This window comes from Thalassospira sp. SM2505, assembly GCF_054901115.1.
This window is the reverse complement of sequence record NZ_CM142731.1, coordinates 1268594-1326264: the sequence shown is the minus strand read 5'-3', so window position 1 is coordinate 1326264 and position 57671 is coordinate 1268594. Positions and strand designations below refer to the sequence as shown.

The following is a 57671-nucleotide window of genomic DNA, read 5'->3' as shown; positions in this document are numbered from 1 at the left end:
GCGATGACGCTCTCGTCCATCGTATTTACGACTGTCTCGAATGCGCAGGAAACCGTTCCGCTTACGGTGGCATCCAGTCACCCGACCGTAATCCCGTGGATTGGCATGATCCAGACCCATTTCATGAAGGAAACCGACCGTATCCTTGCTGAAAGCGGGAACTACAAAATCGACTGGAACGAAGCGTTTGGCGGCCAGCTTTACAAAGCCAATGCGACGCTAACGTCGGTTGAACAGGGTATTACCGATATCGGCTGGGTATTTTCATACCTTGAAGGCGCGAAAATGCCGCTTAGTCAGGTGACCGGATATACGCCCTTCTCCACCAATAATGTCCCCGCCCAGCTCAATACGATGACCGACCTTTTTGACAAGGTTCCGGCATTCCGTGAAGAGTGGGAACAATACAATCTTGTATTCCTCGGTGCGACCGGTGCGGACAGCTATGACCTCTACACCAAAGAGCCGATCAACGATCTTGCGACCCTTGACGGAATGAAGATCTCTGCACCTGGCGTCCTTGGGACATGGTTGCGCGGCGTCAATGCCAACGCAGTTGATGGCGCACTCACCACGTTCTACACCGATATTCAGACCGGTGTATCAGACGGCGTTCTGTCCCTCGCACTCGGTGTTCTGCCGACGAAAATCTATGAAGTCGCGCCCTATATCACGCGTGTAAATGCGGGTGTGGTTTTCTCGGGTGGACTGGCAATTAACCGTGACAGCTGGGACGGACTGCCTGAGGAAGTTCAGAATGCCCTGCTTGCTGCCGGAGACTTCTATTCGAAAGCACATGCCCAGGACCTGATGGAACGTCACGAGCTTGCGCTCAACAAAATCATTGAATTGGGTGCAAACCAGACCCCGCCCGTCACGCTTACGGTCATGCCGGAAGACCAGCGCCAACAGTGGGTCGACAACCTTCCCGATATTGCCGGTGAATGGGTCGAAGCAGGTAAGGCGCGCGGATTGCCCGCCCGTGAAATGCTGTCCGCATACATGCAGGGCTTGCGCGATCGTGGCGAAGAACCGGCACGCGACTGGGACGCCCAATAAAAACAGAGAGACCGAATAATCCACAATGTCAGGGACTGTTAAGACGCGGTCCCTGCATTGCTGGAGGAGGAAAATATGACAAACACGATAGCACGCCTCTGGACCCTTGTGGTGGATGGCATTGCCGTTCTGGGGACGATTATGATTGGTGTGCTGATGCTCATCATTTGTAGCGACGTTGTCGCGCGCAATCTGCTGGGGTCTTCACTGCCACTGGTATCAGAGCTCGGCGCCCTTACTCTGGTGATGATTGTGTTCCTGCAGCTTGGCACGACGGTCCGCCATGCACGCCTTTCGCGTACAGAATTCATTGATCACATACTCAATATATTTCATCCGGGTGGAGCTGCATTGCTGATTGCGCTGTTCGACATCGTCGCAGGTGTAATGTGCTCTATCATGGCGATGTCAACATGGGACATCTTCATCAAGGATCTGTCCAAAGCCGAATTTATCGGCATTGTCGGTGTCGCAACCCTGCCGACCTGGCCGTTTCGCCTGCTGATCCTTGTCGGCATCTCTGTTGCTGCACTCCAGTTCTTTATTCAATCAGTAACAAATGTCCGAAACGGCCTTCAGGCCGGCAAAGGAGAAGCGTCATGACAGGCGTCGAGATCGGTCTCATTGCCATTGCTGCACTCATTTTTCTCATTTGCCTGGGCATGCCGATTGGCGTGGGAATGCTGCTTGTCTCCTTTGTCGGAGTCAGCTTTATCCGTAACGACATTGTCGCCTATCGAATGATTGGCTCCGTCGCCAATGACAGTCTGCGCGAATACCTGTTTGCGGTTGTACCGCTGTTTGTGCTGATGGGGTTACTGGTCACAGTTTCTGGTATCGGCAAAGATACATTCGACGTGTTTGAGAGGATGCTTAAAAGGGTTCTTGGCGGACTGGGAATTGCGACTGTATTTGCCAATGCGGTCTTTGCCTCTATCACGGGGGTATCTATCGCCTCGGCATCTGTTTTCTCCCGGGTTGCGGTGCCTGAAATGGCCCGTCACGGGTATACACGAAAGTTTGCAACTGGCGTGGTCGCCGGCAGCTCCGTTCTTGGCATGCTGATCCCGCCATCCCTGTTGTTGATCGTCTATGCGGTCCTTGCAGAAGAATCTGTCGGAAGGATGTTCCTTGCGGGCATCGGGCCGGGGCTTCTGCTGGCGGTTATGTTCTCCCTGACCATCCTGATCCTGGCCTTCACAAAGAAGTCGTTTGTCTTTGAGAATGCCGAAGGTTCCAGTTTCTCGGCGCAGGACACAGCCTGGGGTGCCAGTGGCACGGCAAAACGCATTTTGCCGATCCTGTGCCTGATGGTTCTTGTCCTTGGCGGATTATATGGCGGCTTCCTTAATCCGACCGAAGCCGGCGCTGTCGGGGCATGCGGCGCACTTGTCATTGCACTGCTGCGTCGTACCCTTTCAGGAAAAATCTTTTGGGATCTTCTGGTCGAGGCCGGGCAGATCACCGTGTCGGTTCTGTTCCTGATCATGGCGGCAACCTTCTTTAGCCGAATGCTGGCCATGTCCGGGCTGCCATCCCTGCTGGCAGACTGGATGTTGTCTGGGCCAATTGGTCCTTACGGCTTCCTTGCCCTGTTCCTTCTACTGGTCATTCTGCTCGGCTGCCTGATTGATTCGATTTCGATCATGTTGATCGTTCTGCCAATCGCAATCCCGGTTGCAACCGAGGCGGGATTTGACCTGATCTGGTTTGGCATTCTGACGGTTGTCGCCGTCGAGATCGGTTTGCTGACGCCACCATTTGGGCTTTCGGTCTACACGATCAAAACCGCCCTGGGACAAAACGATTTGAAAGTTGGCGAGATATTCCGGGGCTCGACCCCGTTCTTTCTGGCGATGGTGGCATCACTGTTTGTACTTGCTGCCATTCCGGAAATCTCGACCTGGCTTGCACGCCTCTGACACCGGTTTGCTTTCGAGCAACTTTAACGACCACAGGATTACACACAATGACCCAACTGCTTTTTATCTCCGGAAGCTTGAGACAGGATTCTTCCTCTACTGCTTTGCTTCGCGCACTTGAGCAGAGGATAAAATCTGTCCCCGCCGTGACGGATGTGACCTATGCAGACATTGGGGCGCTGCCACACTACAACGCCGACCGGGCAATGAACGAGGAGATCCGGAACCTTGTCGACGCAATTGCAACGGCCGATGGTGTGGTAATCGCAACACCGGAATATAATTTCAGTATCCCCGGGGTTTTAAAGAATGCCATCGACTGGGCTTCACGACCTGCCTACCAGTCCGTGTTCAAGGGTAAACCGGTTTTCGTTCTTTCCGTTTCCGGCGGCGCACTTGGCGGGGTACGGGCGCAAGGCCACCTGAAATACATCCTCAACGGGATGCTTGCGGAAGTATTTCCCTGGCAGGAAATTGTTGTGCCTGCGGCACCAAAGAAACTGATCGAGGGAACGTTTGAAGATCAGGCCGTCCTTGATTTTGCGACGGAAGGCCTGGTGGCCTTCGTTTCCCGGCTGAATTCGTAAACCAGTCAGCCCTGTGCCTGTCAAAACACATGCGGACTTTATCGGAAGAAATACCACCCGAAACAAATGGCATTTTTCGTAATGCGAAATTATTTTCCCTTGACGAAGAATTTGGGTGCCATATCGTTTCAGCAGAAACTCTGTAGAACAAATTATCGAAGGCCTTTGCATTCACAAGCAATGAGACGGCTTTCAGGGAGAGAAAAATGTCAGATGTGAACCAGTTCAATATCACCGAGGCCGTAAAGGACTCATTCAAGACCGAGCCGGGCAGTCGCTTTGAGCAATTGCTTCATGGTTTGATCGAACACCTGCATGACTACACACGCGAAATGAACATCACCCACGATGAGTGGATGAAAGTTCTTACGTTCCTGTATGACTGCGGGAAAATCTCAACGCCAGAACGCCAGGAATTCATTCTTCTGTCCGACGTGCTTGGCTTCTCGGCTTTGGTCGATATGCTCAATACCCGTGGCGGCGCAACCGAGGGCTCCAACCTTGGCCCGTTCTATCTTGATGATGCTGCAAACATGCCGCTTGGTTGTGATATTGCAGGCGATCGCAGCGGCGCCATCGTTCTGGTCCATGGCAAGGTCACTGACATTCTCCATCACCCCTTATCAGGGGCAGTCATCGACACCTGGCAGGCGGATGCATCCGGAACCTATCCGATTCAGGAGCAAGAACACGGTCAGGACAAATACGACCTGCGGGCCAAGCTGAAAACAGACTCAGAGGGCCGCTATTACTACACGACGGTTTTGCCAAAACCCTACACAGTTCCTTATGACGGTCCGGTTGGCGAGTTGCTCCGTGCGGGAAATCGTCACGCATGGCGCGCGGCACATCTCCACTACATTATCCGCCATCCGGGCATGCACACCGTGACCACCGAGGTCTTCTTCGAAAACACCGAATATCTTGGAAACGACGCGGTCTTCGGTGTCCGCAAATCCCTGATCGGCAAAGTGGTTCCGGCATCAAAGGTTGACCTTTCCAGTTTCGATCTTGCGCGCAAACCCGATGCCGTCATCGAGTATGACTTCGTGATGGCGCCAGACAATAACGCGTAATCAGGATGCTGCGCGCCAGCAGATCAGCCGGGGAAACTTCGACCAATACAAAAATATCGGGAAGGAAATGTTATGTGCAGACTGTGTGTGAATAAACCAGCCGCTGAACCATGCCCCTTGAATTTTGACTTTGACCGAAGTACGCCCCTGCTTGATCCGCTGCCACGCGGTGCCGGAGAAAAAGAACGTCAGGTTCTGATCAGGAACGCTGTTATCCTTAGTATGGATGAAGAGACCGGCAACTTTGTCTCCGGTTCGATTTTGATCGAAGGCTCCAAAATCATTGCCGTTGACAACGAGATTGATGCACCGGATGCAGAAGTCATTGATGCATCCGGAAAAATTGTCATGCCGGGATTTGTCGATACGCATCACCATCAATTTGAAACGGCTTTGCGCGGGCAGTTGGCCCACGCCGTACTGATGAATGACGGACGACCGGTCAACAAATCCAACTACTACGAAACCATCCTTCAAAACTTCTCGATGCATTACCAACCGGAAGATGTTTTCATCAATGAGTTGTTTGGTGGCCTCGCACAGCTTGATGCCGGTGTGACCACTGTAATGGATGTTAGCCAGATCCATCACAGCCCCGAACATTCCGATGCAGCAATCGAGGGCCTTCAGGCCGCGGGTCGACGGGGTGTTTTCGGATATTTCGAGGGGTGGGGTGATCGTGCACAATATCCCCGGGATGCCAAACGTATCAGGGATCAGTACTTCAATTCTGACGACCAGTTAACCACCATGGTGATGGGCGGCGAAATCTATCTGCCCGGTTACGAGGAAGCCTGGAAAATCGGCCGTGATCTTGGTCTTCCGATTGCCTTGCATGTTGTGGGCACTTTCGGCATGCAGGAAACCTTCGACACCCTTGCCAAAGATGGATGGTTCGGACCGGACAACATCTTCATTCATATGACAGGGATGTCCGATTATGCATGGAAGGTTGCTGCAGATGCCGGATCGCACGTCTCGTTGTCAGTGCCCATTGAAATGCATATGCGCCATGGAACGCCACCAATTCAGCAGGCGCTTGACCTTGGCATGGACATCTCGTTGTCGACCGATGTTGAATGCACCATGACAGCCGACTTCTTCACCCAGATGCGCTCGATGATTACGTTGCAGCGGATGTTTGCCAACGACATGGCGCTGTCTGGCAAAGAATATCCGGACCTTCTTCAGTGCATGGACACGCTCTATCACGCAACAATGGGCGGGGCAAAAGGGCTCAAACTTGATCACCGCATTGGCAGCCTGAAACCTGGCAAAGAGGCTGACATCATCATGCTTGATGCCAATGCCCTCAACGTTGCGCCACTGAACAACGCAGCCGGCGCCGTTGTTACATTAATGGAGCGCAGCAACGTCGACACCGTCATGGTTGCAGGCAAGATCCGGAAGTGGCAAGGCAAACTGGTTGGCGCTGATCTGGCAAGCCTTCGTAAAAACCTCGAAGCAAGCCGGGACAGATTGTTCTCCGCCGCAGGCATTGAGAAAAACATACTCGCAATCCAGGATCACGTTCAGTGATCGGAGTGAGACGTTTTAGCTGGCAAGAAGCAAAAGGCGCAGCCTAAAGCAGCATTGCTTCTCCAAAGAATTTTGCAATACACCCGCAAAACTGCGATCTGATCTTCACATCAGGTCGCAGTTTTTCTGCTCCGGCTTGATCAACCCAAAACACATCCGGACTAAATTGCACGCCCCAACCCCGAATTATGACAATGCGGGTAGCTGGTCCGTCAGGTTAATTTCATGTGGGAAGAATGAGAGGCAATGGAGCAGTGAATACGCTCTGTAAACACTTGTCACGTGCCACAAAAGCTGACATTCGACATGCAGAGAAATCAACCACTTGGTATTTCCGATTGCCAGACAAGTTGACATGGATTGACACATAAGCTGACAAAAAGCTGCAGGATTGACAGAAAAGATGACTTTTTTCTGATTGACTTGAATACTACTCCATTGGAGGGGTGCAAGCACTATGGGCTAAAAGCTACCTCAAATTGTCCATCCATCATCACACATACTAATGGCGATTATCTTGTCGAAAAGAGCTCCCTAAAGCTTATCGATCACGATTGAACCAAAATCACTGCACGTCAGTCTTCCACCAAGGTCAGTTGTTCGCGTATTCGGACTTTTGAGCATTTCAGAAATTGCCAGATCGAGACGGTTGGCAGCCTGCTGCAAATCGTTGCGTCCGGCTTTTGCTCCCTTCCACTCCAGAAGCAAAGCGGTCGACAGCAAAAGCGATACGGGGTTGGCGATATTCTTGCCTGCAATATCCGGCGCGGAACCATGCGACGCCTGCGCAATCGCATTCTCATCCCCGACATTAAGCGACCCGGAAAGCCCAAGCCCGCCGGCCAGTTCGGCCGCCTCATTTGAAAGAATGTCACCAAACATATTGGTGGTAACAATCACATCAAACGCACTAGGCGTTCTGACCAGAAGTGACGCCATGGCATCAACATGTTCTTCACGAACCTGAAGCCCGCCTTGCTCGGCGGCGGCTTTCTCCGCTTCGGATAGAAACAGACCGTCACTAAGCTTTAAAACATTGGCCTTGTGCACAATCGTCAGGTGACTGCGACGCTTGGCAGCCAATTGCGCAGCATATGCCGCGACCCTGTAACTGCCCTGACGTGTCACCTTGCGCGTGGCAAGTGCAAGATCAGGCGTTGGCATCACCTCGCCAGTTCCGGCATACATTGTGCGATCTGCATAAAAACCTTCTGTGTTTTCACGCACAATCACCAAATCCATATTCCCGACTGCCGAAGGAAGGCCCTCAAACACCTTTGAAGGCCTTACATTTGCGTACAAATCCAGATTGATGCGCAGTGCCGCCGATGGGTTGATCCCGCCCTGATCCGCCGGTGGGTAATGCGCGGTATCAACCGGTCCGAGAATAGCCAAATCAGCTTTCCGCACACGTTCGATTAGTTCTGGCGTAATGGTGGCCCCATGCTTTTCAAGCGACGTAAATCCGACGTCTTCGCTGCTAAACTCAAGTCCCAGTGAAAACGTAAGGTCCAAGGCCTCAAGCACATTGCGGGTAACAGCGGTAATTTCCGGTCCAATACCGTCACCCGGCAACAAGACAACATCCATCAATCCGGAACCTCCGTCAGAATGTTTTCGGGAACAAGAACCCGCCCCTCAAACAACCGGCGTGCCGTGCGGATCACCCCGCCCGATATCACCGAGAGATTGGGCCCTGATCCTTCAATGGTCAGTTCCACAGCTATCATGCCACTTGGGTGCTCGATCTGGATCCATTGCTGCGGCTGAGCCTTAAGATTGATCATACCATCAACAATACTACCGGAAAGGGACGCGCAACTGGCAACACAGATCGCCCCCGTCACAGCATGGGTCGCATGGCAATTATGCGGAACAAAATAACGCGAGGTAATATCACCACCTTTTGTTGGTTCGGACAGAATAGCCATTTTGGGCACAACCTTGCCAGCACAGTCGCCCAGCCCCATAAGTTCCGATGCCTTGCGACGAACAGCTTCCATCCGCCCGATCAAATCTGCATTGCCGTCAAGCTGTGCCTTTGTTTCATTACCCTTGAGCCCAAGATCGCGAGCACGAAACATCACCATCGGCACTGCCACATCAATACAGGTCACTTCAAGCCCGTCGATATAGTTGATCGGCTTGCCTGTGGGCAGGAGCCGGCCGGTTTTACTGCCCATGATATCCTTGAACCGCAATATCAGGGGAGATGCCGTACCAGGTACGCCATCAATCGCCGCATCACCACTATAGGTCACCTTCCCACCGGGCGTTGCGACCAATACATCAACCAATGCACCAACGTTTTTATTGTAAATCCGGACCAAAGTTTCATCGCCTGTAACAGGCACCAAACCGGCCTCGATCGCGAATGGTGCAACGGCGGCGGTCATGTTTCCGCAATTCGGATTAACATCGACCTCTGCCCTGTCGATGGCGACCTGGGCAAACAGGAATTCGACATCTGCATCCGGTCGACTGGATGGTGCAACAATGCATGATTTGCTGGTTAACGTATCGGCACCGCCAATACCGTCAATCTGACGTTTGTCCGGTGACCCCATCGCCGCAAGCAAAAGGCGATCACGTGTAGCAACATCTTCGGGCAAATCACTGGCCAGAAAGATCGGCCCCTTGGAAGTCCCGCCACGCATCATCACGCAGGGAACCGCATGTTGGTCATTAACAATCACAATGTTTTTCATGTCGATCACCCCAGCGGCCAGGGAAGTTCAATCAGGTTCTGAAGCATCCCTGCCGGGAAATCGAGAACCAGCGACCATGCGAGAATGCAAAGCCCAATTACTGCAAACCCGGTCAAAAGCAGCGTCCTGAGCCAAGATGCGTTGGCCTTGATCCGAAGGAAGGCAATAAAGAAGCCGGTAATTGCAATCAGGAACCCGAACACAGCGGTTCCAGCCACCAGCCCGGCGACCCACAACACGTAGTGCCAAAGCCCTGCAGTCGGTTTCAGGTCCTGATGATCAAGATCATATTCATGATCGAAATTGGCGGCATGTGAGGCGGGTGATGACACCAGCTGCCAAATCAGGATGGCCGAGGCGATCAACATCACAACCGACACAGCACCGGTAAAGACGCTGCCAAGGAAGGAATGCTGGGTTGCATCCCAAATACCAAAAGCAAAGAAAGCAAAAAGTCCGCCAGCAAACATGATTTGCGGCCAGCGTTTCGGACTATGGGAATGACTGCTTTCTTCTTCTTCAACCGGATTTGCCGGGTGCTTGCGCATGCCCATAAGAACGGAAATTATGGTCAGAGCCGCGATGATCAGTACACCTGGACGTGTCAAGAATTCCCAGTTGTAGAATTGCAGTGCTTGATAAAGATAAGTCTCGGTATTGGATGCCAGCACAAACCCGATCAGAAACGCCGGGCGCGGCCAACCAAAACGTTTCATGAGCACGCCAAGAACACCAAGCGCCAACAAGGCGATCATGTCCGAGAGGGAACGCGTTGCCTGAAAAGCTGCGAAACAGATTACCGTAATCATGAAGGGCGCAAGATAGCCGTACTTGATTGTCGTCAGACGTGAAACGAACGGCGAGATCAGCAGCGCACCACCGGCACCGACCACGTTGGCAATCGCAAGCGACCAGATAATCGTGTAGGTAATATCAAGATCACGCCCCACCATTGCGGGACCGGCTTCAAGGCCAATCAGCACCATCCCGCCAAGGAAAACGGCCATGCTGCCAGATCCGGGAATGCCGAACAGCAAGGTTGGTACAAGCCCACCGCCCTCTTTGGCGTTGTTCGCACTTTCCGGTGCCAGAACACCGCGAATATCGCCCTTGCCAAACTGGGATTTGTCTTTTGCAGTCTGGACGACATGACCATAGGCGATCCAGTCGACGACGCTTCCGCCGAGACCAGGCAAAGCACCAACGATACTGCCAAGACCAGCACACCGCAGACACAGCCATTTGTGACGGATCATATCCCGAACGCCATCACGCCAGCCCGAACCAAGGGTACCCTTGTCCGAAATAGAGCGATTTTGACGGCAAAGATCGATGATTTCAGGAAAAGCAAACATGCCCAACCCGACAATCACGAGCGGCAAGCCATCCATCAGATAAACAGAGTCAAAGCTCATGCGGAGTTCGCCAGTGGCTGGTGCTGCACCAAGTGCCCCCAGCAACAGACCAAGGCCTGCCGCGACAACACCCTTGGGCAAGCTTTTACCGGCCAGAACGCCAACCATCGACAAGCCCAGAACTGCCAGCATGAAGAGTTCGGCCGAACCAAATGCCAAAATCAGAGGCCGGGCAATCACGACGAAGCCGGTCAGAATAATGGCACCCACCAACCCACCAACCAAAGAGGCCGAAAATGCAGCTCCCAGCGCACGGGCACCATGGCCCTTTTTTGCCAGCGGGAACCCGTCAAGAACTGTTGCTTGTGATGCACTTGACCCCGGTATCCCCATCAGAACCGATGTAAAGGTGTCCGATGTTGGGATAACCGCAACAAGCCCGATCAACATGGCAAGGGCAGAAATCTGGTCCATGCCGTAAATGAAAGGCAAAAGAAGAGATAACCCAACAATTCCACCCAGACCGGGCAGAATGCCAACAACCATGCCCATTCCAACGCCCAGCAAAAGATAGATCAGATGGGTTGGCTGCGCGAAATGAGACAGTGCCGTCATCATTGCATCTAGCATTTGGAAACTCCGTCAAAAGACAAAGTTCGCCCGTTCCCTTAAAACGACCAGACAGTCGAAGGGTGAAAAAAGCGGGGTGGATAAAACCACCCCGATCAGAAAACGGGAGACTTCAGATTTTCAGTTAGAACTGAACCGAATATTTATCGGTCAGCCATTTTTGTACCCACTCACGGGCTTCATCAGGAACGTTCACGGCCTGACGGAAAATGCGTTCGGCAGGTTCGCCAACGATCTGTTTGTACTCGCCAAGAGTTGCCTGTCGATCTGCGACGAAGCTCTCGTCCTCAGTCGCAACCTGAGCGGCATGACGATAGGCCTGCACGATTTCTTCAGGCGTATCTTTCGGCAAGAAGACCATCTTCTGTGCCGGGAAACCGGCAATGAAAAATGCTTTGTAAGCTTCCCACGCAGGTCCTGAAGGCTTTTCACCCTTCATGATCTCGTATGCTTCAGGGAAGCTCGGAAGGTCAGGGAAGGAAGGATCGCGCACGATATTGCCATCGTCATCAATCGCCCCCCACGAGAACAGCGGAACAGCACTGCCAATATCGACAAGCGGCGTGACGTTGTTGATAAACGCAGACGACGTCTGGTAGTCAATGTTGACTTCACCACGCTCAAAGGCAAGACGACCAGCCCCGCGGCCTTTCATGCCAAACACCGCATCGACATCAAGTCCCAGCAGTTCGAATGCAAGCAAAGGAACAAGATCAAGGGATGTCGCGCCCTGACTGCCGTAACGCAACTTGACGTTTGCAAGCGCTTTCATGTCAGCGGCCGACTTGAGCCCAAGATCAGAATTTACGTAGACAACACCGCCTGTCGGCGAAGCCAGAACGACACGCCAGTCCCGCATTTCGTATTGCACGCGCTTGTCACGCAACAGATACGGAAACTGGGTTGAGCCAGACGTGCCAATTGCGGTTAAGCCGTCGGGCTCGGCCCGGGCCTGAAACTGATTGGCACCAGAGGTAGAGCCGCCACCAGGAATATTTTTGACGACAACAGTCGGATTTCCCGGCAGGAAGACACTGAAATACGGCGCCCAGAAACGCCCCCAGGTATCAGTACCACCGCCTTCACCAAACGGAATGATCAGCTCGACGCGGTCTCCCTCGAAGTTGGCATCCTGCGCGGTTGCTGTATCAGCAAAGCCAAAGACAATTGCCGCAGCCGCACATGCGCCTTTGAATGACAGATTAAAGTTTTTTCCCCATGACATGGGCGTTCCCTCCGTAACGGTTGTTTTCTCTCGAATGGAAGGAAAGGAACCTGTGACGCACATAGCGACATCAATTGTCTGTTTCCTCCCGTTCAGGCTTTCGGCTGTTGTTGTTTTCTGACCGGTCGTTGCCGGAAGTACCGTTTGCCTATGACGGAAAAACTAAACGAAAAAGCTGTCAGTTTGCTGTCGATGGGCAACTTTTTAATTTTCGAAGCTGTTTTCAATGTTATTTAAGGTAAATGCGCATTCTGATCGTAGAAGATAACCGTGTTCTGGCTGATAAAATCGCTGCCGCTCTTCGGCAGACCGATCATGCTGTCGATCTGGTTCACGACGGCGAAGACGCTCTTAACCTTGTTCTGCAAGAGACGTTCGATCTTCTGATTCTCGATTTATCGCTTCCGGGACTCGACGGAATTGAAATTCTGAAAGCCGTACGCGCCCGCCAAATCAATTTGCCGGTCATGATCCTGACCGCGCGCGGCAATCTGGATGAACGCGTTGCCGGTCTGGATGCCGGGGCCGATGACTATATGGTCAAACCGTTCGAGTTGTCGGAACTCGAAGCCCGGGCACGGGCCCTTTTGCGACGGAATATTGGAAAGCGTAATCCCTTCATCACAATTGGAAAGCTGACATTCAATTCGGTCGACAGATCCGTGATGATTGATGGACAACCTGTTTCGCTAACACCGCGCGAACGCGGGGTTCTTGAAATACTGCTTCTCAATATCAGCCAGGTGATCAGCAAGGAAAAAATCGCCCTGCATCTTTTTGGCTTTGACGATGAAGCCAGTGTAAAATCAATCGAACTTTACATCAGTAGACTACGCAAAAAAATTGCATCAGGTGATGTCGAAGTCCGGACTATTCGCGGACTTGGTTACATGATTGACGAATGACCGAAAACGCTACAGTTATATCGACATCTTTACGCGCAAGGCTTTTGCGCTGGCTTTTGTTGCCTGGCCTCATGCTGACATTCGGACTGCTGGCGAAAAACTACCTGACCGTCAGTGAAATGGCCAATCGCATTCAGGACAGGCTTCTGGTTGCACTGGCGGTAACGATATCCGAACACGCCATTAATTCCGGAGGCGACCTTTTATCGCGTGATATCGAGTTGCTGCTGGAGCAATTCACACGCGAGAACACCTATTACCGGGTACAGGGTCCTGACGGGGCATTCGTAACAGGTGATTTCGGCCTGCCACGACTGCCTGAAGGTGTTACGCTGGAACCCGGAGTACCCCATTTTTACAATGCACATTACCGCAACGAGGACGTGCGTGCGGTGACCATGAAGTATCTGGTCGCAAATCCATCCTCGAACATTTACGGCTGGGTTACCATCGACGTCAGCCAAACGCGTCGCGAACGCGATAATCTGATTTATGACGAACTGCTGGGGTCGACCACCGATTTTATGGTTTTGATGTTTCTCGGTGGCGTTTTCGCATGGATCGGCGTGTCACGCGGCCTTGCCCCACTCAGACGGCTTCAACAGGCAATTCGGCGCAGATCAACCGACGATTTGCGTCCGATCCGCCATGCCATGCCCAAGGAAGTCACCGAAGTCGTCAAATCTCTCAATGCCCTTCTGGCACGTCTGGAAAGCTCCATAACTGCTAATCAGCGTTTCATCGCCGACGCATCGCACCAGCTACGCACCCCTCTTGCGACGGTGCAAGCCGAAGCCGAATGGGCTTTACGGAATGCCCGCAATCCGGAAGATCGAGAGGCGCTTGAACGTATCGTTGATCAAACCCGGCAAACGGCCCGGCTTGCCAGCCAGCTTCTCAATCTGGCGCGAGTATCGCCCGAGGGCCGAAAGGCCGTTCGCTACGAGAAGATCAATCTGTTGGCGCTTGCCGCCTCTGTTACATCTGGCATGGTTCGTCAGGCAATCCGTCACGATATTGATCTGGGCTTCGACGACCAGAGTGAAGGCATGAACTGTGAAATCGAAACCGGCAACGAGGTTCTGCTTCAGGAAATGCTGAGCAACCTGATCGACAATGCCATTGTATATGGCACACCCGGTACGATTGTGACGGTTCGTTTGATTGGTGCCGGTGTTGCTGTGGGTCCTGTTCTCGAAGTTGAAGACAACGGCCCGGGAATACCGGAAAAAGACCGAAATGCAGTTCTGGAACGTTTTGTCCGGCTTGATGAGCAAAATGGTCAAGGCTGCGGCCTTGGACTTGCTATTGTAAGGGAAGTCGCTGACGCACATCGGGCAACATTGGCACTGGAAGACGGTAAGGACGGTGTCGGTCTGAAGGTGCGGATTGCGTTCCCGCTTTAACCGGTTTTATCTTTCTCCGCCCCAAAACTGCATGACAATGCGGCTGGCACACCATGCGCCAGCCTTTGAGAATGTGAAATTCAGGCAGCTTTACTATCCTGGCAAACACCAACCACCTGTTTGTGATCATTCTTCTCCACTGCAAATACAATCAGCGCAATCAGCCGGTAAAATCCGTGAATAAATTTGCCATATGGCATGGACAAAAACAGGGTCATCACAACACCAAGATGAAGACTTAGCATCACCCCGACATAGTGCGTATCGCGCAGAAACATCAGACAAAGTCCGGTAAAACTTGTCAAAAACAGCAAAACCAGAAAACTGACATCCATACCTTTGTTCATTTTTCCCATGGGCGCCGCATCTGCCTTGGTCTTGAGCATCAACAGACCCGCTGGTCCGACAATAAGACCAATCCCGCCAAGGATGCCCAAAAGCTTTGGCAGGCTCAAATATCCATAAGGTGCGGGAAGATCGAAGCCATAATGTAATATCGTGGCAGATGATGTTGCAGCGAAGCACAACATAAAGCCCCAGAACGTCATTTGATGGAACCAGCGTCTTGCCATCGATGGCGTTTCACCCGGATATGAACACCCCTGACCATTACCGCCATCAAGGTATTTAAGTGAAAGCGCATCCTTTATCCCTTGCATGATACGGGGATAGTCAAGCCGATGCGGACTTGGCAAGTTCATTGTCCGCCAGAACTTGACAACAGACCCCGCCAGCGCGAGCAATACCAACCCGCCAACGGTGCCAAACATTGTCGCCAGGACATTGTGTGAAATGACACCATAAAATGCATTCTCATGCGCTGCGAAGAAATCGGCCCCTGTCAAAATGGCGGTCGCGCCAAAAAACAGCGAGATTACGAAGACGGACAGAAGACTGACCCAAAGACCGTTATTGGCAAACAACTTGCCCATAAAGCCCGGCCAAGCATAAACCCCGTAATTCTCCTGCCGCAGTTCCGCCATCGCAGCCGGGACATTAAGCTGAAATTCGTGCGGCGGCGCATATTGGCAATTGTGGTAGCAGGCCCCACAGTTATGACAAAGGTTTGCAAGATAATCGAGTGTATCCGAATTGAATTCCAACCGCAGTTCCATGGCCTGGAAAACAGCGCAATGTCCCTCGCAATAGCGACAGGCATTGCAGATCGACATCACGCGGGCGGCTTCGGTTGTTTTATCGGTTGAGCGCATAATCGGCAGCCTCGCTTCCTGCAATTCGTCCAAATACATTTCCAATCGTCATGCCGATCCCGGCAAGGTACCCTTGGCCCAGAACATTTCCGGCCATGATTTCTCCCGCAGCAAAGATGTTTGGACTTTGGGTCCCGTCCGCCATCTGCATCTGTGCCTTTTCGCTGACCTCAACACCGAGATAAGTGAATGTGATGCCGGGTCGGAGTGAATAAGCGCTGTAAGGGGGATGATCGAGTGTGCGGGCCCAGTTGGTCTTGTTCACAGAAAGCCCGGTGGTGTGAACCCCATCCAGTTCGGTGTGATCAAATTCTCCCGGTTGAACCGCCGCGTTATAGTCAGCAACGGTTTTCTCCAGCGTTGAGGCATCCAGACCGATCTTTTGCGCCAATTCGCCAATCGTGTCGGCAATTACGGCCGGGAACACGGGGGGCATAAAGGCACCACGTGCCTTTTGGTCAATAATGACATGGGCGACCTGGTCTGGCTGATCGGCGACAAGGCGCCCCCAGATCGCGTATCGTTTTGGCCAGAAATCCTCGCCTTCATCGTAAAATCGCTCGGCATTCTTGTTCACCACAATGCCAAGCGACACGCAGTCAACCCGCGTGCAGATTCCGCCGTCAAACTTTGGCGCACGGCCATCAATTGCAACCGCATGGCACTGATTGGGCTCGCCGATTTTCCGGGCTCCGGCATCCAGCAGCATGCGCAACAGATCACCTCGATTATAGGGTGTTCCGCGGATCAGGAAGTTTTCGGCAATGTCCCCCCATGCCTCTTTCAACCACTCGATATTCGCTTCAAACCCACCAGCTGCAGCAACAAACGCGGTGGCCGAGATCGCATGTCCACCAACCTTGAGGCCTTTGAATTTTCCATCTGCAATATCGACAGACGAGACCATCGCATCGTAATGGACTTCAATACCGAGCTTTTCGGCGTAGCGGTAAAGGGCATTCAACAGCTGCTTTCCCCCGCCCATAAAGAAGGCGTTGGTTCTGCCCAGATGCAGAGTCCCGCCAAGTGGCGGCTGAAACTGAACACCGCGCTGTTCAAGCCAGGCAACGGCCTCTGTCGAATTTCGCAAAGTCATACGCGCCAGCGTTTCGTTGGTCTTCCCCTTGGTCACGCGCATCAGGTCATCCCAGTATTCCGCCTCGTCATAGGTCCCGCTCAAAACCGACAGGGGGCCGACATGCATCGGACGCAAATTGCGGGTATGCCGAGTGTTCCCCCCGCGATGCGTTCTGGGCGCACCTTCCAGCAAGCACACATGAGCGCCCTTCTCCGCTGCGACAATTGCGGCAATAAGTCCGGCCTGCCCGCCACCCGCGACAAGAACATCGTAATGGTCAAATTCAGTTTTCACGACGTCTCCATCTTTCTTCGCATTTAAGTGGATACTCTTGTATACAATTGTCCGCAAACTTGAGATTTCTGAAAGCGTGTGTCAAGTTAAAACCCAAACCACACAAAACAGGTGCCTATCCATGAGCCCAGATTCCGCCAATCAGCAGCCGCGAGGCGAAGTTGCCTACCAAAAGCTTTTGGCGGCCATCCAGCATGGCGAACTCAAACCGGGAACCCGAATCCGTGAAGTGGAAGTTGCCGAAAGGTTCGGTATCAGCCGCACCCCGGTCCGTGATGCCATTCGCCGTCTGGAAAGTGATGGACTGCTAATCCACATGCCAAGACACGGGGCCGTGATCAAAGAACTCGATCATCGGGAAGTAATAGAGCTATACGAGATTCGAGAAGTCCTGGAGGGAACCGCAGCCCGCTACGCTGCGCGTCATGCGTCAGAGCTCGAAATTGCCGAACTTGAAGACCTTAACGAAATGATGCTGAAGAACGGGAAAGACCCGATAAAAGTCGCAGAGGCAAATCGACTGTTTCATCACGCGCTCTATAGAACAGCGAACAATCGCTATCTTATTGACGCACTTAATTCCTTATCGAACTCCATGGCGCTTTTGGGCGGCACAACACTCCAATATGAGGGCCGTCCCGAAAGTGCCTATCAGGAACATAAGAACATTATCGACAGCATCCGGTCCGGCAACGCCGATCAGGCCGATGCCGATGCAAGACATCACATCCGAAGCGCTCAAAGGCTGCGGATCAAGCTATTGCGTGAATAAGAGGCGATCTGTTGCAAGGTCACACCACGCGCAACAGATCCGCATAAACACCGTCAAAAGTGACCAGTTGGTCATGACGCCCCTGCTCTGCGATGCGTCCTGCTTTCATCACCACGATCTGGTCCGCATGGCGGATGGTGGACAGCCGGTGCGCGATGGCAATCGTTGTCCGGCCTTTCGACATGTGGTTCAACGCAGACGACATCGCGCGTTCCGTGCGTGTATCAAGAGCACTGGTCGCCTCGTCCAGTAAAAGCACAGGCGGGTCGCGCAGAATGGCACGAGCGAGCACCAAACGCTGTTTCTCGCCTCCTGAGAACCGGTATCCATCTTCCCCAACCAGCGTGTCATAACCGTCCTGCAAAGACGCCACATGGTCGTGGATCTGGGCAATTTTCGCCGCAGCAACCAATTCGGCCCTGGTCGCATCCGGCTTTGCGAAGCGCAGGTTCTCTGCCACCGTGGCATGGAACAAATAGGGTTCTTGTGAGACGACACCCATGATTTCTGACAGCGTTTCAAAACTGAGATCGCGCAGATCAACACCATCAAACCGGATCACTCCGCTATCAACATCGTAAAGCCGTGCCAACAAATATCCGAGCGTGGTCTTGCCCGAACCCGTCGGCCCGACAATCGCAACGCTGCTGCCTGCGGGAATTGTAAGACTTATGTCATGCACTGCACTTGGGCCACCCTGATGATAGGCAAAGCTGACATGGTCGAGCTCTACCTGACCGCACATGTCCGAACGGCGAATTGTAACGGGGTCGGGTTGCTCTGTGATCTCAACCGGCTTGTCCAGATATTCAAAAACTCGCGCAAACAAGGCACGTGTCTTTCGGGTGTCGCGGGCGATTTCAAGCAGTTGCTCGAAGGGCCACAACAGCTGTTCTTGTAACGCGATCATCGCAACCAGCGTACCAATGGTGGCGGGATTGTCGGTCTGCATAAGCAGCCCGCCCACCAGCAATGTCATTGCTGGCAAAACAGCCAGGGCAAAACTGATCAACGACCACTGCCATTCACCCGCAGTATGTGACTGAACTTCAAGCTTCGCCAGATCGCCCGAGATTCGGGTAAACCGTTTCACAAGGTCCGGCCCTTTTCCCATCGTGCGGGCAAGAATGACACCCGACGTCGAAAGTGTTTCCTGCACAGCCACAGACATGTCGGCAGCGCAGGCCTGCTGCTGGTATGTCAGCTTTTCACGGATACGGGCAACACGGTTGCTGATCAGCATCGTTCCCGGCACAACGAACAAGACAAAAAAGGGCTAACCGCCAGTCAAGGATCACGATGGCAATTGCCGTCATGATGACTGCACTGAGCGAACGGCCAAGGTCATTCGCCGTTACCATGACCAAAGATTGCAGCCCGTCGATATCACTGGCGATGCGCGACTGTACCTCGCCCACACGCGTTTCTGTGAAGAACCGAAGCGAAAGACTTTGAAGATGGGCATAAATACGTACCCGCAAGGCATGCAGAACCGCCTGCCCGATGTGTGACAGAAGGATCACCTGATAGGCACCGGCCACAGCCGACAGCAAGGCGACAAGAACCATACCGCCCACCAGCCCAACAAGCAGCTTGAAGTCATTCGCAGGCAAAGCTTCGTCAATGATCGCCCTCAACAGAAACGGCCCCGCCAGGCCAACCGCTGAGGCTATGATCATCAGCAATATGACCGCTGCAATCCGTTTCCGATAAGGGGTGAACAGCGACAATATGCGCCGTATTGAAACATGCCGTTCAGCAAGACCGGCATAGTCATCGGCGTAGTCAGGATTTTTGGACATTGGTACAATCAGACGACAGGTTGCACTTGGCAAGGCAGCCGGATTTCGACGGCAAGACCGGGTTGGTTGGCCGGGAATATCAACGCATCACCCCCATGCGCCTGTGCGATGGCCTTGACAATCGACAAGCCCAAGCCGGAGCCGCCGCTGCTACGTCCCCGCGAATCATCTGCACGCCAGAACCGCTCGAAGGCGCGCGCGCGGCTCTCTTTGGAAAGGCCTGGCCCTGTATCCGTACAGCGGAAGAAGACATGCTTCTCGTCCATGCCGGTCTCGACATGAACCGTGCTTTGCGGTGCGTAACGGCAGCAGTTTTCAAGAACCGCCACGAAAGCCTGCCGCAACCGCGCGCGATCAGCACTCAGAACGGCACTGGATAATTGTCGCGTTACTGTAATCCCGGCTGCATCGAAATGCCCCTCAAGCGAAGCAAGTGCCGCCTCGGCCTCCGTCGCAATGTCCAGAGATGAATACTGCAGATCCAGCTGTCCCGCGTTACTCAGCGCCAGTGTTCGCAACTCCTCTACGATGGCCGACAGGTCATCCACATGGTTAATCAAACGACCATACAGTTCGGGACTGGGTGTAAAGGCGCCATCGAGCAATCCCTGTAACCTCCCGCGCAAAATGGTCAAGGGTGTTCGCAATTCATGTGCTATTGCCGAGTTCGAGTATTTCAACTCGGCTTCTGCCCGCTGCAGTCGCCCTGCCATCTGATTGAAGTCATCGACGAGGTCGCTCGCCTCTCCAAAGTTGCCCCGCCTCAATGAAGCGCGTGCCGAAAAATCTCCGTTCGCAACCTTGCGCGCAGCCGCAGCAACGGATTTCAGTGGATCGGCAATCCGTCGCGCAAGTACCCATCCCATCAATGAGGCGGTAAATAAACCGATCCCCAGCAGGAGGCCCAAGGTGACAATATCACCGGTGCGCAATACATCGTCGTCAGTAAATTCGGGATAAAGCCATTCATAAATGAAGAAAAAATATGCAATCAGCCCGAAATAAACGACGGCAAAAGCAAGCAGGGTAAGCATAATCATCGCGCGAACGATGCGGGAGTTCAGACTATTGGCCATGTGCGTTGTCCAGTCGGTAACCGACACCACGAACACCTACAAGCATGCCATCAGCCCCGGCAGCAGCCAGTTTGCGACGAAGATTGCTTACATGGCTGTCCACTGTTCGATCGAGAGCCTCGCCCTCCGGCAAGCAAGCATCGACCAGTTCCGAGCGCTCGAACACTCGACCTATCCTCAATGCCATAAACGCCAGAATACGAAATTCGGTTCTGGTAAGGCCAAGTGTAACCGCGCCGTCCGCGCTTTCGACCTCGACCCGATAGGCTTGCGGATCGATGGTTAACGGTCCAACGCGCAACATCTGCCCGGTATCGCGGGCGATGGTTCGCCGCAAGACCGCCTTTACGCGTGCGACAACCTCAAGCGGGTTGAACGGCTTAACCACATAATCGTCTGCACCAATGCGTAGTGCTTGTAACTTGTCGAGATCCTCCGCGAGCGCCGTGACCATGATGACGGGCGTATCACCCCGGCGGCGTATCGTAGCAAGCACCTCATAACCGTCCTGCCCCGGCAGCTTGATGTCCAACACCACAAGGTCTGGTCGCAAGCGCTGGTGATGAGCAAGCCCGACAGTGCCATCACCAGCGGTGACCACCCGGAAACCTTCGCGTGACAGATACGTCCCGATAATTTCGGCAATCTCGGGTTCGTCTTCGATGATCAGGATTAAGGCATTGTTCATGACCATATTTTCAATCTTTGGCTTTCGACTCACAAGAATTCAATTGATTGAGGTGCGTTTCATTTCAAGGTTTTTGGCGTCGATACGATAAATTCTCTGTCTTGAAGAATGCACTTCATCACCATGCCGCCGCAACCTCGTCATTAGCGACTGCTGTACTCCCCCCAAGAGCGCGATACAGGGTTGATGCGTTCACGAACTGCGCAAGCCGAACGTCGGCGAGAGCCACTTCAGCGGACCGACGACGTTCCTGTGCATCAAGCCAGATGCGCAGGGTTATCGCGCCTGCCCGATAACGTATCTCGGTCAGCTTCTCTACTCCCTTTGCGGCCTCATAGGCACTATTCAACCGACGTGACTGCTCGGCATAGTTTGAGCGCGCACCCAGCGTATTGGCAACGTCTGCAAACGCATTGAGCAAGGTGGTTCGAAACGTAGAGACAGCCTCTTCATATTGTGTTTGCGAAACCGCAATCGTCAGATTCATGTCCTTCAGGTTCAGGAAGGACAGAACAGTCCCTGCCCCCAGTGTCGCGACCGGGTTGGAGATGAAAGATATGAGCTGATCGCTGCTCGTCCCCAAGCCACCAGTCAACGATATCCCCGGATAGAAGCTGGTCCGCGTCGCATCCACATTCTTCAACGCCCCCTTCAACCGTGCTTCTGCCGCACGAAGATCTGGACGGCGGGCAAGAAGATCAGCAGGTAAACCTGGCGTGATCTCTGGCAACTTCTGCCGTGGCAATCTGTGTAGTTCGGGAACCGGATTTGGCCCACCGTTCAAAAGAACCGTAAGCACATTTCGCAAAACAAGGCGTGCCTGCTGCAACTCGGATACGCGCGCAGCCTGTGTCTCGACTGTCTGTTCAACTTCCCAAAGCTCAAGTTCGGAAACCCCGCCAACAGCCATCTGTTTTCGGACGAGGTCCTGTATTTGCCTTACATAGTCAAGGCTGCTTTCGGCCGACGCAATCGCTTCATTCGCGTGAGCAATACGAAAATAGGTCTCGACGGTCATGCCGATAATTGCAAGGCGAGCCGCCTCATAATCCTCACGTGTTGCCTCGGCCTCAAAGCTCGAACTATCTCGCTGCGCTGCAAGTTTCCCCCATAAGTCAACTTCATAAGAGAGCCCGATTGACGCAGACGAGGATGAGGTTGCAGCGACATTTCCATCGAGAGGCTTTGCTCTGGAACTGTTAAGATTCCCGCTCAATTTCGGGAACAAGGCATTCGCCGCAAGATCAGCTTGCAAGAGCGCTCTGCGCGCCCGAAGGGTCGCGGTGAAAATGTCATTGTTACGAGCGACCACCTCTTGGATCAGCGTGGTGAGTTCCCGATCTCCGAAAGCGATCCACCACTGATCTGTACTTACTTTGGCAGTGTCTGAGGAGATCGGGGCAGACCATGTCGGCCCTTCTGGCAAATCCGGGCGCAGATAGGCTGTAGACTGGCTCGTACAACCGACAAGAACAATAAAAAGACAAGGGATAATCAATCTGACGAAAACCATGACTACTCTCTGGAAAGCGCATCGACCGGATCGAGGCGTGAGGCATTGCGGGCTGGCAGAAAACCGAAAACGAGGCCGATGAGAAGCGCAACCAGACAGGCTGAAAGGATGGCGTCGAAAGAGATGATCATCGGGAACTGGCTGCCCTGTCCACCAAAGGCAATGGCTGCACCAAGTGCCAGCCCAACACCGAGGAAAGAACCCGCAATACAAATCGTGACTGCCTCAATCAGGAATTGAAGCATGATGTCGATACGACGAGCACCGACTGCCATCCGCAGACCTATTTCACGGGTACGCTCGGTGACGGAAACCAGCATGATGTTCATGACGCCAATGCCACCGACGATCAGAGAGATCACCGCGACAGACGAAATCAGCAGCGTCATGGTCTGCGACGTCTTTTCCATGATCCGGCGCAACTGGTCACTATTGAACACGAAGAAGTCCTGCGTACCGTGACGGCGTGTCAGCAGGCCGACGATTGCACGTTCGGCAACGATTGTGTCGACATCGTCAGAGATACGAACAGTCAGCCCGGCAAGGCTTGTTGCCGCCCCAAGCAACCTGCCGGTCACGGCAGTATAGGGAAGGTAGATTTGCAGGGTTTTGCCGGACATCCCGGACCGCTGCGCAACCGTGCCAATGATCACCACCGGCACCCGATCGATCATGATAACCTTGCCAAGCGGAGATTCATCTCCCGGAAAAAGCGTAGATGCGGCTCTTTCCTCGATAACGGCCTCCTGCCGGCGTTCAGCGATACTGTCGGCCGAGAAGCCGGTGCCCAGCACGATTCTGAGGCCGTTTACCCGAAAGTAATCCTCACCAACACCGTCAACATTAGCTGACATGGTCGTGCGACCGAGCCGAATGCGCGTACTCGTCGACACCAGAGGTGTGACGCTGTCGATATAGTTTTGCGCAGACAACACCTCAGCATCGGCCACAACCAGAGAGGTGATGCTTTCGGCACGTTCATCGTCCCAGCCATGTCCGGGAAAAATCGAAAGTGTGCTGGCACCAAGTTCGCTGATCTCGGCAAGCACCCTCTGGCGCGTTCCCTCGCCCAAACCAACGACTGAAACCACGGCAGCAATGCCAATGATGATCCCGAGCATGGTAAGGAATGTGCGAACCCGATGTGCCGCCATGGAGCGCACCGCCATGGGAAAAGCTTCCGCAACCCGTCGATGGAAACCTGCCAGAACACCAACAGAATCTGAGTTTAAAAAGGAAGGTAAAGGCGCATCAACGACCGGTTCGCGGCACCGCTTGTCAGACAGAACAAGGCCGTCACGGATTTCTACAATACGATCGGCGTGGGAGGCGACCTCCATATCATGGGTAACCATAATGACTGTATGGCCGTCCCGATGAAGCTCCTTGAGGATCTCGAGAACAGTTTCACCGCTTTTACTATCCAGCGCACCGGTCGGTTCGTCGGCAAGGATGATACGCCCGCCATTCATAAGCGCGCGCGCAATGGACACGCGCTGCTGCTGACCACCGGAAAGCTGACCTGGACGGTGATCTATACGTTCACCAAGGCCAAGGCGCTCCAGAAGTAAATTTGCCCTCTCTCGTCGGGTCACAGAATCAATGCCTGCATAAACAGCCGGCATCGCCACATTATCGGCCGAGTTGAGCGTGCCTAGCAAATGGTAGCGCTGGAAGATGAAGCCGAAATGCTCTCTTCGCAATGCCGCCAGTTCGTCAGCGCTCAAACCGGCCACACTGTGGCCTCCGACACGGTAATCACCCGCAGTCGGCTGATCGAGGCAGCCAAGAATATTCATAAGCGTCGACTTGCCTGATCCGCTGGCCCCCACAATCGCAACAAGCTCGCCGCTGTCGATACGAAGGTTTATCCCCTTGAGGGCGGAAACCGTCTCTTCGCCGGTTTGAAACAGCCGCGTGACGTTCTCTATTTCCAGTAAAGAGCTCACATCATCTCCATAGCGTTTGCGTTTGCGTTTGAGTCTGACGCCTGACCGTCGGCAGGAATGACAACTTCCTCGCCAATCTCAAGACCATCAATCACTTGCGCTTTGATCCGGTCCGTCAGTCCTACTGAGACAAGGCGTTCTGAAATTTCACCGGAAGAAGAGCGCACTTGAACATGATAGCGACCGTTCTGATCTCGCTCGGTCAGTGCTGACCAGGGCACAAGCGGGACGTCCTCTGCATGCCCCACCACAATGGTTACAAGAGTTGTCATCATTGGGCGCAGTCGGCCATCAGGATTTGGTGTTGTAAATAGTCCGTTGAAATAAACAGCCTGTGCCACCTGCCCACCGGTTGTGGAGGCGGTCGCGGAATCCGTCGCGATCGATGTCGGGGCAGGCGCAATCTGCTCCAATCTGCCAACTGTCGGAAAATGGGTTTCGCCCATGATTGTGAAACGCACCGTCTGACCGGGTTTTACGCGGGTGATATCGGCCTCTGATATCCTTACCTTAACCTGCATCACGTTCAGCTGAGCCAGCACAATGATCGTCGGTACGGCCAGATTGGAGTTCAAGGTTTGGCCAGCCTTGGTCACGACCGCAACCACCACACCATCCATTGGTGCGACAACCTTCGTGTAGCCAAGGTTGGCTTTTGCATTCTCAACCTCCACCGCGGCTTGGGCGATCTGCGCTTCCAATGCCTCAATATCAGCCGCCAGGACATTGAACGCCGCCTCCGCCGTCTCAAGCTCAGCCACAGACGCAGCACGCTGAAGAGCCATACTCTTCTGTCTGTTATAGGCTTGCTCGGCGCGTTTGAATTCAAAGCCGCGGGCCTTGCGCTGGGCCTTGACGTTGGCAAGCGCTGCCTCTGCGATGCGCAGGGCGTATGCCTGCGCTGTCGGATCAATCTCGGCGATCAGGTCCCCGGCCTTGATTTTCTGGCCCAATTCAACGTGTAGCGCTTTCAACTGGCCCGAAACCTGTGCACCAACGCTTACGACCCGGACAGGTTCGAGTTCTCCGTTCGCAAGAACCGTTTCCTCGATCGTGCCGCGCGAGACACGTTCGGTAAGCACAGATGCCTGCGGCTCTTCTTCGAAAACACCACTGGCCGACGCAATTGCGACCAGTGCTACAACAATTATGCCTCCGATGATCAGAGGTCGACCAATGCTATCCAACAGTTTCATTCTTGCTGTTACCAACCGAAGTTTATTTACCAGGGAAAATGCCCATCGCCCCATCAGCTCCACTCTCGCCACGACGTGACTGATATGGCCAACTGTGGACGGGTCCTTTGCAAGATTTAAAAGTTCCCGCGAAGATGATCACTTTCTTCACGCACCATCCCACGCCGCAGTGAAAGTTAGGTCGACGTTGTGTGGAGATCAGGTGGAGACGCGTTTACGCAACCTAGATACAAGCAGAAAGACACACATTTGCAGACACGAATGTCCAAATAGGTCCAAGGCATTCAATTACGAGGGTACAGGGAAGAGCGCTTAAGGATTTGGTATATCGAGGCGTAACCAATTCACAAGGGTCCGGATAACATGATCCGCAGCTAATAGTCTGCGCGTGTAACTGTAACTGAAATACTGAGCTGTTGAGAAACTTGCATTCAGTTTTGAATGCCATCTTCTCAAGCAAAAGTTCTAATCTATGGCAGTCGTCACACGCTGGAAATCACTGATAGCGTCAACTAGTGCGCCATAACCCCGAATTATGACAATTCGGGTAGCTGGTCCGTCAGGTTAATTTCATGTGGGAAGAATGAGAGGCAATGGAGCAGTGAATACGCTCAGTAAACACTGCTCCATAGTAGACCCGGAGGGACTTGAACCCCCAACCAGACCGTTATGAGCGGTCGGCTCTAACCAATTGAGCTACGGGTCCCCAAGACAAAAGTCCGGGTAATGAAAAGACCGCACCAGATGACTGGTGCGGTCCCGAAAACTAGCGATTTTCGGGCCAAGGTCAAGCCCGAACGTCGTCTGAATTCTCAATAATCGAGGAACGAACGCAGTTTGCGCGAGCGCGACGGATGTTTGAGCTTGCGCAGCGCTTTTGCTTCGATCTGACGGATACGTTCACGGGTCACGGAGAACTGCTGACCAACCTCTTCGAGGGTGTGGTCAGTGTTCATGCCGATCCCAAAACGCATACGCAGAACACGTTCTTCACGCGGGGTGAGCGATGCCAGAACCCGTGTGGTGGTTTCACGCAGGTTGGCCTGGATCGCAGCATCAAGCGGCTGAACGGCGTTCTTGTCTTCGATGAAGTCGCCAAGATGGCTGTCTTCCTCGTCCCCGATCGGGGTTTCGAGCGAGATCGGCTCCTTGGCGATTTTCAGAACCTTGCGAACCTTTTCAAGCGGCATCTGAAGCTTTTCTGCCAGCTCTTCCGGGGTCGGCTCACGACCGATTTCATGCAGCATCTGACGCGAGGTACGCACCAGCTTGTTGATGGTTTCGATCATGTGAACCGGAATACGGATCGTACGGGCCTGATCGGCGATAGAACGCGTAATGGCCTGACGGATCCACCAGGTCGCATAGGTCGAGAATTTGTACCCGCGGCGGTATTCGAATTTGTCCACCGCCTTCATCAGGCCGATATTGCCTTCCTGAATCAGGTCAAGGAACTGAAGACCACGGTTGGTGTATTTTTTGGCAATCGAGATCACAAGGCGCAGGTTGGCCTCGATCATCTCTTTTTTCGCACGACCGGCTTCGCGTTCGCCCCTGTTCACAACACTGTAAACGCGGCGGAATTCGCTGATCGGAAGGCCGACCTCGGCCGAAACACCACCAACATCTTCGCGCAGTTTGGCGATTTCTTCGGGATAGCGTTCGATAAAGGCTTTCCAGCCCTTGCCCGGAAGACCGGCAACGCGTTCCATCCAGTTCGGGTCAAGTTCATGACCCTGATACTGTTTGACGAAATCCGGACGCTTGATCTTGCAACGATCGGCAAAGCGCAGAAGCTTGCCTTCAAGGCCGAGCAAACGGTTGTTAAGACCCGTCAGGTGGTCAAGAAGCTCTTCGATACGGAAGTTGTTCAGATGAACGTCTTCCATCAGCTCGACCATCTCGTTCTTGAGCTTGGCATAGCGCTTCTCGGTCGCTGCCGGAACCGCTTCACCCTTGTTAAGGGCAACCAGTCGCTGTTCCTGGGCCTTATGGAGCTTTTCATAGGTCTTGGCGATGAGTTCGAATTTCTCAAGAACCTGCTCGGTCAGTTCTTCTTCCATCTTGGAAAGAGAAACGTTGACCTGTTCGTTCTCGTCTTCGTCGTCATCATCATCGCCGCCCTCTTCGCCGTCGGAATCCCCGGACTCTTCGTCGTCCTCGTCTTCCTCTTCTTCTTCGGCGTCATCGCCACCGATCGGCTCGGGGGTTTCGGTTTCGGCTTCTTCGTCCTCGTCGTCATTGGCAGAATCGAAGCTTTCGACATCCGCCTCTGCATCAACTTCTTCTTCCTCGCCTTCCTCGGCAGCGATTTCGGCATCCGGGCCGCCGCCATAGGTTGTTTCAAGGTCGATAACATCACGAAGCAAAAGTTCACCAGCCTGAAGCTGATCATGCCAGTTCACGATGGCACGAATGGTCAGCGGGGATTCACAAATCCCGCCAATCATCATGTCACGGCCGGCCTCGATACGCTTGGCAATGGCGATTTCGCCTTCGCGCGACAGCAGCTCAACACTGCCCATCTCGCGCAGATACATGCGCACCGGATCATCGGTACGGCCGACATCTTCTTCCGAAATATTGCCGCGCGGATCCGAATCCGAATCATCATTGTCGTCGTCATTGTCATCTGCGTCGTCGCCATCGATGACATTGATGCCCATCTCGTTGAGATTGCTCATCACGTCTTCGATCTGCTCTGACGAGAAATGTTCCGACGGCAGAGCCGCGTTCAACTCATCGACCGAGATGTGGCCTTTCTCCTTGCCCTTGGCAATGAGCTTCTTGATGGCCGCTTTATATGTATCGAGAAGAGGTCCGTCTGCGTTTTCAGAAGAGTTCTTTTTCTCTTCAGCGTTCGAAGTCTTAGACGACATCTATTCCCCGTTTCCCGCTGGGTACATTCGTACCGTTGTTGTCCCACGCGCTGTCTTGTCAGCGCAAATCACAAATAGCCCGATCGCCGATCCTGAATGCAGAACACTCAAAGATCAGTCGTCGAGCTTGAACACTTTTTCCCGGCGACGGGCGAGATCCTCACGCCTGTGAGAAAATCTCTCCCATTCTTCCTGACTGGTATCTGCTGCCAACTGTCGGACGGCGTATTTTGCCTCTTCGTCCTCCAGGGAGCTTACAGCCATGGAAAAAACCTGTTTCCAACCCGTTCTGGCCCGTTCGAGCGGCGTTTCGGGCTTGGCGAAAGCGGCGTGCGCAATTACATCCGCACTGACCACCCGCAAAACTGTCTCTGACAGCCCGTCGCGCTCCAAATGGGTCCTGATTGAATCGGAATCAAGTCCAGGATCGTCATCAAGCAGCTTTAAGACGGCCCGACGAAGATTGTCAAGCGCGGAGTCTGCACAACTATAGATTCCAAGCTGTTCACCGATCTCGTCATGCAGGGCAGGATGATTGATCAGTGTCAGCAAAAGAATGGAGTCCTGCAGATCGCGCTTCTTCTGCATCGGAGGTCGCGACATGCCCGGCACTGCTTTCCCGGCCGGACCCAAGAAATGGTCATTTTTCCCGCGTTTGCCACCCCGTGGCAGCTTTTTATTTTGATATCCACCGCCCGAAGCAGCGCGCCCGACGGGCCTGTTTCCGCGCTCACCCTTGAACAGTTTCCAGATCCGGTCATTGAACATCGACTTGTACTGGCCGCGTACGGCCTCATCGGCAATCACCGAAATACGCTGATTGATATCAGCTTCAAGGGCGGCACGCCGTTCCGGGGTATCGATCTTGTGCGCCCCGACATCCATCCGCCAGACCAGCTCGGCCAGCGGAACCGCCTGATCAATGATCTTCTTGAAGCTTTCAAAGCCACCGGGACCTGCCATCAGACTATCGGGATCCTCGCCCTCAGGCAGGATGGAAAACAGCAATGACTTGCCCGGGCGCAGGATCGGAAGGGCGCGCTCGGCTGCACGCACCGCCGCACGTTTCCCGGCTGCATCGCCATCGAGACACAGGACCGGCTCGTTGGTCATTTTCCAAAGCTCGCCGATCTGCTCCTCGGTCACAGCCGTTCCAAGCGGCGCGACAGCCCCCCGGAAACCGGCGCGATGCAGGGCGATCACATCCATATAGCCTTCGGTAACGATGATGGGGGCATCATGGCGCGCTGCCTCGCGCGCCTGCGGCAAACCGTAAAGCAAGCGGCCCTTGTGAAATAGCGGTGTGTCCGGGCTATTGAGGTATTTCGGCTTGGTATCGCCCATCACGCGCCCGCCAAAGGCCACCACCCGGCCACGCCGGTCAAGGATCGGGAACATCACCCGGCCACGGAACCGGTCATAACTTTGCCGACTGTTGTCTTCAGGCTCGATCAGAAGGCCTGCTTCGATCATCAGCCTTTCGTCGATATCCTCGCGCTTGAGCGCTGCTTTCAGGGCCGCACGGTTATCGGGCGCAAAGCCAAGGCGGAAATCGGTAATGGTTTTGTCGTCAAGGCCGCGACGATGGAAGTAATCAAGCCCTTCCTTGCCCTCAGGCATGCGCAACATGCGCTCAAAAAACACACAGGCCGCCTCCATCACCTCATAAAGGGTTTTGGCCTTCTGTTCGCGTTCCTGGGCTTCACGTGACGGCTTGGGCACCTCCATGCCGACCTGATTGGCAAGGACCTCGACCGCCTCGACAAAGGTCAGACCACGGGTATTCATCATGAAACTGATGACATCGCCATGCGCCCCACAGCCAAAGCAGTGATAGAAACCCTTTTGCTCATTGACCGTAAACGATGGGGATTTTTCGGAATGGAACGGACACAGACCGGAATATTCGCGCCCGCGTTTGATCAGCTTCACCGATGAACCGACAATATCTGCCAGTCCTACCCGTGCCCGCAGGTCGTCCAGAAACGACTGGGGAAAGCTCATGATGTCCCGATCCCGTTTATGGTTACGCGTGTGCGCAACCCTGTTGATGGTCTTTGCCCCAGCCCTGCCTTCTTACGGGAACGCCATTATAAATCATGCGCGCGCATGGCAGGCTTTAGGGACGACGAAAGCCGGACGATTTTACACGCCCGGCTTTCAAATTAAATAGGACTGTCTGGATTAACCCAGAAGTTTTTTGGCAACGCCACCTGCTTTGCCGAAATCCATGGTGCCGCTATATTTGTCGCGCAGCGCTGCCATGGTGCGTCCCATGTCTTTCAGACAGGTCGCGCCGATTTCGGTAACAGTTCCACGCACGGCTTCCTCGATTTCAGCATCAGAAAGCTGTGCGGGCAGGAACTTTTCGATCACGCCGATTTCTGCGGCTTCCTGATCAGCAAGTTCCGGGCGGTTGCCCTTGGTGTACATCTCGATGCTTTCACGGCGCTGTTTCACCATTGCCTGAAGCAGATTGATGATGTCGTCATCCGTGATGCCGTCGGTATTGCCCTCGCCCCGTGCAGCGATATCGCGTTCTTTAAGTGCTGCCAGAATAAGGCGCACGGTGGTAACGGAGCAGGCATCCTTGGCAAGGACAGCCTTTTTCAAAGCGTCGTTAAGCTGCGATCGCAGCATGGCTCATCTCTGATTCTGTGGAAGAAAGGACCGAACATACCCCATTACGGCATTCGACGCAAAGAAAACCTTCCCCCGCAAACCGTTGATTTTCCTTGGAAAATAAAAGTTTCGATGGGTTCTTGACAGGACCGGACGACTCCCGTAGACATCCGCCAATTTGCCTACCGGGATTACGATTTGCTTCGCTTCCAGCACGGCCCGCTGTGACATCACAGATGCACAGTCCAACATGCTGGGATCGACTTGGCACGTCCGCATGCCCGGTATGCAGTCAGATTGCAGTCGTTTTTGTCGGCTTGCCTGTATTTATTATATATAAAGACTCCGTGTCTCACCGTGGAAAGATCGAAAGGACATTTGCCAATGTCAGCGCCCACGCACACCCCGCCTCCTGGTGCTTCTGCCGTTCTGGTTCTCGCAGATGGTTCAGTATTTTGGGGACGCGGCGTCGGTGCCCGAGGAGAGGTCGTCGGTGAAGTCTGCTTCAACACCTCTATCACGGGCTATCAGGAAATCATGACCGACCCATCCTACGCGGGTCAGATGATTACCTTTACCTTCCCGCATATCGGCAACGTCGGCACCAACGACGAAGATATTGAAAATGCCAAACCGGTTGCCCTTGGCTGCATCTTGCGCCAGGACATCACCGAGCCTTCCAACTATCGTGCCCGGAAACATTTCAACGAATGGCTTGCCGAACATGGCCGCATCGGGATCGCAGGTGTCGATACCCGTCGCCTGACCAAGCGCATCCGTACCGAAGGTGCTCCCAATGGCGTGATCTGCCATAACCCGGATGGTATCTTTGATATTCCGGCCCTGATTGCCAAGGCAAATGAATGGCCGGGCCTCGAGGGCATGGATCTTGCCAAGGATAACAGCTGCACGACCGGCTATGACTGGGAAGAAACCCTGTGGTCGCGTGAAGGCGGTTACGGCAAGCTTGGCAATGCCAAACACCATGTCGTCGCCATCGATTACGGCGTAAAGCGCAACATCCTGCGCAATCTCGCAAGCCTTGATTGCAAGGTCTCAGTTGTTCCGGCTACCACCTCGGCTGAAGAAATCCTGGCGATGAGCCCGGATGGCATCTTCCTGTCGAACGGTCCTGGTGATCCTGCTGCAACTGGCGAATATGCGGTTCCGACCATTCGCAAGCTGATTGATAGTGGCAAGCCTGTCTTTGGCATCTGCCTTGGTCATCAGATGATGGCGCTCGCCCTTGGTGCGAAGACCAAGAAAATGGATGTCGGCCATCGTGGTGCCAACCACCCGGTCAAGGACACCACCACCGGTGTCGTCGAGATCACCTCGCAGAACCACGGCTTTGTCGTTGACAAGGACAGCCTGCCTGACGATGTCGAAGCAACCCACTTCTCGCTGTTTGACGGGTCGCTTGCGGGTCTGCGCGCCAAAGACAAACCGGCCTTTGCGGTTCAGTACCACCCGGAAGCTTCCCCGGGGCCGCATGACAGCCACTACCTGTTCAAACGTTTCGTTGGTCTGATCGAGGAAGCCAAATCCTGATCTCCGGGTCAGGACACGCTCCAAAGATACGCGATTAACGGACTTAAACGAGGCGGTGCAGCACGTGCGCCCGCCCTGCGAAAAGCGGAAAACGACATGCCGAAACGTACAGATATCAAATCAATCCTCATCATCGGTGCCGGTCCGATTGTCATTGGTCAGGCTTGCGAGTTTGACTATTCCGGTGCCCAGGCCTGCAAGGCCCTTAAGGAAGAGGGCTACCGCGTCATTCTGGTCAACTCGAACCCTGCGACCATCATGACCGACCCCAACCTGGCCGATGCGACCTATATCGAGCCGATCAAACCGGCGATGGTTGCCAAGATCATCGAAAAGGAACGCCCGGACGCGCTTCTGCCGACCATGGGTGGTCAGACCGCATTGAACACGGCACTTGCCCTGTTTAATGACGGCACGCTTGAAAAATACGGCGTCGAGATGATCGGTGCGAAAAAGCACGTCATCGAAAAGGCCGAAGACCGTCAGCTGTTCCGCGATGCCATGGACAAGATCGGTCTTGAAAGTGCACGCTCTGCAATGGTTCGTACTTTCGAAGACGCGGTCAAGGCGCTCGAGATCACCGGCCTTCCGGCCATCATCCGCCCAAGCTTCACCCTTGGTGGTGAAGGTGGCGGTATTGCCTATAACCGTGAAGAATTCGAACAGATCGTCCGCAACGGTCTGGCGATTTCGCCGACCCACGAAGTTCTGATCGAAGAATCTATTCTGGGCTGGAAAGAATATGAGATGGAAGTTGTTCGCGACAACGCGGATAACTGCATCATCATTTGTTCGATCGAAAACGTCGATCCGATGGGCATCCATACCGGTGACTCGATCACCGTTGCCCCGGCGCTGACCCTGACCGATAAAGAATACCAGATCATGCGCGATGCCTCGCTGGCAGTTCTGCGCGAGATCGGTGTTGATACCGGTGGCTCGAACGTTCAGTTCGCCGTAAACCCGGAAGACGGTCGCCTGATCGTTATTGAAATGAACCCGCGCGTGTCGCGTTCCTCCGCACTGGCATCCAAGGCGACCGGTTTCCCGATTGCCAAGATCGCTGCCAAGCTTGCGGTTGGTTACACGCTTGATGAACTTGATAACGACATCACCGGTGTCACCCCGGCATCGTTCGAACCGACCATTGACTATGTCGTCACCAAGATCCCGCGCTTTACCTTTGAAAAGTTCCCGGGTGCGAAGCCGCTTCTCGGTACGGCGATGAAGTCGGTCGGCGAAGCCATGTCAATTGGTGGCAGCTTTGCCGAAAGCCTTCAGAAAGGCCTGCGTTCAATGGAAACCGGCCTGACCGGTCTGAACGAAGTCAAAATCGAAGGCGCCCCGGACAAGGCGGCAATCCGCGCTCAGCTGACCCAGCCGATCCCGTTCCGCATTCTTTATGCGGCACAGGCGTTCCGTCATGGCATGACGCTTGAAGAAATCCAGTCGGCAACCAAGTTCGACCCTTGGTATCTCAAGCAGCTTGAAATGCTGGTCGCCGAAGAAGAAAAAGTCCGCGCCAACGGCATTCCAAGCGACAAGCAGGAATTGCTGCGTCTCAAGAAACTCGGTTTCTCTGACGCCCGTCTGGCCGAGCTGGCAGGCAAGGAAGAAGACGCGGTTCGCGCCGACCGTCAGGCTCTTGGCCTGCGTCCGGTTTACAAGCGCATCGACACCTGTGCTGCCGAATTCCCGTCACGCACCTCGTACATGTATTCCATGTATGAAGGTGACGGCTTCTTCGAACCCGAAAACGAAGCAGAGGTTACTGATCGCAAGAAAGTCATCATTCTTGGTGGCGGCCCGAACCGTATCGGTCAGGGCATCGAGTTCGATTACTGCTGTGTGCACGCGGCCTATGCGCTGCGCGAAGCCGGTATCGAAGCGATTATGGTCAACTGCAACCCGGAAACGGTTTCAACCGACTATGACACCTCGGATCGTCTGTATTTCGAACCGCTGACCGCCGAAGACGTGATCGAGCTCTGCCAGCTTGAACAGTCCAATGGCGAGTTGCTTGGCGTGATCGTTCAGTATGGTGGCCAGACTCCGCTGAAACTTTCGGCTGCTCTGGAAAAGGCCGGTATTCCAATCCTCGGCACCAGCCCCGACAGTATCGACCTTGCCGAGGATCGTGACCGGTTCCAGGCCCTGATCCACAAGCTTGGCCTCAAACAGCCGGCAAACGGCATTGCCCGTTCGGTTGACGAAGCTGTCAAGATCGCCGAAGGCATCGGTTACCCGATCGTGATCCGCCCGTCCTATGTTCTGGGCGGCCGTGCGATGGAAATCGTTCACACCACCGAAGACCTTCTGCGCTACATGCAGGAAGCCGTCCAGGTTTCAGGCAAAAGCCCGGTTCTGATCGACAGCTTCCTTCAGGATGCGATCGAGATCGACGCTGATGCTGTTTCTGACGGCGAAAACGTCTTTGTCGCAGGCATCATGCAGCATATCGAAGAAGCCGGTATCCATTCGGGTGACTCTGCCTGCTCGCTGCCGCCTTACTCGCTTGATGACGCAATGATCGAACGCCTCAAGGCCCAGACGGTTCAGCTTGCCAAGGCACTGAATGTTGTCGGCCTGATGAACGTTCAGTTCGCGATCAAGGATGACACGATCTATCTGATCGAAGTTAACCCGCGTGCTTCGCGTACAGTTCCGTTCGTCGCCAAGGCAACCGGCAACCCGATTGCCAAGATCGGCGCACGCATCATGGCCGGTGAGAAGCTTGGCGATTTTGAAATTGATCACGGTCCGTTCAAACATATCGCAGTCAAGGAAGCAGTCCTTCCGTTCAACCGCTTCCCGGGCGTTGATACCCTGCTTGGCCCGGAAATGCGTTCGACCGGCGAAGTCATGGGTCTTGATACCGATTTCGGTCGTGCCTTTGCCAAGGCACAGATGGCTGCCGGCCATACGCTGCCGCTCGGTGGCAAGGTCTTCATTTCTGTCAAAAACCATGACAAACCGGCCGCTGTTCAACTCGCACGCGACGCGATTGCCCTTGGCTTTGGCGTGGTTGCGACCCATGGCACAGCAGAAGCTCTTGAAAAAGAAGGGCTGGACGTCACCCCGGTCAATAAGGTACAGGAAGGACGTCCCCATATCGTGGACATGATGAAGAACGGCGATATCAACCTGGTATTCAATACCACCGAGAGCAAACAGGCTGTGGTCGACAGTTTCTCGATCCGTCGTACTGCCCTTACCGATGATATTCCGTACTACACCACTGTCGCCGGTGCCCGCGCAACATTGCGCGCCATCGACAACCTGAAACGCGGCGCACTTGAAGTTCGCGCGGTTCAGGAATATCTTGGGGACAAGTACTGAGGTTCTTCACCGAACCCGACTGAACAGTTTAAACCGCCCGGCGGTAAAATGCCGGGCGGTTGATTTTGTAGTATCGACCTCTAATAAGAATAGGCTGTGAGCGCGATGGAAAAAGTACCAATGACCCCGCAAGGGCATCAGCGCCTCGAAGAAGAACTGAAGCATCGCAAGTCCGTCGAACGTCTTGAAATCATCAAGGCAATCGCGGAAGCCCGCGAACATGGTGATCTTTCGGAAAATGCCGAATACCATGCCGCACGCGAACGCCAAAGTTTCTGCGAAGGTCGTATTGCCGAGCTCGAAGATGTCCTGAGCCGTTCCGAAGTTATCGACGTTCCGTCCCTGGCGGGCAGCGTTGTCAAGTTCGGCGCAAAGGTTGATCTTGTCGACGAAGATACCGACGAAGAAACCACCTATCAGGTTGTTGGCCCGATTGAGGCTGACATCAATGCTGGCCGCATTTCAACGACCTCGCCGATTGGGCGTGCGTTGATTGGCAAGTCTGTTGGTGACTCCGTCGAAGTAACCGTCCCGGGCGGCATCAAAAGCTATGAAATTCTGAAGGTCGATTTCTCGTAAATCGGAAACCACCCAGATCAGGAAAACGGTCCGATGCATTTCGGGCCGTTTTTTTATACCGCCAGATCGGCATGAACCGATATCAAACAAAAGGCCGGGCAAATTACTGCCCGGCCTTTGCACGTTGGGACGTCTATCGTAATTGATTATCCGGCTTTTGCCAGACGTTCGAGAACCGCTTCGATATTGCGGTTAAGGTCGGTTGCCTCTGAACCAAGATGATCGGCACTGCCAAGCATTTCGGTTGCGGTCGCACCGGTTTCTTCGGCGATCTGCGACAACTGATGGATCAGATCCGAAAGATCGCGGGTAGCTTCAACCGTAATGCCAAGGCTTTGCGCAATCTCGCGGGTTGCTGACTGCTGCTGTTCCATGGTCGAGGAAATCGTTGCGGCCACTTCGACCATATCACCGATGGTTTCCGATACCCCCTTGACCGCCGACACCGAGTCCCCGGTTGCAGCCTGGATTTCGGCAATCTGCTGGGCGATCTCGTCGGTCGCACGCGCAGTCTGGTTAGCGAGGTTTTTGACCTCGTTGGCAACAACAGCAAAGCCTTTGCCTGCTTCGCCAGCGCGCGCGGCCTCAATGGTTGCGTTCAATGCCAGAAGGTTGGTCTGCGATGCAATATCGGTAATCAGATTGACGACTTCGCCAATCTTTTCTGCCGCATTCGACAGCCATTCAATCCGTTCACTTGCCGTTGTCGAACGATCCACCGCATTGTTGGTGATTTCGCGCGCACGCCCGATCTGACGCGAGATTTCCTCGGCCGATGCATTGATTTCATCGACTGCGGATGCAGCAGACTCAACGTTCTGAGAGGTTTCTTCAGACGCATGAACCGCACCCTTGGATGCTTCACGACCAACACGGGCACGCTCATTCATCACCTGCGCCCGATCTTGCAATTGAACAGACTCCGCGTCCACCGCACTGGCCGATTTTCCGATCATCGCCGAAATCTGGTCAGCCAGTTCGCGCTTGAACTGGTCACGTTCGATCTGGCGCTGTTTGCGAAGTTGCTCATTCTGGGCCAGCAGATCTTCTGCTGCTTTTGCCGCTTCGACCGCTTCGGTACGTGCGGTTTCCGCATTGGCCAGCGTGTTATAAAGGCTTTTGCACGACCAGATCAGAACACCTGCCTCGACAATCACAATTACCGCATGCAGGACAACACGCCAGAACTGCGCCCCCTCGGGGAAAACCCAGTAGGGAACCGCAAAGTTCAAAATCAGGTGATGAAGCGCAATGACCCCCGACACGACAACGATTGTCTTCCAGCACACAAGCGCACCAAGTACGGCAAGGGCAGCAAAGAAATACATATGTATGTCAATCTGCCAGGGATGCCCGCGGAATGCATAGACCAGCACCCCGACTTGCAAGATCATGGCAGACGATACGATAAAGCGTGAAATCTGGGCCTGTTCACCTGCCATGCGATAGATCACAAAAGCGATGACAGCAAACACTGCACTGGCAATGGCCGGAGACACGGCATCGTTGCTGGCAATGTAACCTGCAATACCGCTTAGCGGGATATGCAGTGCCAGGATCACAAACAATGCCCTGAGCGCGTTCGCCCGAATTTCAAGTAACTTTTCCATAAACACATACCCAAACGTCAAAAAGGGTTACTGGTTTCGCCAGAGTCAAAACATACCGAAGCAACCAGCGGAGACAGGGCAAACATCGCGCCGAAATCGTCGGCCTTGGGCACCATGCCATCATCACGAACGACAACAGCCATATGCCCGAAACCACCAAACCTGACCACACGACCACCCGCCGCACCGACCTGTGAGAGGATTTCATCCTCAGACAGGGACAGCGGGAAAACCATACCGACACCCGTCATACCGTCCGACGGACGGTATGACAGCAACACCAGCAACAATACCCCCGCCAGGGCGAACATCATTGTTGGCACAATTCCCGACCATCCGGGTTCTGTTGTGGTCGCTATGTCTCTGGTTTTGTGGAGAGTTTTGAACGCTTCCAACTATTACCCTTATATATAATAACTATCCCATTAGTATAGGTACAAAGGTATGTATGGTTAAACGACAGCCTTTACAAGGATTTTCATCCTTACGTTTAGTGGGGTTATTCTGACAGAATTTAGACCAGATTCCTGCCGAATTTTGAATTAAACATTTTATTTCAAATACTTAATCGACAGTCAAAAACCAGCCACCGAAGAACGCGAACGCCCCTCTTCTGACGCATGCCACCCTTGATGTGAGCGAATGGCATAAACCGCAAACAGGTGGCCTCGGACCTCGTCTGCCGGAAGTGGCCACGGCACGAACTCCGGGCACAAAAAAACCGGTGTCTGATCGACACCGGTTCATGAATCTTCGCGAGACCGTCGGGGCTCAGTCTTCGGCATCTATATCAATCGGAACACCGGGCATGTTTTTAGCAGTTCGGATCGACAGGGCCGACTTCACGTGATTGACGTTTTCAGCAACGGTCAGTTCCGTGGTCAGGAACTTCTGATACTCGTCCCAGCTGTGTGAAACGATCTTGAGCAGAAAATCCATCTCGCCTGCCACCATGTGGCATTCACGAACTTCCGGCCAGTTCGCGGCACGGGATTCAAATGCGCGAAGGTCATGTTCGGCCTGGCTTGCAAGACCGACCATTGCAAACACGGTCACATTGTAACCAAGTGCCTGCGCGTCAACATCGGCATGATAGCCCTGAATAAAGCCGGTTTCTTCGAGTGCGCGCACACGACGCAAACAGGGTGGGGCCGAGATACCTGCACGTCGTGCAAGTTCCACATTGGTCATGCGGCCATCTTCCTGTAGATCGCGCAAAATTCTGCGGTCGATCTTGTCGAGTTTGACCCGTTGCATTTATTCCTCGATTCTGTGCGCGAAAGTTACCCCGATTGAAACAATATTACAGCGAGGCAAGTTGCTGGCAATAATATATTCCGATCAGGAATGCAATCTTGTGCTTGGATGCCGTAACTGAAAATGCAGTAAAATCCGCTTTTTGGCCCCCCTGACCGCCACGAAAACCGGCCTTGTCCGTGTCCTTCAAGGCCATAGCAAAACTACCTGTTTCGACCGTAAAATTTCACCATTCAAAAAACGCCATTTTGCGCAGGCAAAGTTTACGTGAAGCGGTTGCGTCTTGTTCAGACTGCCCATATGTTCGACGGCAGCTTTTATCAATCTCGGACAGATACAAAGAACATGGCCCAGGAACATCAGACCAAAGTCCTTATCATCGGCTCCGGCCCTGCTGGCTACACAGCGGCAATCTATGCCGCACGTGCCAACCTTGAACCCATGATGGTCATGGGCCTTCAGCCGGGCGGGCAGTTGACGATCACCACCGATGTCGAAAACTTCCCGGGCTTTGCCGATGTCATTCAGGGTCCATGGCTGATGGATCAGATGAAGGCACAGGCCGAACATGTCGGCACCAAAATGGTGCATGACCTGATTACCGAAGTCGATTTTTCCAAACGTCCGTTCGTCTGCAAAGGCGACTCCGGCGATACCTATATTGCGCAAACCGTGATCATTTCGACCGGCGCACAGGCGCGCTGGCTTGGTCTTCCGGGCGAAGAGAAATTCAACGGTCGCGGTGTTTCGGCGTGCGCAACCTGTGACGGGTTCTTCTATCGCAACAAACCGGTCACGGTTGTTGGCGGCGGCAACACCGCCGTTGAAGAAGCACTCTATCTTGCCGGGATCTGCTCGAAGGTGACCCTGATCCACCGCCGCGATGAACTGCGCGCCGAAAAGATGCTTCAGGAGCGTCTTCTGAAACACGAAAAGATCGATGTTGTCTGGGACAGTGTTGTTGACGACATTCTGGGCGGCGACGGCCCGATGGATGGCGTCGAGGCGGTTCGCGTCCGCAACATTAAAACCGACGAAGTCACCGACATTCCGGCGGATGGTTTCTTTGTTGCGATTGGTCACGATCCGGCAACCGCAGTTTTCAAAGGCCAGGTCGACATGGATGACGAAAACTATGTTCTGGTAAAGCCGGGCAGTACGGTTACCAACGTACCGGGCGTGTTTGCCGCAGGCGACGTGACCGACAAGGTTTACCGTCAGGCCGTGACCGCGGCTGGCATGGGCTGCATGGCCGCCCTTGAAGCTGAAAAGTTCATCGCTGAACACGAAGCATGATCGGGACGCGAAGCGTGCCCTGACAAATCCGGGACACGCATACGGTCCATGACAAGTGGCTCGGACCGAGATTGGGGGATGCATTTTTGCATCCCCTTTTTTCATGGTTCCAAATTGCTTTGATCCGGCCAATTGCCTGACATTTCACAAAAAACGCCCATATTTGAAAATGAATAATGGGAAAATGCCTGCTTGCAGAAAATGCTGCAGGCCTCATATTGGTTATTAATTGTGCGGTTGGGTCGTTTGTGTGACACGCTTAACAGTGTTGAAACCAAATTACCCATAAAAGAAGAGAAGTATTATCAGGGGACTGGCGCAGAACCGTGCGGCAGTGACATCTAGGAGCGGGTCTATGGACTGGGACAAGCTGCGTGTATTTCACGCTGTTGCGGAAGCCGGAAGCTTCACTCACGCAGGGGAAAACCTTAATCTGAGCCAGTCGGCTGTAAGCCGGCAGATCAGTGCACTTGAAGAAAGTGTGAAGGTTCCGCTCTTTCATCGTCACGCCCGTGGCCTGATCCTGACCGAACAGGGTGAACTTCTATATCGTACTGCGCATGACGTCTTTGCCAAACTATCGATGGCCGAAGCCCGCATTCGGGAATCCAAAGAACGTCCAAGCGGCCCGCTGAAAGTCACCACCACGGTTGCCTTTGGTTCGACCTGGCTGACCCCGCGCATCAATGAATTCCTGGAACGCTACCCGGAAATCGAACTGTCGCTGGTGCTTAATGACGAAGAACTCGATCTTGCCATGCGCGAGGCCGATGTAGCCATCCGTATGCAGCCGCCCCGTCAGGCCGACCTGGTCCAGCGCCAGCTCATGACACTGCGCTATCACGTCTTTGCATCGCCGGAATATATCAAGCAGTACGGCATGCCCAAGACGCCCGAAGATCTCAAGGATCACCGTCTGATCATCTATGGTGCCGATGCGCGCCCGCCAGTTTCAAACGTCAACTGGATGATGGCGACCGCACAGCAATTCAAACCGGACATGCGCCCGATCCTGAAGCTGAACAATATCTACGGGATCTTCCGTGCGACCGAGTCCGGTCTTGGAATTTCGGCCCTGCCAGACTACCTGCTGCCGACCAACAGCAATCTGGTCCGCATTCTGCCGGAACTCGAAGGACCAAGTTTTGACGCCTATTTCGTTTATCCTGAAGAATTGCGTCATTCAAAACGCATTGCCGTATTCCGCGATTTCCTGATTGAGGAAATCTCGAAGGTCAAGGCAAAGGCAGCCGCCGCCGCAACATCGGCCAGCACTGATAAATAACCTGCCCCGCTGCCATATGACATTACCAACGGCCCGGTTTTCCGGGCCGTTTTGTCTTGCGGATGACGCAAACAACTGACGACTCCCCAAAGGACAGCCAATTGCATGGCACCTGCAGCCTGACACAAGCCGAGACGCGCCCGCTTAAGCTGTTTATTCAGTTCACAGTCCTGCATTCCCTGATCCGGCGGGTTCATATAGCCCCCGAGCCCCACAACTTTTAGGCATCATTGCCCAACAAGCTGCAACCCCTAGGCAACCCCAATCAAGAGTTTCATGCAAAAATGCTTGGATAAGCGGTAACAGTCGCGCCCGCATTCACCTGTTTGAAGATGCGTCAGACGCGGGGCACGTCATAATTGCTTAAAATTACTGACATTTTTCTGCCATGCGCTACATGCATGGTTGGTCTGATATTATTCTATTTTAAATTAGAGATAAGCACTCGTATATTTGCATCATAAGTTGTGAGCAAGCGCGAAAGCGAAACCGCTTCAGCTTCCCTGATCTCCGCATGATCCGTCCGTTGGAACGATATCCAACATCGGAATCTTCCCCAAGATTCCCTACGTCTCCCAGACGTAAGCCTCCCTGTTGATCTTTGCCGGTAGCTCCCCCCCTGCTACCGGCTTTTTTTTTGCTCCTGCACAACAAAATCTCCCGGTTCCTGCTCATTTCTCAAGCAAGCAACACGATTAAACCAAATATTTCTGTTTTTTATCAATATGTTAGATGACAACAACGCCTCGCCCAACATTTATGCAGATTTTGCATGGCTGAAAGAGCAATTTGGCAGTGGTCTTTCCCGGCAAAAACGCTATCTTTCCTCTCGAACCGCAGCGGTACACACCGCACCGCGGTACAGAGTTTTCTCCCTGACCGAATTTTCGGTCTTAGCCGGACGCCCTGTCCGGCTTACCCAGGGCCCTGCGAAGGGTCCTACGTCTCCCAGACGTGAAGCCTCCCTGATAAACTTGCCGGGCACATTTGTTGCCCGGCTTTTTTTTGCCTTTTTCATGCCTCCTAAAAAATTACTTGCTGCACCAAGATGCAGGCAAACGCATCCCCCGATCACCGGAAGATGACGCCCTTTGGCAAGATCGCTGGTTCAAGAGCCATGCGAAGTGATACGGTGGAATGCAAACCAGCCACCGAAACCGGGAACCCACGCACAATGAGAAGCACACTTGGCGCATTCCTGTTTGGCAAGAAAACCCACAGCCACCTGCCCGAACGTGTTCAGGCCGCAATCGACAAGCAACAGCACGAAAGCGAAAAACTGATCGGCTGGGTTCAGTTGCTACTCGTGACCATCTTTGCCAGTCTCTATGCCATCTCGCCAAGTGCCACCATGAGCAACGGCATTCACCCCGTTCCCTGGGCTTTGGGTCTTTATTATCTGTTCACGCTTAAACGGCTTGCCCTGGCCTATCGCAATGCCCTGACCGACTGGTTCCTGACTTTATCGGTGATTGCCGATATCGGGCTTTTGATGGTCCTGATCTGGAGTTTCCATATCCAGTACATGCAGCCCGCGAGCTTCTATCTCAAAGCACCGACGATGATGTATGTCTTTATCTTCATCTCGTTGCGCAGTTTGCGCTTTGATCCGCGCTACATTCTGATTGCCGGCGCAACTGCGGCAATTGGGTGGCTTGCTCTTGCCACCTATGCGGTCTGGAGCGAGGGCGGCAAAGCCATGATCACCCGTGACTATGTGATGTATCTAACGTCAAACTCGATCCTGATCGGGGCCGAGATCGACAAGATCATCGCAATCCTTCTGGTGTCCCTTGTGCTGGCAATTGCCGTGATGCGCGCCAAACGATCCTTTATCCGGGCCGTCACCGATGAAATCGCCGCACGCGATCTGTCACGCTTTGTCTCCCCCGAAATAGCGGATCGCATCACCCATGCAGATCAGCAAATCAAGCCCGGCGACGGTGAAGCAGTTACCGCCACGGTGATGTTTACCGATATTGAGGGATTCTCGTCGATAGCCGAAAAGCTGACGCCAAAAGAACTGGCAACCATGCTCAACGAATATTTCACCGAGATTAATGCGGTGATCTCTCATTTTGGCGGCGTCATCACCCAGTTTGAAGGCGACGCCATGCTGATCACCTTCAACGCCGTCACGCCCGACCCCGATCACGCCCTTAATGCCGTGCGCACAGCATTGGCCATTCAGGACATATCCGAAAGCCGGGTCTATTCATTCGGCGGCAAGATCAAAACCCGGTGCGGGATCAATACCGGCGAAATCATTATTGGTGCGGTCGGTTCGGAAAGCCGCCTGACGTTCACCGTGCATGGCGATGCCGTCAATGTGGCATCGCGTCTTGAAAACATGAACAAGCAGTATGGAAGCTATATCCTTGCGACCGAGACGACCATGCACACATGTGGCGATCATGCCGACATTCCGGAATGGATTTATCGGGGCGAGGCCACTTTGCGTGGACGCGAAAAGCCAACCCGCCTGTTTGGCATCGCTCCTCCCGGTCCTTTGCCCTCCCTTGCGTCCGATACGTCCAATACACGCGATGGGCAAAGTACCCGCAGCGCCTGAGCAAATTGCGCGCAGCACAAAGGTTTGATGCCTTCAACATCCTGTCTCGGACAAGGCGATGTCCAAATGTCCGTATCCGAACAAAAAAAACCCGGGGAGCTTGGGGCTCACCCGGGCTTTGGGGACAGATGGTCTTGGGGAGACCGATCGGAAGCGTTGCCTTGCCCGTGGGGTCAGAACGTTACGGGGGAAGAAACGTTCAACCGGGCCCCGATGCGTCGTGAGGGAGTGCACTGCATCGATGTTTGCGCTTCCGATAATTAGAAATTTGCCATGTAATTGGGGCCGAAAAATCCGTGCTTGATGACCATTTGCGGGCAAATTGGGGCAATTACGGCAACCCCCATTGCCCTGATCCCGAAACAAAAAAAAGGGGCGGGATATACCCGCCCCAACTTATTCGGGGTCATTACGGTCTTGGGGAGACCATGTCAGTCGCGGCATTTCAGGTGGGGGAACGAACCTGAAAACAACCGGCCGAGCCTTGTGAGGGGGGACAGATTTGACTGGCCATATCCTCGACTGACAATGAAGAATATGACTTGTAAACAAGGCGGGAAAACAGGCCTGATTAGGCCATTTCGGGGCGAATTGTGTTTAAACCAAGGCACATTCACACCAACCCCTTGATACTATTGACCCCAGCCCTGATCTATTTATGGGGTGTACCGGGCAACCATCATCGCGCCAATCTGTTCCGCGTGGCGCTGGCCCGTTTGAAACAGCCTTGTTCCAGGGCACAGTCGCATCCCGTCACAGAATGACAACCCGGACAAAACCGGGCATCCGAAACGTCCAGACCGGCGGCCCGACGCCGCAGCAACGTGGAACCGATGCCATCTTCATCCGGCTCCATGGGATATCGGTCTTCTTGATCAAGGAGATATCAATGCCCGATACTGCCCGTTCGACATCATCATCCCACCCGCATCCGCCGCGCGTGGCCGCATTGATCGGCCCCTATTCCAGCGGCAAGACATCCTTGCTTGAAAGTTTGCTCTGCGCCACCGGGCGCATCCACCGCAAGGGAACCATTCGTGATCACAACACTGTTGGCGACAACAATCCGCAATCCCGAACCCGCGAAATGAGCACCGAACTGACCTGCGTACAGACAAGCTATCTGGGCGAGGAATGGCATTTCATCGATTGTCCCGGTTCGGTTGATTTTGCCCAAGATGCCCGCGAAGCCGCCATGATCTGCGATGTTGCCATTGTGGTGATCGATTGCGACCCCGGCCGGGTCATGACGGTGGCCCCGATCCTGAAATTTCTTGATCGCAACCGCATTCCACATCTGGTCTTCATCAACAAAACCGATCATGCAGGCATCCGCCTGCGCGACAATATTGACGCCCTGCAATCGATCTCTGAACGTCCGCTGGTCCTGCGCGAAATCCCGATCCGCGAAGCAGATGGAAATGATGAAACCATCACCGGCTTTGTCGATATTGTTTCCGAACGCGCCTATCAATATCTCGAAGGTCAGCCATCCAAGCTGATCACCATGCCTTCAAACCTCAAATCCCGCGAAGGCGAAGCCCGCGAGGGACTGCTGGAAACACTGGCCGATTTTGATGACAACCTGCTTGAACAAATTCTCGAAGATCAAACACCGGCGCCGGATACCATCTATGACAATCTCCAACAGGATCTGGCCAAGGATCTGATCGTACCGGTCTTTTTTGGATCTGCCGAACAGGATCACGGTATTGTCCGCCTTCTCAAGGCACTCCGTCACGAGGCCCCGTCATCAGACGTATGCGCCCATCGCCTGGGCATTGATCCCGAAGATAGCCAGACTGTTCTGCAAGTCTTCAAAACCGTCCACCTGTCACATGCCGGACGGTTTTGTTTTGCCCGTGTTCTTTCGGGACAGGTTAAAAACGGTGATGTCTTTGGCGGCGACAAGGTCTCTGGCCTCTGTTCTGTCATTGCTGACAAACACGAAAAGCTTGAACGTGGTGTCACGGGCGCAATTGTCGGCCTGCCGCGGACCGAACATTTGCGGACCGGAACCCTGATCGGCACCGATGGCCTTATGGATAATCTGTGGCCCGATCCCCTGCCCCCGCTTTATGAAACCGGGCTTGAAGTCACCAAGCCCGGCGATGATGTCAAACTGACCGAGGCCCTTCGCCATCTTTGCGAACAGGACCGATCCCTTGGCTTTGGCCATCATGAAAGCACCGGTCAGTTGATCCTGTCCGGACAGGGCGATATCCACCTGCAATGTGCCCTGGCCCAGTTGCGCGATCACTATCATCTGGAAATTGCCACAACCCCGGTTCTGACCGGGTATCAGGAAACCATCCGCAGACCGTCATCTGCACGCGGGCGCTATAAAAAGCAAACCGGCGGCCACGGACAATTCGGTGATGCGGCTATTGAATTGCGACCACAGGGCCGCGGGGACGGTTTTGAATTTTCCGAACATATCGTCGGCGGTGCCATTCCCCGACAATATATCTCGGCCGTTGAAAAAGGTGTCCGCGACGGATTGCGGTCAGGTTCACTTGGCTTCCCGGTCGTCGATGTCGCCGTCAAGCTGGTCGACGGGTCCTTCCATGCGGTCGACAGTTCCGATCAGGCCTTCCAGATGGCCGGTCGCATCGCCATTACCGAGGCCCTTAAAGTTGCCGGTCCGGTCCTGCTGGAACCGGTCGATCATTGTACGATTTCAATCCCGTCTGATTTCACCTCCAAGGCCCAGCGTCTGGTCAGTACCCGGCGCGGGCAAATACTGGGCTTTAACGCCAAGGATGGCTGGCAGGGCTGGGACGAAATCGAGGTGCAAATGCCAACCTCGGAAACCGCCGATATGGTGACGGAATTACGGTCCCTGACACAGGGAACCGGTTTCTTCACACGCCGTTATTCCCATATGCAGGAACTGACCGGAAAACAGGCTGACATGGTCGTATCCCAACATGCGATTGACGGGAAATAGGAGGCATCATCGGCAAATGCGATAACCACAGTTCTTGTAATAGAATTGATCTATTGCAAATCATTAAACTATTGATTGGCGTAAATTTTCGTCGTGTTTCATAGTCTTTCCAAACAGAGAGACACAGTAAACCTTCGGGGGCTCCCCACCCCTGACGAAAGGAGCTAGCAAATGCAGATTGATATCGGAATTAACGAAACGAACCGCACTGCGATCGCCGACGGCCTTGGCCGCGTTCTGGCTGATTCCTATGCACTGTATCTCAAGACGCATAACTTCCACTGGAATGTCACCGGCCCGATGTTCCAGACCCTGCACACCATGCTCGAAGAACAATATACCGAGCTTTCCACCGCAATTGACGAAATCGCCGAACGTATCCGTTCGCTTGGTGCCTTTGCCCCGGCCAGTTTCTCGGCCTATGCCGAACTTTCCTCGATCGAGGAGGAAAAAGGCGTCCCGGCAGCCAAGGATATGATCCGTCAACTGGTGACAGGGCATGAAACCGTAATCAAAACTGCCCGTTCACTTTATCCGATCTGCGACAGTTCCGACGATGATGCCACCGCAGACCTTCTGACCACGCGCATCCAGGTCCACGAAAAAACCGCATGGATGCTGCGCTCCCTGCTTGAAGGCTGATCATCGCGATCATCACGATATCGAACAAAAAAAACGGCCCGGAAGTCCCGGGCCGTTTTGCGTGCAAAGACATCATGTCGTCACGCACAAAGAGGTAACCGGCAAAGGAGCTAACCGGTTACCTGAATCTGTTCCTAGTTCTGATTGCTGTATTTGGCGATTGCCTTGCGGGCGGCTTCTACGATGGCTGCACCATCGACACCCTTGTCGTTCATTTCGGCAACCCAGCGATCAATGACTTCGTCTGATTTGCCTTCGAACTTCGCGGTTTCTTCCGCTGACAGGCGGATGACTTCACCCGACTTGGCAAAGATATCAGCCCCGCGCGGTTCAATCGCGTCCCATGCATCACCAATTTCCTTGGCGATATGCGTCCCCGAATTGTCATCAATGACTTTCTTCAGATCGTCGGGAAGAGCTTCATAGCGATCCTTGTTCATGGCAAACATGAAGACAAGGGTTCCGAAACGCACACCGTCTGTACCCTCAATCGAATATTTCGTCATATCCTGAATTTTGAAAGGAATGGCGACCTCATAAGGGATCAGCGCACCGTCGACCACCCCAAGCGACAAGGCTTGCGGCAAATCGGGTACTGGCATGCTGACAGGCTGCGCACCCCAGCTTTCAAGCATCCATGCACCCGTACGCGACGGCGCACGAAGCTTCATGCCCTTTACATCTGCAAGGCTCTGGATGTTTTTCTCGGTGGTAAAGATCGCCTGCCCGGTGTGTGTGTGAATCAACAACGGTTTGATATCCGCGAAATCCTGGGACAGGTAGTCCTGATAGATTTCCTGGATAGCCATATTGGTGACCGCGGCACTACCGGTATGCACAAATGGCAGCTCAAAAACTTCGCTGCGGGGATAAACACCCGGCGTATAGCCAAGTGCACTCCAGCCAAGATCGACAGCACCGTCGCGAATATGACTGTAAAGTTCGGTCGGCTTGCCACCCAGTGACATGGCCGGATAGATCTCGATCTTGATCCGGCCATCGGATTGTTCTTCGATCCGTTTTGCCCATGGCTCAAGGAACTGGGTTTGTGCCGTTGATTTCGGCCCCAGCACATGTTCAAGGACAAAGGTGAATTCCGGTTCAGCCTGTGCAGATAGCGCACTGGCCAGACAGCCGGCAGCAACAGCTGCCGAAACAAACAGGCGTTTTAACATGATCAACCTCAGACGTTTTCCCTGAAAATCACCCAGCATCCCGCCCGCTTGACACGGTTTTGGTGCGATAAAAATGATGCTGGGCTACTTCTCTCTTGTTTGAACAGGCGCATTCGAGACCTGTTCCTCTTTCTTTAGCAGCTAGGCATTGGCAGCAAGTGCCCGCTCGATCAGGCGCCGCGCACGCACGCCACCTGCATCGATGTTAAAGTTCAAAAGCTTGCGCTCCGGGTGGCGCAACAGATTGGCCTGCTGACCTTCCACCACTTCAAGATCCTCATAAAAGACCTTTGCCTGCGCATCCTTGATGTTTTCCGTCAGCCCATGGTCGTGCGTGTCGAAATTGCGCACCATGCCCCAATAGTAACGGCACGTGGTCTCGGTTTCCGGGGTCATGCAGTTGACAACAATCCCGGTAACCCCCTTTGACCGGTCTCCCTGCTGCGCGCCGGTCCCGGCAAGCGCAACCCCGACATCGATCATAACGTTCGATGGCAGCGTAAAGTTACAGATCTGCCAGCGATCACAGATTTCCTTGGATTTGAGATTGTTTGCCCAGAAGGGCGGCGGCACGATGTTTTCCATCCAGCGTTCGACCGTCACACTGGTATCATCCGAGCGCGTGGTCGGCAGACTTTCGGTGATTTCCAGCTGACCGATGCTTGACGGATGCACATATGTCTCGTGGCTAAGATCCATCAGGTTGTCGACCAGCAGCTCGTACCCGCATTTGACGTCATAGGTGCCGCCGTCAAACACCCATCCTTCTTCGGAAGCATGCGGAATTTCCGGCACAAGTGCTTCGTCGGCTTTTTCCTTGTCACCGATCCAGACCCAGACGAACCGGTCCTTCTCAACAACGGGATAGGCGCGCACACAAGCTTCCGGATGAATGCTCTGCTGGTTGGGCATGTGAACACATGCACCTTCGCCATCAAATTCAAGCCCGTGATAGCGGCAGACAAGCCGGTCACCTTCGACATAGCCCTGGCTCAGCGGCAACAACCGATGCGGACAGCTGTCTTCAAGCGCGACCAGTGAACGGTCGGCACGGCGATACAGGACGATATTTTCATTGCAGATCGTACGCGCGACAGGCTTGCGACCGATTTCGCCATCCCATCCCGCCACGTACCAGAAGTTACGCAGGAACATTTTTCTCTCCCTTGGCATAAAGCCGGATCGACTACTCTCAGGTAGATTTTTATCCACCCGTCATTTTGTTATAGTTCCAAAAGTAATCAAATTGGATCCAATTTGGCAAGACGCTTTTTTGCCAAACCGATCTGAACTATGATCGTCGACCAATCACAAAGATGGAAAGCGGCATGACCAAACACGGCCAGAGAGTCCTGATCACATTGCGAAAAATGATCGCCAACGGGGAACTCCCTCCGGGTGAACGCGTCGCGGAAATCCCGATTGCCGAACGTCTTGGCGTATCCCGAACACCGGTCCGGATCGCCTTTCGAACCCTCGAACAAGAAGGCCTGCTACGCAAGGGTGACCGGCGCGGATACACCGTGCGAGCCATCACCCCGACCGAGATCGCAGACGCCATCGAGGTTCGCGGCGTACTGGAAGGACTGGCCGCCCGACTTGCGACCGAACGCGGGATATCCCCACAGGCACGCAACTGCCTTCTGGACTGCCTGACAACCGGAGACGCCCTGTTTTCCAAGGGATATCTGACTGATGAAGACATGGAAAACTATCATGACTTCAATATGCGCTTTCACAACACCATCATCGAATCAAGCCGCAACAATGCCATTGAGGATGCCCTTTCGCGCAACGATCACCTGCCCTTTGCATCAGTATCATCCATCGCATTCAACCGTGATGACATGACCGGTGAATTCCGCCGTTTCAATTTCAGCCACATGCAACATCACATCATTTTTGATGCAATCGACAACGGTCAGGGCGCACGCGCCGAATCCCTGATGCGGGAACATGCGAACGCGGCCCTGCGCTATACAAACATTCTCGGCCCGACCCAGGGCATGCCCGAAAATTTCACCGTGATCGAGCGTGAAGACTGAAGGCCGCCCCGGACGATTTTCATCCACCTGCCGCACAGCATTTGACAAAATTGGATCCAATTGGTCTAATCTGGATCCAATGACATCTGCCAACAATCACACCCGAAACAGAATTCGGGGATCAGGGAAGGAAAATCGCCATGCCAAAAGCCGTCATTCAACAGATCCATGACCTGACAAACCGCACACGCGGCTTTGATCTTGTCCCTGCGGATAACTCTGTAACCTTGCCTCCCTGTTCTCCGGGTGCACATATCAAGGTCAGCGTTACTGACGAAACTGGCAAACAAGCCAAACGGTCCTATTCCGTCATCAATCCCGGTCAAAGCGATCTTTATCGCATTGCCGTCCTTCGCGAGGATAATGGCGAAGGCGGATCGCGTTTCATGCATGAAACACTCGAAGTCGGTAACATCATCGAAATAGACGAACCGCAAAATGACTTCCCGCTTGATCCGGATGCGACCGAAACAATCCTGATTGCAGGCGGTATCGGCATCACCCCCATTCTGTCGATGGCCAAACAGCTGCAACAGGACGGGGCGAACTTCACCCTTCATTACAGCAGCCGAAACCATCATGACATGGCACTCATGTCGGAGGTACTCGACTGCGCCGAGGGTCGTTGCAGCCTTTATTTCGATGGCGGGGACGCGACGCGTGGCATGCCACTTTCCGCCCTTCTGGGGACCCCGGGGGCAAACAGGCATGTCTATGTTTGCGGTCCGGGTGGATTGATTGACGCAGTCCTTGAAACAGCCCGCCGCAATCGCTGGGCCCCGGATAACGTCCATTACGAACGTTTCACCACTCCGTCAGCACAGCTTGACGATACCGGCTTCGAAGTGCACCTCGCCCAAAGCGGCAAAGTCTTTGACGTCCCGGTTGGGAAATCCATTCTGGACGTTCTGATCGACGAGGGGATCGATCCGCTTTACGACTGTAAAAAAGGCAATTGCGGTATCTGCACCTCGGTGGTGTTGTCCCATGATGGTGATCTGTCCCATCGTGACGCCTATCTGAGTGACAGCCAGAAAGCACAGAACGATCAGATGTGCATTTGCGTATCCCGCATGCAAAGCAGCGGACGTCTCAGTCTTGATCTCTGACCTTTGATACATGCTATCTGCAACAAAAAAGGCCCGGCAATGCCGGGCCTTTTCGCATGACTTGACCTAGCCAAACAAAGGATCAATCTGACGCGCAGCATTCAGTACCTGCTTGTCATGACCATGTGGGGCCGCAACCATCAAGGCAGCCGGGACTGTTTCACCGTCAATATGGACCGGGATCGAAATTGCGCAGGCATCGACAAGATTGAGATAGCCGGTATTACGCAACATCAGGGCATTGAGATTGTCAAAATCGGCTTCAACCTCGGCAATCTTTGGTGCCATCATCGGCAAGGTCGGTGCAATCATCACATCAACATCGGCCATCGCCGCATTGAACATCGAAACCACATCTACCCGTTTGGCATAGGCCGCAATCATATCGTCCTTTGACAGGGTATCGGCAAATTTCAGACGGGCCAGAACGCGCGGATCACCGACCGTTTCAAGTTTGTCAAAATCGCCGGAATAGATCGCGTGCGCCTCAAATGACACCAGCATCTTGTTTAAGATCGCGTTTTCAGCAATGAAACCAAGCTCAATCTCGACCAGTTCGTGCCCGGCTGCTTTCAACTGCGCGCAGATGGTTGCAAAATCGGCCTTGACCCGACCATCCAGCCCGTCGACAAAACCGCTGGTCGGCACACCAATGCGAAGTGGTGACGGATCAACATGCTCAAGCGCCTCACCCGTCATGACCTCGAACACGGCAATCGCGGTATCAAGATCACGGGCAAGCGGGCCCGGGGTATCAAAGCTTTTGGCAAGCGGATGAATGCCCTTGCCCGAAACACCAAGACGGCTTGGCTTGAAGCCATAAAGGCCATTGATCGCAGACGGAATACGGATTGATCCGCCGGTATCGGTGCCAAGGGCAAAATCAACCAGACCATGGGCCACAGTCAAACCACCTCCGGATGTCGAACCACCGGGAATACCTTCGGCATCAAAGATATTGCCCGGCGTCCCGTAATGCGGGTTAAGCCCCACACCGGAATAGGCAAATTCGCTAAGCGTCGTGCGACCAAACGGGATCGCACCGGCTTCCTTTACCAGACGCACGATGTCGCAATCTGCATCTGCCGGGGTGCGATCCAAAAGAAGCTTTGACGCCGCTGTAGTGGCTATGGCTGCTTCATCATACAGGTCCTTGATCGAAACCAGCATCCCGGCAAGCGGCAAGCCCGGATTGGCAGCAGACAGTTCTTCGGCCTTTGCCGCAGCGGCCAGAATCCGGTCCGGGTCAAATTCCGTAAAGATTTGCCCCTTCAGATCACCAAGCTCATTGACCTTGTCGATTGCTGCTTGTGCCTTGTCGATCATCGCGCCCATCTGGCTGCCTCATCCTTCTTTTATCGTTTTGTTTCAGGCGGAAACTGGCTCAGGCAATTTCCGGAAGTTCATTAATGGCATAAGAATGCTCGATCGTGCGACCAAGAACCGGATCATGCAATGCCATTTTGAAACACTTTGCCGGACGTACGCCGCCTTTGGCACCAAGCGTGCCGCACAGCATCACCGATGCCTTGCCTGCCGGGGCGGATGACATCAGGCCGGAACCGTCAATCAGGTCGCTTAGCGGGCGGATCGAGGCAATTGTTCCTTCCTGATAAAGCACCCAGTCATCGCCATCCTGCTCGGAAATCCAGGACCGCATTTCAATCTGTTCGATGTGATCGGCGACCTCGTCAAAACACCAGATTTCTTTTGCCACCGGCTTTTCACAAATCTGCTTGGACAGGGCAACCGAGTGTGCCTCAAGTTCACGGTCGGTATGGTCGGATGCCAGTCCAAGATAAAGCACGCCATCGCTTGCAATCAGGAACGGTTCGATCTCGCCCGATGTGCCTTTGCCGACAACTTCGATACGGTCTTGCTGGGTCACCATGCCCGATGCCGTGCGGTAGTAAAGCGGCACGCTTGACGGCGGCTTCACACCGATTGCTGCAAGTTCATCAATATGATGCTGAATGGCATGGGCATCGCGACCGGTCCATCCGGCAACAGTGCAATGGGCGATATCAAAGGCGATCTCTTTGCCCGAAAGGGTAAAATTCATCTGCATTTTTGTAATCCGGGTTCATTTGTTTGGGGTCATCCGCCGGGCTGGGGAAGCCGGGACCGGACGTGGAGCAGGAATACGAACCGGCTTTCCCGGCTCGTATTCCGCCTCAATCATTCGAGGAACTAAGACCTGCCTGCTCAGAGATATTCAGGCAGGAAAAGCGCAAGGTCGGGCAGGAAAATCAGACCGATGATCATCGCCACCATCACCAGAACAAACGGGATGGTTCCAAGCATGACCTCGGACAGGCGTCCGTTCTTGCGTGCACCCTGCACGACATACAGGTTCAATCCGACAGGCGGGGTGATCAGAGCCATCTCGATCAGAACAATCAGCAAGATGCCAAACCAGACCTTGTCGAACCCCATGCCAACCATGATCGGCACAATAATCGGAATGGTCGCCACCATCAGCGACAGGGTTTCAATGAAGAAGCCCAGCACGATGTAAAGTGCGATCACCACCAAAAGCGTTCCCATCGGGCTCAGGTTGAGACCAACCAGAAGCTCCTTGAGCTCACGGCCCATACCGGCTGCGGTCAGGGTGAAGTTCAGGAAATAGGCCCCGATAATCACCAGCATGATCATCGCGGTAATCCGCACCGTGCCAAGCAGGCACAGCTTGATCATGTCGTTGGAAACACCCTTGTTGAAACCGGCAATCAGAAGCGCAATTGCAACGCCGACCGCTGCGGATTCCGTAGGGGTCGCCCAACCGGCATAGATCGATCCGATCACCACAAAGAACAGCACCAGAATAGGCAGCAAATGCTTCAGGCTGACGATCCGTTCCGACCAGGTAAAGGACCGGCTCTGCCCGCCAAGCGACGGTTTGACTTTGCAAAGGGCCGCTGTCACCAGCATGAAGGCCACGGCCATCACAAGCCCCGGGACCAGACCGGCAAGGAACAGTTGCGGGATCGATGTTTCGGTCAAAAATCCATAGACGATAAGATTGATCGACGGCGGGATCATGATGCCCAATGTACCGCCCGCTGCGATCGCACCGGAAAACAGTTTGGGATCATATCCAAGCTTTTCGGCCTGTGGCATCGCCACCGTGGCAACGGTCGCCGCCGTTGCGACCGACGATCCCGACGTTGCCGAGAACATGGTCGCCGTTCCGATATTGGCATGGATCAGACCACCGGGCAGCCATGAGAACCACTTATCAAGGGCCTCATAGGTCTCCGTGGCAATTCCGCCGCGCACCAGAATTTCACCCAGCAACACAAAGAACGGAATGGCAATCAGGGTCGATGAATTGGACGACGACCAGACAACCTGCCCAAGCCCGCGCAACAGCGGGAACGGGGTAAAGAACTGATCAACACCGATCCCCAGAAGGAACAAAACAATCCCGACCGGGATCGAAAGGGCCAAAAGCCCCAGCAAGGATGCTGTAACAGCGAAAATCATGCTTCCAGCTCCAGTTCAGAGCGGGCACCAACAAGCGTATCAGCCTGTTCAAGATCGCGTCGCATCAAAAGAATAAGGGTCAGGATCACCAGCGCACAGGAACAGACGGCAAACCACAACCAGCCCGAAAACCAGATGGCTTGCGGAATCCACAGCGGCGTCTCAAGCGGGGTATTGGCAGTCGAACCACGCTGGATGGTTTTCGACAATACCGGCCAGCATTGAATGGCGACAACAGACGCCACACCAGCCAGGGCAACAATCGACAAAAGATCCAGAAACGCTTTGCCACGTTCCTGCAATTTCAGTCGAATAAGGTCAATCCTGACATGGGCCAGCTCGGTCAGGGCAAATGACAGCCCCCAGCTGGCAACACCCGCCATGACGTAACCAGAAATTTCTTCCGATCCGCCAAGGGAAATGCCGACTTCACGCAGCAAAATCTCGGCGATGATCAGGGCCACGCTGCCCATCAGAACAAGTCCGACGAGCAGCGCGATAATGCGGTTCGTGCGGCGGATGGCCGCAATCAGTTTTTGGGTCACGATCTTGGTCTCCGCCATACACTACTGATTAGTTAAGCGGTACGGTAACACCGACGGTCGCACCGACGCTATCGTTCCAGCGTTTGACCCAGTCATTGCCAGCGCGCTCTGCCCACTCCGGAAGAACGGTGGTGGTCAGGATTTCCTTGGCTTTGGCAACATCAGCTTCGGAAACTTCGACCAGCTTCATATTCGCTGGTTCACCTGCCGGGCAGGTGCCATTGCCGGTCAGGCAGGCAACATCGTTTTTAAGCGCATCTGCCGCAGATGCCCAAGCCGGTGCTTCGAACTTGGTTTTGACTTCATCCATGATGAATTTCTGCTGATCGGCACTCAGGCTGTTCCACTTGTCCATGTTCATCGCGGTCACAACCGGATCCCAGCCACCGAGCGGAATGGTCATCAGGTGATCGGAAACTTCCCACCAGCCTGCGCTATAGCCCGAACCGGCGCCGGTAACGGCACAATCAATCACGCCGCGCTCCAGACCACCCGGAACTTCCGAGAAAGCAACGTTAACACCGGTCGCACCCAGTGCTTCAAGGAACTTGGTGGTCATACGGCCCGAACCACGGACTTTCTTGCCTTCAAGATCGGCAAGTGTGTTGACTTCACCAGCACAGAAAACGACCTGCGGCGGGTACGGTGCAACGGCCAGAACCTTGGCATTGAAACGTTCCGCAAAGATATCATCAACCATCGGACGGGCTGCTTCGACCATTGCCTTTGCCTCGGCTG

At 53.9% G+C, this 57671-nt stretch carries 45 protein-coding genes and 1 tRNA gene (2 of these 46 running past the window's edge); 19 read left to right on the top strand and 27 right to left on the bottom strand.

Annotated elements, in window-relative coordinates:
* The 6 genes from ACTU44_RS05990 to ACTU44_RS05965 all read left to right on the top strand — a co-directional run.
* Nucleotides 1–1059: the 3' portion of a C4-dicarboxylate TRAP transporter substrate-binding protein gene (locus ACTU44_RS05990; RefSeq protein WP_114100104.1), read on the top strand. 36 nt of this gene lie to the left of the window's left edge; the window shows 1059 of its 1095 coding nt (coding positions 37–1095); its start codon lies beyond the left edge, outside the window; the stop codon is at nucleotides 1057–1059.
* A 75-nt stretch (nucleotides 1060–1134) separates the two neighbouring features.
* Entirely contained in the window at nucleotides 1135–1662 is a 528-nt protein-coding gene (locus ACTU44_RS05985; RefSeq protein ID WP_114100105.1) for a TRAP transporter small permease subunit, read from the top strand.
* A complete protein-coding gene (locus ACTU44_RS05980; RefSeq protein ID WP_462096936.1) occupies nucleotides 1659–2981 on the top strand; it encodes a TRAP transporter large permease in 1323 nt (440 codons plus the stop codon). Before ACTU44_RS05985 ends, ACTU44_RS05980 begins: the two co-directional genes overlap by 4 nt.
* Before the next feature lie 47 nt (nucleotides 2982–3028).
* On the top strand, nucleotides 3029–3568 hold the full coding sequence (locus ACTU44_RS05975; protein WP_462096935.1) for an NADPH-dependent FMN reductase: 540 nt from the start codon (nucleotides 3029–3031) through the stop codon (nucleotides 3566–3568).
* Between the two features lie 206 nt (nucleotides 3569–3774).
* Nucleotides 3775–4644: a dioxygenase family protein gene (locus tag ACTU44_RS05970; protein WP_336080230.1), complete on the top strand. Its 870-nt coding sequence runs from the start codon at nucleotides 3775–3777 to the stop codon at nucleotides 4642–4644.
* A 117-nt stretch (nucleotides 4645–4761) separates the two neighbouring features.
* A complete protein-coding gene (locus ACTU44_RS05965) occupies nucleotides 4762–6183 on the top strand; it encodes an amidohydrolase family protein (protein WP_462096934.1) in 1422 nt (473 codons plus the stop codon).
* 534 nt (nucleotides 6184–6717) lie between these two features.
* Here the strand turns inward: ACTU44_RS05965 and ACTU44_RS05960 are convergent.
* The 4 genes from ACTU44_RS05960 to ACTU44_RS05945 all read right to left on the bottom strand — a co-directional run bounded on the left by ACTU44_RS05960 (nucleotide 6718) and on the right by ACTU44_RS05945 (nucleotide 12101).
* Nucleotides 6718–7773 (bottom strand): isocitrate/isopropylmalate dehydrogenase family protein, encoded by a 1056-nt coding sequence (locus ACTU44_RS05960; protein WP_462096933.1) that lies wholly within the window; start codon nucleotides 7771–7773, stop codon nucleotides 6718–6720.
* Nucleotides 7773–8891, bottom strand: a complete 1119-nt coding sequence (locus tag ACTU44_RS05955) for a 4-oxalomesaconate tautomerase (RefSeq protein WP_462096932.1) — start codon at nucleotides 8889–8891, stop codon at nucleotides 7773–7775. The genes ACTU44_RS05960 and ACTU44_RS05955 overlap by 1 nt, the downstream gene beginning before the upstream one ends.
* 5 nt (nucleotides 8892–8896) lie before the next feature.
* Nucleotides 8897–10876: a tripartite tricarboxylate transporter permease gene (locus ACTU44_RS05950; protein ID WP_462096931.1), complete on the bottom strand. Its 1980-nt coding sequence runs from the start codon at nucleotides 10874–10876 to the stop codon at nucleotides 8897–8899.
* A gap of 124 nt (nucleotides 10877–11000) precedes the next feature.
* Nucleotides 11001–12101, bottom strand: coding sequence for a Bug family tripartite tricarboxylate transporter substrate binding protein (locus ACTU44_RS05945; protein WP_462096930.1), 1101 nt, complete (start codon nucleotides 12099–12101; stop codon nucleotides 11001–11003).
* 242 nt (nucleotides 12102–12343) lie between these two features.
* On the opposite strand from ACTU44_RS05945, the gene ACTU44_RS05940 reads away from it, so the two are divergent.
* Nucleotides 12344–13006: a response regulator gene (locus ACTU44_RS05940; RefSeq protein ID WP_336080245.1), complete on the top strand. Its 663-nt coding sequence runs from the start codon at nucleotides 12344–12346 to the stop codon at nucleotides 13004–13006.
* Complete coding sequence (locus tag ACTU44_RS05935) at nucleotides 13003–14412, top strand: sensor histidine kinase (RefSeq protein WP_462096929.1); 1410 nt, start codon at nucleotides 13003–13005, stop codon at nucleotides 14410–14412. The genes ACTU44_RS05940 and ACTU44_RS05935 overlap by 4 nt, the downstream gene beginning before the upstream one ends.
* 80 nt (nucleotides 14413–14492) lie before the next feature.
* Here the strand turns inward: ACTU44_RS05935 and tcuB are convergent, their stop codons facing one another.
* Together tcuB and tcuA are read right to left on the bottom strand one after the other, a co-directional pair.
* Entirely contained in the window at nucleotides 14493–15623 is a 1131-nt protein-coding gene (gene tcuB / locus ACTU44_RS05930) for a tricarballylate utilization 4Fe-4S protein TcuB (protein ID WP_336080243.1), read from the bottom strand.
* Nucleotides 15607–16995, bottom strand: coding sequence for an FAD-dependent tricarballylate dehydrogenase TcuA (gene tcuA, locus ACTU44_RS05925; protein ID WP_462096928.1), 1389 nt, complete (start codon nucleotides 16993–16995; stop codon nucleotides 15607–15609). The genes tcuB and tcuA overlap by 17 nt, the downstream gene beginning before the upstream one ends.
* 121 nt (nucleotides 16996–17116) lie before the next feature.
* On the opposite strand from tcuA, the gene ACTU44_RS05920 reads away from it, so the two are divergent.
* Nucleotides 17117–17767 carry a GntR family transcriptional regulator gene (locus ACTU44_RS05920; RefSeq protein WP_462096927.1) on the top strand — a complete coding sequence of 217 codons (651 nt, stop codon included), beginning with the start codon at nucleotides 17117–17119 and terminating at the stop codon, nucleotides 17765–17767.
* A gap of 19 nt (nucleotides 17768–17786) precedes the next feature.
* On the opposite strand, the gene ACTU44_RS05915 is transcribed toward ACTU44_RS05920, so the two are convergent.
* The 11 genes from ACTU44_RS05915 to ACTU44_RS05865 form a co-directional block, all read right to left on the bottom strand.
* Nucleotides 17787–19010, bottom strand: a complete 1224-nt coding sequence (locus ACTU44_RS05915; RefSeq protein WP_462096926.1) for an ABC transporter ATP-binding protein — start codon at nucleotides 19008–19010, stop codon at nucleotides 17787–17789.
* A complete protein-coding gene (locus ACTU44_RS05910; protein ID WP_462096925.1) occupies nucleotides 18976–19569 on the bottom strand; it encodes an ABC transporter transmembrane domain-containing protein in 594 nt (197 codons plus the stop codon). The genes ACTU44_RS05915 and ACTU44_RS05910 overlap by 35 nt, the downstream gene beginning before the upstream one ends.
* Nucleotides 19570–19577: 8 nt before the next feature.
* A complete protein-coding gene (locus tag ACTU44_RS05905) occupies nucleotides 19578–20645 on the bottom strand; it encodes an ATP-binding protein (RefSeq protein ID WP_181850153.1) in 1068 nt (355 codons plus the stop codon).
* Nucleotides 20635–21333 (bottom strand): response regulator, encoded by a 699-nt coding sequence (locus tag ACTU44_RS05900; RefSeq protein ID WP_114097182.1) that lies wholly within the window; start codon nucleotides 21331–21333, stop codon nucleotides 20635–20637. Before ACTU44_RS05900 ends, ACTU44_RS05905 begins: the two co-directional genes overlap by 11 nt.
* 118 nt (nucleotides 21334–21451) lie before the next feature.
* On the bottom strand, nucleotides 21452–22846 hold the full coding sequence (locus tag ACTU44_RS05895; protein WP_462096924.1) for an efflux transporter outer membrane subunit: 1395 nt from the start codon (nucleotides 22844–22846) through the stop codon (nucleotides 21452–21454).
* A 2-nt stretch (nucleotides 22847–22848) separates the two neighbouring features.
* Complete coding sequence (locus ACTU44_RS05890) at nucleotides 22849–24795, bottom strand: MacB family efflux pump subunit (RefSeq protein ID WP_336083323.1); 1947 nt, start codon at nucleotides 24793–24795, stop codon at nucleotides 22849–22851.
* The gene (locus ACTU44_RS05885; RefSeq protein WP_462096923.1) at nucleotides 24792–25991 is read right to left on the bottom strand and encodes an efflux RND transporter periplasmic adaptor subunit; all 1200 of its coding nucleotides are present in this window, start codon (nucleotides 25989–25991) and stop codon (nucleotides 24792–24794) included. The genes ACTU44_RS05890 and ACTU44_RS05885 overlap by 4 nt, the downstream gene beginning before the upstream one ends.
* 632 nt (nucleotides 25992–26623) lie before the next feature.
* Nucleotides 26624–26697, bottom strand: a tRNA-Ile gene (locus tag ACTU44_RS05880).
* Between the two features lie 106 nt (nucleotides 26698–26803).
* On the bottom strand, nucleotides 26804–28870 hold the full coding sequence (rpoD, locus tag ACTU44_RS05875; RefSeq protein WP_462096922.1) for an RNA polymerase sigma factor RpoD: 2067 nt from the start codon (nucleotides 28868–28870) through the stop codon (nucleotides 26804–26806).
* 114 nt (nucleotides 28871–28984) lie between these two features.
* Nucleotides 28985–30874, bottom strand: a complete 1890-nt coding sequence (gene dnaG / locus ACTU44_RS05870; protein ID WP_336080225.1) for a DNA primase — start codon at nucleotides 30872–30874, stop codon at nucleotides 28985–28987.
* A 180-nt stretch (nucleotides 30875–31054) separates the two neighbouring features.
* Nucleotides 31055–31510: a GatB/YqeY domain-containing protein gene (locus tag ACTU44_RS05865; protein ID WP_114098033.1), complete on the bottom strand. Its 456-nt coding sequence runs from the start codon at nucleotides 31508–31510 to the stop codon at nucleotides 31055–31057.
* Nucleotides 31511–31876: 366 nt separating this feature from the next.
* Here ACTU44_RS05865 and carA point away from each other — a divergent pair, with 366 nt between their 5' ends.
* From carA to greA, 3 genes are all read left to right on the top strand, one after another.
* Nucleotides 31877–33043 (top strand): glutamine-hydrolyzing carbamoyl-phosphate synthase small subunit, encoded by a 1167-nt coding sequence (gene carA / locus ACTU44_RS05860; protein WP_462096921.1) that lies wholly within the window; start codon nucleotides 31877–31879, stop codon nucleotides 33041–33043.
* A gap of 96 nt (nucleotides 33044–33139) precedes the next feature.
* Nucleotides 33140–36382: a carbamoyl-phosphate synthase large subunit gene (gene carB / locus ACTU44_RS05855; protein ID WP_462096920.1), complete on the top strand. Its 3243-nt coding sequence runs from the start codon at nucleotides 33140–33142 to the stop codon at nucleotides 36380–36382.
* A 105-nt stretch (nucleotides 36383–36487) separates the two neighbouring features.
* Nucleotides 36488–36961: a transcription elongation factor GreA gene (greA, locus tag ACTU44_RS05850; protein ID WP_114098030.1), complete on the top strand. Its 474-nt coding sequence runs from the start codon at nucleotides 36488–36490 to the stop codon at nucleotides 36959–36961.
* Between the two features lie 146 nt (nucleotides 36962–37107).
* On the opposite strand, the gene ACTU44_RS05845 is transcribed toward greA, so the two are convergent.
* The 3 genes from ACTU44_RS05845 to ACTU44_RS05835 form a co-directional block, all read right to left on the bottom strand.
* On the bottom strand, nucleotides 37108–38571 hold the full coding sequence (locus ACTU44_RS05845) for a methyl-accepting chemotaxis protein (RefSeq protein ID WP_462096919.1): 1464 nt from the start codon (nucleotides 38569–38571) through the stop codon (nucleotides 37108–37110).
* Between the two features lie 17 nt (nucleotides 38572–38588).
* Complete coding sequence (locus ACTU44_RS05840) at nucleotides 38589–38885, bottom strand: VOC family protein (RefSeq protein WP_462096918.1); 297 nt, start codon at nucleotides 38883–38885, stop codon at nucleotides 38589–38591.
* Between the two features lie 457 nt (nucleotides 38886–39342).
* Entirely contained in the window at nucleotides 39343–39828 is a 486-nt protein-coding gene (locus ACTU44_RS05835; protein ID WP_114098027.1) for an Lrp/AsnC family transcriptional regulator, read from the bottom strand.
* Between the two features lie 345 nt (nucleotides 39829–40173).
* Between ACTU44_RS05835 and trxB the strand changes: the two genes are divergently transcribed.
* From trxB to ACTU44_RS05810, 5 genes are all read left to right on the top strand, one after another.
* Nucleotides 40174–41124: a thioredoxin-disulfide reductase gene (trxB, locus tag ACTU44_RS05830; RefSeq protein WP_114098063.1), complete on the top strand. Its 951-nt coding sequence runs from the start codon at nucleotides 40174–40176 to the stop codon at nucleotides 41122–41124.
* A 355-nt stretch (nucleotides 41125–41479) separates the two neighbouring features.
* Nucleotides 41480–42409 (top strand): LysR family transcriptional regulator, encoded by a 930-nt coding sequence (locus ACTU44_RS05825; protein WP_114098026.1) that lies wholly within the window; start codon nucleotides 41480–41482, stop codon nucleotides 42407–42409.
* A gap of 1174 nt (nucleotides 42410–43583) precedes the next feature.
* Entirely contained in the window at nucleotides 43584–44981 is a 1398-nt protein-coding gene (locus ACTU44_RS05820) for an adenylate/guanylate cyclase domain-containing protein (protein ID WP_336080221.1), read from the top strand.
* Nucleotides 44982–45870: 889 nt separating this feature from the next.
* Nucleotides 45871–47931, top strand: coding sequence for an elongation factor G (locus ACTU44_RS05815; RefSeq protein WP_462096917.1), 2061 nt, complete (start codon nucleotides 45871–45873; stop codon nucleotides 47929–47931).
* Nucleotides 47932–48102: 171 nt separating this feature from the next.
* Complete coding sequence (locus ACTU44_RS05810) at nucleotides 48103–48573, top strand: Dps family protein (RefSeq protein WP_462096916.1); 471 nt, start codon at nucleotides 48103–48105, stop codon at nucleotides 48571–48573.
* Nucleotides 48574–48707: 134 nt separating this feature from the next.
* Here the strand turns inward: ACTU44_RS05810 and ACTU44_RS05805 are convergent, their stop codons facing one another.
* Complete coding sequence (locus ACTU44_RS05805; protein WP_114098060.1) at nucleotides 48708–49748, bottom strand: TRAP transporter substrate-binding protein; 1041 nt, start codon at nucleotides 49746–49748, stop codon at nucleotides 48708–48710.
* Nucleotides 49749–49889: 141 nt separating this feature from the next.
* Complete coding sequence (locus tag ACTU44_RS05800) at nucleotides 49890–50903, bottom strand: aromatic ring-hydroxylating dioxygenase subunit alpha (RefSeq protein WP_114098024.1); 1014 nt, start codon at nucleotides 50901–50903, stop codon at nucleotides 49890–49892.
* Between the two features lie 173 nt (nucleotides 50904–51076).
* On the opposite strand from ACTU44_RS05800, the gene ACTU44_RS05795 reads away from it, so the two are divergent.
* Nucleotides 51077–51793 carry a GntR family transcriptional regulator gene (locus ACTU44_RS05795; RefSeq protein ID WP_220150299.1) on the top strand — a complete coding sequence of 239 codons (717 nt, stop codon included), beginning with the start codon at nucleotides 51077–51079 and terminating at the stop codon, nucleotides 51791–51793.
* 140 nt (nucleotides 51794–51933) lie between these two features.
* A complete protein-coding gene (locus ACTU44_RS05790) occupies nucleotides 51934–52902 on the top strand; it encodes a PDR/VanB family oxidoreductase (RefSeq protein ID WP_462096915.1) in 969 nt (322 codons plus the stop codon).
* Between the two features lie 66 nt (nucleotides 52903–52968).
* On the opposite strand, the gene ACTU44_RS05785 is transcribed toward ACTU44_RS05790, so the two are convergent.
* The 5 genes from ACTU44_RS05785 to ACTU44_RS05765 form a co-directional block, all read right to left on the bottom strand.
* Nucleotides 52969–54237 carry an amidase gene (locus tag ACTU44_RS05785; RefSeq protein WP_462096914.1) on the bottom strand — a complete coding sequence of 423 codons (1269 nt, stop codon included), beginning with the start codon at nucleotides 54235–54237 and terminating at the stop codon, nucleotides 52969–52971.
* A gap of 49 nt (nucleotides 54238–54286) precedes the next feature.
* On the bottom strand, nucleotides 54287–54970 hold the full coding sequence (locus ACTU44_RS05780; protein ID WP_462096913.1) for a DUF2848 domain-containing protein: 684 nt from the start codon (nucleotides 54968–54970) through the stop codon (nucleotides 54287–54289).
* A 137-nt stretch (nucleotides 54971–55107) separates the two neighbouring features.
* Complete coding sequence (locus ACTU44_RS05775; protein ID WP_462096912.1) at nucleotides 55108–56388, bottom strand: TRAP transporter large permease; 1281 nt, start codon at nucleotides 56386–56388, stop codon at nucleotides 55108–55110.
* On the bottom strand, nucleotides 56385–56933 hold the full coding sequence (locus tag ACTU44_RS05770) for a TRAP transporter small permease subunit (RefSeq protein WP_462096911.1): 549 nt from the start codon (nucleotides 56931–56933) through the stop codon (nucleotides 56385–56387). Before ACTU44_RS05770 ends, ACTU44_RS05775 begins: the two co-directional genes overlap by 4 nt.
* Nucleotides 56934–56961: 28 nt before the next feature.
* Nucleotides 56962–57671, bottom strand: partial view of a TRAP transporter substrate-binding protein gene (locus tag ACTU44_RS05765; protein ID WP_462096910.1) — the 3' portion only. Its footprint extends 343 nt past the window's final position; only the last 710 of its 1053 coding nucleotides appear in the window; its start codon lies off the right edge, out of view — the gene reads right to left on this strand; it ends in the stop codon at nucleotides 56962–56964.

Excerpts from the sequence above, each read along its gene's own strand:
- ACTU44_RS05800 (WP_114098024.1), bottom strand. The coding sequence starts at position 50,903 with ATGTTCCTGCGTAACTTCTGGTACGTGGCGGGATGGGATGGCGAAATC.
- ACTU44_RS05845 (WP_462096919.1), bottom strand. The coding sequence starts at position 38,571 with ATGGAAAAGTTACTTGAAATTCGGGCGAACGCGCTCAGGGCATTGTTT.
- ACTU44_RS05975 (WP_462096935.1), top strand. The coding sequence starts at position 3,029 with ATGACCCAACTGCTTTTTATCTCCGGAAGCTTGAGACAGGATTCTTCC.
- ACTU44_RS05980 (WP_462096936.1), top strand. The coding sequence starts at position 1,659 with ATGACAGGCGTCGAGATCGGTCTCATTGCCATTGCTGCACTCATTTTT.
- ACTU44_RS05945 (WP_462096930.1), bottom strand. The coding sequence starts at position 12,101 with ATGTCATGGGGAAAAAACTTTAATCTGTCATTCAAAGGCGCATGTGCG.
- trxB (WP_114098063.1), top strand. The coding sequence starts at position 40,174 with ATGGCCCAGGAACATCAGACCAAAGTCCTTATCATCGGCTCCGGCCCT.
- ACTU44_RS05825 (WP_114098026.1), top strand. The coding sequence starts at position 41,480 with ATGGACTGGGACAAGCTGCGTGTATTTCACGCTGTTGCGGAAGCCGGA.
- ACTU44_RS05835 (WP_114098027.1), bottom strand. The coding sequence starts at position 39,828 with ATGCAACGGGTCAAACTCGACAAGATCGACCGCAGAATTTTGCGCGAT.
- ACTU44_RS05790 (WP_462096915.1), top strand. The coding sequence starts at position 51,934 with ATGCCAAAAGCCGTCATTCAACAGATCCATGACCTGACAAACCGCACA.
- dnaG (WP_336080225.1), bottom strand. The coding sequence starts at position 30,874 with ATGAGCTTTCCCCAGTCGTTTCTGGACGACCTGCGGGCACGGGTAGGA.
- ACTU44_RS05780 (WP_462096913.1), bottom strand. The coding sequence starts at position 54,970 with ATGCAGATGAATTTTACCCTTTCGGGCAAAGAGATCGCCTTTGATATC.
- carB (WP_462096920.1), top strand. The coding sequence starts at position 33,140 with ATGCCGAAACGTACAGATATCAAATCAATCCTCATCATCGGTGCCGGT.
- ACTU44_RS05950 (WP_462096931.1), bottom strand. The coding sequence starts at position 10,876 with ATGCTAGATGCAATGATGACGGCACTGTCTCATTTCGCGCAGCCAACC.
- ACTU44_RS05905 (WP_181850153.1), bottom strand. The coding sequence starts at position 20,645 with ATGGCCAATAGTCTGAACTCCCGCATCGTTCGCGCGATGATTATGCTT.
- ACTU44_RS05895 (WP_462096924.1), bottom strand. The coding sequence starts at position 22,846 with ATGGTTTTCGTCAGATTGATTATCCCTTGTCTTTTTATTGTTCTTGTC.
- ACTU44_RS05940 (WP_336080245.1), top strand. The coding sequence starts at position 12,344 with ATGCGCATTCTGATCGTAGAAGATAACCGTGTTCTGGCTGATAAAATC.
- ACTU44_RS05815 (WP_462096917.1), top strand. The coding sequence starts at position 45,871 with ATGCCCGATACTGCCCGTTCGACATCATCATCCCACCCGCATCCGCCG.
- ACTU44_RS05785 (WP_462096914.1), bottom strand. The coding sequence starts at position 54,237 with ATGGGCGCGATGATCGACAAGGCACAAGCAGCAATCGACAAGGTCAAT.
- ACTU44_RS05840 (WP_462096918.1), bottom strand. The coding sequence starts at position 38,885 with ATGATGTTCGCCCTGGCGGGGGTATTGTTGCTGGTGTTGCTGTCATAC.
- ACTU44_RS05985 (WP_114100105.1), top strand. The coding sequence starts at position 1,135 with ATGACAAACACGATAGCACGCCTCTGGACCCTTGTGGTGGATGGCATT.
- ACTU44_RS05920 (WP_462096927.1), top strand. The coding sequence starts at position 17,117 with ATGAGCCCAGATTCCGCCAATCAGCAGCCGCGAGGCGAAGTTGCCTAC.
- ACTU44_RS05910 (WP_462096925.1), bottom strand. The coding sequence starts at position 19,569 with ATGTCCAAAAATCCTGACTACGCCGATGACTATGCCGGTCTTGCTGAA.
- ACTU44_RS05915 (WP_462096926.1), bottom strand. The coding sequence starts at position 19,010 with ATGCTGATCAGCAACCGTGTTGCCCGTATCCGTGAAAAGCTGACATAC.
- ACTU44_RS05960 (WP_462096933.1), bottom strand. The coding sequence starts at position 7,773 with ATGGATGTTGTCTTGTTGCCGGGTGACGGTATTGGACCGGAAATTACC.
- ACTU44_RS05775 (WP_462096912.1), bottom strand. The coding sequence starts at position 56,388 with ATGATTTTCGCTGTTACAGCATCCTTGCTGGGGCTTTTGGCCCTTTCG.
- ACTU44_RS05805 (WP_114098060.1), bottom strand. The coding sequence starts at position 49,748 with ATGTTAAAACGCCTGTTTGTTTCGGCAGCTGTTGCTGCCGGCTGTCTG.
- ACTU44_RS05795 (WP_220150299.1), top strand. The coding sequence starts at position 51,077 with ATGACCAAACACGGCCAGAGAGTCCTGATCACATTGCGAAAAATGATC.
- ACTU44_RS05900 (WP_114097182.1), bottom strand. The coding sequence starts at position 21,333 with ATGAACAATGCCTTAATCCTGATCATCGAAGACGAACCCGAGATTGCC.
- ACTU44_RS05820 (WP_336080221.1), top strand. The coding sequence starts at position 43,584 with ATGAGAAGCACACTTGGCGCATTCCTGTTTGGCAAGAAAACCCACAGC.
- carA (WP_462096921.1), top strand. The coding sequence starts at position 31,877 with ATGTCAGCGCCCACGCACACCCCGCCTCCTGGTGCTTCTGCCGTTCTG.
- tcuB (WP_336080243.1), bottom strand. The coding sequence starts at position 15,623 with ATGCGCTCAACCGATAAAACAACCGAAGCCGCCCGCGTGATGTCGATC.
- greA (WP_114098030.1), top strand. The coding sequence starts at position 36,488 with ATGGAAAAAGTACCAATGACCCCGCAAGGGCATCAGCGCCTCGAAGAA.
- ACTU44_RS05865 (WP_114098033.1), bottom strand. The coding sequence starts at position 31,510 with ATGCTGCGATCGCAGCTTAACGACGCTTTGAAAAAGGCTGTCCTTGCC.
- ACTU44_RS05885 (WP_462096923.1), bottom strand. The coding sequence starts at position 25,991 with ATGAAACTGTTGGATAGCATTGGTCGACCTCTGATCATCGGAGGCATA.
- ACTU44_RS05810 (WP_462096916.1), top strand. The coding sequence starts at position 48,103 with ATGCAGATTGATATCGGAATTAACGAAACGAACCGCACTGCGATCGCC.
- rpoD (WP_462096922.1), bottom strand. The coding sequence starts at position 28,870 with ATGTCGTCTAAGACTTCGAACGCTGAAGAGAAAAAGAACTCTTCTGAA.
- ACTU44_RS05935 (WP_462096929.1), top strand. The coding sequence starts at position 13,003 with ATGACCGAAAACGCTACAGTTATATCGACATCTTTACGCGCAAGGCTT.
- ACTU44_RS05955 (WP_462096932.1), bottom strand. The coding sequence starts at position 8,891 with ATGAAAAACATTGTGATTGTTAATGACCAACATGCGGTTCCCTGCGTG.
- ACTU44_RS05970 (WP_336080230.1), top strand. The coding sequence starts at position 3,775 with ATGTCAGATGTGAACCAGTTCAATATCACCGAGGCCGTAAAGGACTCA.